Here is a 43,550-nt window from a genome sequence, read left to right on the forward strand (position 1 = left end):
CTTCATTATATTTGCCATTTTCATCAGCCACGCCAATGAATTGAGCCACTTCTTCGCTTCTTTTCGCCACCACATTGATAGGCTTATCCCCATACACTTTAGGCACAAAGTGGGGGTTGTGCTTTAACCACCCAAAGCAGAAATCCCAAATATCTTTAGTGTTTGGGATGAATGCTACCAATTCATGGTATCATATCCCCATACATTCGTATCTAGCGTAGGAAGTGCGCAAAGTTACGCCTTTGGAGATATGATGTGTGAGACCTATAGGGAATGCGTTGGAGCTCAAACTCTGTAAAATCCCTACTATAGGGACACAGAGTGAGAACCAAACTCTCCCTACGGGCAACATCAGCCTAGGAAGCCCAATCGTCTTTAGCGGTTGGGCACTTCACTATCAGTGATAATACAGCTATTAGGCAAAGTCAATAAATTTGGCAAAGCCACACATGCAGTTTTTCCAGCACCAGGGGGTGCAACAATCATCGCTCCTAAGGGCTTGTCATAGCACACATTTCTAAGCTTTGGAAAACCAAATTTACCTAGAATAAAGCCATTATCAAATTGCACCCCTAATCTATGCACCACTTTACAAAAGCCCTCTTTGCTAAAAATTTTAAAGCATTCTATATCTTTAACATTAGCCCATCTCGCATAGCCATGCGAAGTTTCTGTGGTTTTTGGGAAATTGATATAAATCGTAGCCACAAAGGGCATTAAAGAGATTAGCATAGTAAGATAGACTTCAAATTTTAAATCAAAGATGCTTGCCCCATGATAAAGCCCTACAAACACGCTTTGAGAAAAGAAATAAGCCTGTCTCAACGACTTTAAGGCATCAAAAGTGTAATAATTTGCCAAGATAAAAAATAAGGGGATAAGTAAAATGCTGAAAAGCACGCAAAAAGCCTTCACAAATTGCATTTTCATGCGTTGTCCTTTTTTGGCTCAGTAGTAGATTGTTTTTCATTAAGAGCGTTGAGAATTTTTGAAATGGCGTTAAATTCTGTTTGGCTTTTTTGTTCTTTGTAAATTTGAAGTAATAATTCCAAAGAGATTTTTTTACACTCTTCTACATTTTTATTAAGTGTATCCATAACCTTAAAAATCTCTTTTAAGAATGCTAAATTCTGCAAATAAAAGGGTTTGTTATACTTAATGGCAATGTTAGTGTTTTTAGTTAATTGATTGAGATTATTACTATTAGCAATGAGTTCTCTATAGACATGCTGATTGATACTAATGACTTTAAACAAGCTTTCATAAAATTCTTTTGTTTTTAGCGTTTCTTTGCTAGGGTCTAGCCCTAATACAAGATTTTCTATACACTGCGTAACACTAAGCTTTTTGACCTTTAAATAGTTTTCTAAAATATCTTTACACTCATTTGAAATAAAGCAATTGATACGCTTACCCAGCTTTCGTTTGTTTTGATATTTTTTCATAGGCTATCTCTTAAATCTTTTGCTGGTAAGATTTCTTGAATGTATCTGGTGTTAGTGGCTTTATCTAATACAATTTGAACGACAATATCCACACTGCTTTTAAAGAATTTTTTTGCTACATTGACATCTAAACCACTTTTATTCATTTGTAAATTTAAAGCAATCGCCTCTATAACCCCATGCACACTATCTGCATGTAAAGTAGAAACCATGCCTTTATGCCCAGTGTTTCCAAATCTTAAAAAGAGCATGGAATTTCGTGTGTCAATCTCGCCTACCATAAGCCTATCAGGAGACATTCTCATTGCCATATTCAAGGCGTTTTCATAGGTAAATTTAGAGCTTTCAGCTTTATCCACTAACAAGGATTTATGATTTTCAAACGCTCTTAAATCTAATTCTTCGCTATCTTCCAACGCTTACTATTCGTGTGTGTTTGGGGATAAACTCAATTAGCGTTTAAAAAACTCGTTTTTCCACTGCCTGTGCCTCCACTAATGAGTAAGTTTTTGCCCTCAATCATTAAGTTTTGTAAATACTCATAATCGTATTGACAGATACTAGAAAGCTTGAAAGCTTTTAAATCAAACTTTTTATCACTTGGCACTCTAATATTCAAACTCAATTCATTATCCGCACTAATAGCAAAGTGGTTCATGCTCACTCTGTATCTAGAAGTAGGAATGGAAGTATTAAGGGTGGGGTAATTAGCATTAAAAAACAAATCTCTAAAACTCGCTAATTGTTCCCCAAACCCCAGAATAAAGGCTTTGTCTAAATTTTCATCAAAGACTTTTTCTCTTACTCCATTAAGCTTATAGAGCCAAATTTCTTTTTCTTTATTCATAATTAGCTCTGTAATACCGCTATCTAAATAAGGCAATAGCCTTAAAATAGCGTTTCTTAAAGCCCTATAATCTTTGAGTTTGTCTAAGTCCATAGAATTACTTTCTTTTTAATTCTTCAATATTGTTACTAAGCGTTTCAATCTTGTTATCCAAGTGCTTAATGCGTCTTCCAAACTCTCTTTGCAAGCTTTCACGCTTATTGATAGCCTTATCTAACTCATTAGTGCGTCGAACAATTAAATTGGCGTTGTTTTTTAATTCCTTAGCTTTTTGAATATTATTCAATGGCATTTTTTCTACTTCCTTTGGCTCTTGGTTTTGATTATTGGAGTTAATTTCTAACTCGTTTTCTTGCGTGATTTCATCTAACATCATTGGCTCCTTAAAATTAAAATAAATAAGCGTAGTTGAACGCTATGTAGCTAGAATTAGTCGCTTTGGTAAGAAAATTAGAAAACAAGACCTCGCCCTTAAAGTTCCCGTTTTGAACGACAATTTTGCTAGGCACAACTGACTGATAGTTAATTGCTCCTCCAAAGCGATAATTCACTTCAAATTGATGATGGTTTAAGTAATAATGTAGTCCAATAGTGGGATAAAAACCATGATTAAAAATATCTTTAGGTTTATTAGTGATAAACTCACTATGGCTGGTTTTTATGGGGTCTATTTTTGCAAAATAATATTGCATACGCCAGCCAAAGCCCACACTTAATCCTAGTGTATGGCGGTTCTTTTTAATGACATTTAAAAAATCAAACAAATACTTCACATCTATGCCAAAATTTAAAGGCGTGTAATTAGCGCTAACTTTAGATTTGTAAATTTTTATGTCTGTGCTTACATCACTAGGTGTGCCTCCATACAAATGGCTCAAGATTTTAATCCCATGCCTTTTACTAGCTCCAAAATAATGCTGATAACCTATTAATAGTCCCATATTAAAATTAGCGTTTTTAGAAGTCTTGCTATAAGTGAGTAAATCATTTGTAGCATTAGAAATAAAGCTTAAACTTTGTTTTAAACTTGTGTCTGTAATAGCAATTTCTGAGCCTAAGAAAAAGCCATTTTTAGTTTGCATAGCTACTAGGTGTTTTTGAGACTTTTTTTGCTCTTTAACTTCTCTTTTAACTTGACTTTGTAACAACTCAGCACTCTGTAAAGGAGCTGATTGTTGCTTTTTAAGGGTATTTTGTGGAGCAATTTTTTGCTCCATTTTGTGTTCTAATTTCTGTTCTTGAGAAATGTCTTCTTGTTTATTTTCATCAGGCATAATGGCTAAAAAGCCCTCATTAGCTTGCAAATAACCAAGAGTAGTTAAAAACAAGGCTTTCTTTAAATTAGTGTTCATTTTTTTCCTTTCTTAATTGTTTGGGACAACCCAATTGTTGTGCGAAGCGCATGAGTAATTAGCATTAGGCGTCTGTGCCCATGAGCAATATTTACCCTTAGTGCTAGATTTCCAAGCATTTCCAGAGCTAAAGTTATAACTCATACAAAGATTGCCATTCCCATTAGGGCGATAATAAGTCGCTTGCCAATTGGTAAATTCTTGTGTGTTAATGAGTTGTTTAACACCATTATTGAGATTAAGCTTTTGGCTTAATACAGTGAGTTCAAAATTTTTGCGATACTCATCGCTTAAATTAGGGGTATTCACATAGATAGTGGATGGAAAGCGTTTGAGTGTTTTTTGAGCTTGTGAGACATAGTAATACTTATAGGTGTCGTACACAGCATCACTATCGCCCTCATTTCTAGGGCGGATATATCCAATCGTAGTGCCTTGATTGATAGTCTGATATCGTGTAACCCACTTAGCTAGGGTGCGTAAATTACCTTGAGAATAGCCTGTATAGCTGTGTATTTTAGTCCAAGACCCCCATCCATCATTACAATAAGAAGTGGTTATCAATTGATTGCTATTTAAAGACATTTCTTGAATTTCAAAAGTGGTATATTGTTGCAAATCATAATTTGAGCCACTAATAGTGTCTAAATCGCCTACATCTTCGCCTTTAACGCTACTTTCTACATTGATTTTGGTATAAGGTTGGATAATTTTAGGCACTTTACCCATGTCAGAAGTATAATCACAGCCTGTTACGTTGTAGTATTGGTTAGACACCGTATCAAAGATACGAATTTGAGTGGGGCGATAAGCCTCTAATTTAGCGTTATCAAACTGCCATTTACCGCACACATAAGTTTGGTAGCTAAATTTTAAAGGACTAACCACATCATGACTGATAAAGACTTTTTCTTTAGTAATGGGGTTAATATAGTATTGATTAATCACTCTTTGAACAGTGCGAGTGCTTGGGTCATTATTGTATTTAACTAATTGTTCTTGCACATTTGCAAAATCAGTGCAAGGTTTAGCTACATGGATTAAGTTATCAAGCCCACGAAATAAAATTTCTGTTTGAAAAAAACTTGCCATGCCACTTCCATAGCCTTTATTAGTGGTGGTATCTAGCTTGCATTTATTGGCATCTTCATACATAGGAAATTCAAATTGCTCCCCATATAAATCCACACAACCCCCAATGTTAATACTTTTGTTTTCTCTGTTGATAAAATAAAATTGTGTTTGCTTAATGGCTTTCATATTTTCAAAGTCGTAGTTGTATTGACAGACATTGTCATTTCTAAAAGCTTGCATTTTAAAGAAAGAGCCATTTCTATCCACAATGTCTATATTCATCGTATTGCCATTTCTAATAGGAGCGGTGCAAAATTCATTGGTATAATGGCTATCTGCACTAGCAGTGCCTCCATTAGCACTATTACTCCCATTAGCTCCGCTTGTGCCATCAATTCCATTAGTGCCATTAATTCCATTAGCACCACTACCATTTTGAAGTCCGGGGGAATAAGGGAAAGGAATAAAGCCCCCTCCCATACCTCCTATACCTCCGCCTCCACTCATAAAGGGGGTATAGCCACTATTAGAACTCCCACTAGAGCCATTTCCACTCCCAGCAATTGGGGGGAATGGGTTAGAGCCTACGCCTTGATAACCACTTGTGCCATTAGCTCCATTTGCTCCACTACTTCCATTTTCCCCTTTAGCCCCATTATTACCAGAAGTGCCATTAGAGCCAGCGTTATTGCTTGTGCCTCCATAACCACTTGCATATCCCATGCCACTTGCCCCACTCCCACTAAAACCTTTGCCATTTTTACTAGAGACATACGCACTTTTACTCACCCCTATGGCATTAGACATCTCACTATCGTTTTCACCGCCTAAGACAATCCTTGTGCCTTTTTTAAGAACCAGTTTGCTTTTAATTTCTTTAATGGCGTTTGGGGGGCTTTGTAAGGTCTTATAATCATTGCCCTTTTTAATATGAGTTACACTAATAGAAAGATTAGCTCTGTTTTTAGAAACCTTGTAATTACCCATAGCAATGGTATTTTCTTGCACCTTATTACCCACAACAACTAAAGCCTTAAATTCGCTATTTTTTCTTAAATTCCAATCTTGCATAGTCTGAATGACAAGAGCATGGCTATTTGAAAGTGCTACACATAAACTCATTAAAATTTTAAACACATTAGATTTCTTCTTCATTGTTAATTTCCTCTTTTGTTTTGATTGGGGGTTTTTTCTCTTTAAAGAACTCCGCTAAAACCTCCCCATCTTTTGGTTTAGGGATAAAGATGTCTAAATTAGGGCTAATAAACACTCTGCTCCCCTCTCTAATGATGATAATGGGGTTTTGCGCTCCATATTGCCTTAGCATTTGATTGATAACTTGATTGATGCCCATGCCTGTATTTCTAGTGAGTTGCATAAGCAAGTAATCCCCAAAAAAAGGGTTGCCATCACCCTTTCTATTTTGCCTATTAGCTAAGGCTGAAGTAATTCCTATTAAAAGACCATTAGAGAGCGTGTTAGTGAGTAAGGGGATACCATAGCGTTGAAAGTTTCGGCTAATGTATTTGCCTACTAAGCCATTATAACCCTTCACATCAGCCCCCCTTGCGTTAGTGAGCATGATGTTTATGCCTTGAGGCGTGATAATTCTAGTCCAAGCAATGTTAAGGCGGTATTGTCCAATTTGATTGTTATTATTGTAATAGCCTATAACCTTAGAACCTTTAGGGATTAGCACCGCTCTACCCATAGAAGCAAATATATCGCTCTCTACTTGGGCGGTTACTTTTCCAGCAATTTGAGAGCTAGTAGGCGTGATTAAAAAGGCTGGTATCATTCTATCAGCGGTTATGGTTCTTAAAAGCTTATGCTCATTAGTGCCGATGTCTTTATATTTTAAATTAGTAAAACTATCCACGCCATATTCCGTCTCAGGCTTAGTGGCTGGTTTAGTTGGTTCTAAAGGTTTAAGGCGTGTGTTTAAAAATTCTAATTGCTCTTTAGTATGCTTTGGTTTAGGCTTTATTTTAGAGAGGCTTTGTAAAACTTGTTGTAAATGCGTGATAGTATTATTTTGCTGATTAAGATTGTTGTTAAGATGACTATAATCTTTAATGTTAGGATTAGCTGAAACACTAGGATTGGGGCTAGTTTGTGTTGTAGGCTCTTGGGTAGTTACTTCTGGTGTTTCTTTGGCTTTTTCTTTTGGCTCTTCTTTGACTTCTTCAAAGAAATAATCACTTAAAGGGAATTTACTCTCACTTACTTGAAAGATTTCTTCTTTATTGTTATTGTTTGAGCCTTTATTAGCAAGCAATCCTAATGCCATTAAAACAACAAAGCCCCCAACACCTAAGCCTATCTTTTTAAGCAAGGATTGTTTCATCTTGCCCTCTTTGCTATCTTTTCTATACAAAGATAGGCTTTACCAAGCTTTAAATTCCATTGATTTGAGACATCTTCAGCGATTAAGTAATCGCCTACTACTCTGCTATTAACAGGATTATCATAGCCATCTATAACTTTATAAACTACAGGGAATTTACTTCTAGCATTAGAGCGGTTAAATTTAAAATAGGTAAATTGCTCATCATTAAAGATTTGAGTGGGTAAATCATCTTTGTATTTGGATTTGACAACCTTTTTACACATCCATAAGCAATACCATTTGCGTTTTTTCTTGTCTATAATGACATAGCCATATTCCATTTTTTTCTTGTTGATATAGATGTGATTGACATTGTCCCCAATTTTAATGAATTTGCCATCATCTTTGATTTTGGCGGAGTAATCCACATATTTCATTTCATCTTGGCTGTGTCTATGCTCTTTGAAAGTTTTAGTTTGATTGCTAATCACTTTAAAATTTTCTGAAGCCTTTCTAGAATTAGCTAAAGCGTTACTAGGTGGATAGCTAGGGGATTTGAAACGATTTAAAGAAATGGGAGCATTTGCTAACGCTATTTTAGTGGTAGTAGGGTTTTTAGATTTTGTAAGTGGGTTTTGCTCTTTAATATTTGGTGATTTTTTAGTTATCTTTTTAGGGACATTATGGCTTGTTTTAATGTCTTTGTTTTGGGTGCTATGAGTGGGTTTATTTTCTTTGTTGATTTCTTTCTTAGTGGTAGTGAAATTTTTAAAATACTCTTTAGAAGAAATATACACCATTAAGGCTGGGTTTTTAGAGCTAGTATATGTGGTTGAAAACATATAAAAGCTATAGACCTTACCGCTTTTTCCAATAATAGTTAAATTGCTATCTACGCCAATTTGCAAGGGCTTAATGAGTAAGATATTAGAAATTAAATGCTCTTTATCTTCGCCAAGCATTTTAGTAGAAAAGCCTATATCATCGCCTAGAACCACTTGTGCGATTGGCTCATCAAAAATAAAAGTGGTTGTCATAGCATATCTTAGGCGAATATTGAAAGTATCGCCTATGGTGTAGTGGATAAATTGGGCGTTATCTTTGATAGAGCGATTTTTAGCAAAAAAATTGGCTTGGATGGCATTGAAGTTTGTCATAGGTTTTAAAGAATTATCTTCATCGCTATTATCATCGCTTAAAACTTCATCGCTCTTTTGAGTTTGTTTGGAGTTTTCTTTATTTGCATAAGGGCTATTAGCACTAAATGCACTAATAGGCGCATCATTAGGTTTTGAGGTGAGTTTATCATTAACATAATTAGTGGCGTTAGTGATAGTTTGCTTGGTGTTATTAAGAGCGTTATTAGTGAATTGCTTGGCGTTATTTAGCATTGTTTGAGTTTGTGTGTTATTTGGTTGGTTATTTTGTATAGGTGTAGTGGGTTGTGAATAAGGGTTTTGATTTGGCATAGGTGTTTGCATAGAATTAGGCTGTGTGTTGTAGTTAGTGCTAGGTTGTGTTTCTTGGTTAGTCTGGTTATTAAAGGGTTGTAAGGAAACATCGCCTTTTGAATAATCCATAGGCTCATTATAATTTTGAATGTTATTTTCTGCTAATAAGGGAGCTAAGAGCGATAAAGTAAAACTAATTCCCCTAAATGCCCTAATCATTGTTCTTCCTTATTATTAGGCATATTAGCTGGGTTGTTTTGGGGGTTAGTTGGATTTTGTTTTTTGTATTCAATTTTAGAATGGGGTCTTTCCACTTTTTTATAAGTCTTATCTAGGGCTTTAATGCTTGCGATTTCACTCAAGGAATATTTATCTACGATAAAGCCTGTAGGGTTTTTAGGCATAGAACTATAATCAAATTGAATAAGGGGTTTGAAGTGATAGATTAAAGACACTCTGTAGCGTTTTTCAGAGATTAAATAGCCTTTATCAAAGACCTTAGCTACAATATCTGCTACAGCGATATTTTGTTGTTTGCCTTGCTTATAGATAGAAATATTGATGATTTTAATTTCTCTATCCATATTAGAGTTAGAATAGATACTGCCCTTGCCTGATACTAACTGCTCTAAAGTTTTCCACACTTCTTCAGAGCTTTGATCTCTTATGGTTTCATTCAAGCGGATTTTGTCATCAATATGATTGATAGTTTCTCTAGCTGTAATGTAAGAGCCGACTAGATTTCTTAAAAATGCCTCGCCATAATCTACTTTGGTATCCGCTCTTTGCACCACAGCAAAATGCTTATCGCTATTAGCAAAGTCTATAAAATAAGGCGTGTTTTCTTTTAAGGGCATCATAATAAAAATGGCTATACTTAAAGCAATGATACCTATAAGCCCCCCTATAGCTAATCTATACGCTATTTGAGTGTTCTTTCTTTGGATTTCAAACACGCTAGATAAATCTAACTCATCTTTTTTAAAACTCTCTAATTGCGTGTTTATGCTAGATGTGATACTTTCTTGCAACTTATGCGTAACAATGCGTTTTAACTTATGCAAAACCCTTTCTTGAATTTTATTCTCCCATTTTTCAAAAGAGATTTTTTCTAACTCTTGGTTTTTAGCAATGCTTGTTTGAATGCTTTTAATGAGCTCTTCTTGATTTTCTTTGGTATCTTGCTCTAAAAACTCTTCTTGTTGGTTTTTTTCTTGTTCTTCTAAAAACATGCTTAAACTCATAAAAAAGCATTTAGCGTATTCTTTAATATTTTCTTTAGTAAAAGAGCCTATTTCAAAGGAATTTCTAATTCTTTTAAATGCTCTCTAAGTTCTTGCAAATTAGACATGTGTCCCCCTTAAAAAAGAGTTGTTTAAGTCCTTTAACGCACAAGGGGATTTTTTCATTTCTATGAATTTCTCTGAGCATGCACATAGAAACATAGCCACTATCACAAAAACTAAACGCATGATGTTTTTCATTTAAGCACCTTTTCTAAGTGTTTTTTGTCATCAAAATTTTCGTGTTTGTTACTCACAAAGACTTCTCGCCAAGTTTTAGGGTAATGCTTAATGAGATTATCAATGTGTTCTACCATGCTAGAATTAGAGCTAAAGATTTGTAGGTAATTACCCAAAGAACTTAGGCTCACATCTATAATGTTAGATGAGCCATCATTCATGTTTTTGAGTAAGACTTTGTATTCATTAACGGCGGTGTTTTCTAAAAAATGTTTTTCTGTATCGCTTAGTCTAATGCCAAATTTATCGTTTAAATCTCTGGTATCGATATTTCTTTGGGGATACAAAATCAATTGCCCCATATTTTTTATAAAGCTTTGAGCGTTTCTCACTTCGCTTAGTTGGTTAATGTCTTGTAAGGCTAGAACAATCACCCCATTAGCCTTTCTAGCTTGAGTAATGATTTCATTGATTTTTTTATTCATCATTTCATTTTGAGCGTAAGACTTAAACTCATCAATAAAGCATAAAAACCCACGATTGATTTTTAAGGCTCTGTCAATCATCTTATGAAAGACATAGTAGGCTAAAAGCCCAGCGTCATCATCATTATGTAAAATGCTATCGGTATTTATGGTGCTAATACGGGTTTTAAAATCTAGACTATCCATTCGGCTAGAAAATAAGGAAGATTTTAAATAGTCTTCAAAACTACTATCTAAAATGTCTGTATTGGTTTTAACAATGGCATTGACAAACTCTTTTAAATCAAAAGGAAGGGGTAATTCTTGGTTGCTAAATTTGGCTTGTTTGACTTCATCGTTATAATTTCTATACATCGTATCAATAGCATTTAAAAGGGCTGTTCTATCTTCTACTTTATCCTTATGGTCATCATAACTATCCACTTTTGCCATTTGGGCATAAAAATGCAATAAAAAGGCTCTATTAGTTGCGCTATCTTCTAATGAAAAAGGGTTAATATGAAAGTTTTCGCCTTGATTATAAATCCCATCAAAATACTTGGTAAAGGAATACAAACCATTTAGTCTATCAAGAGCTAAAATATCAATGTTAGAATATTTTAAGGCACTCATCATCAAATAGCTAATGAGTGTGGTTTTACCAGCACCTGTTGCTCCTATAATCATGGTATGTCCCACTACTCGTGCGACATTGTGGGCTAACACGCCCTTATGTTTGACTTCTTGATTATGAAAATTAAACAAATAAGGGCTATGGTCTAGGTTCTTAAACACAGATAAGGGCATATCCCCCCAAGAATTTGCTCTAAAACCTGTATTATTTTTCTCAAACAAAATCAAAGATGCTATGACTTGGGAAGTTTGATGTCTCATTCTAGGGTTGATATTGGCGTTATTTGGGAAGAATGAAAAATAAGATGGTTTTAGCCCTATAGTTTCTGTAACACTGCCTAGTCCAGCATTATTAAGCAAGGATAAAATCTCTTTTAAAGACTTGTCTAATTTAGCTTTACTTTTAGCCCTTATAACTAAGTTTAAAGCACACTATTGCATGCTCAAACGATTGGCTTGCACTAATTCTATATAATTATCAATATCAGCTTTTACTATTTTAGAAAGCGTGAGCTTTTTCTTAGTTTTTAAAAAATTCAGGCTTTCAAATTGCCCTAAAAAGCGGATATGAAAGATTAAATCTAGTTCAATTTGGGTGTGTAAAAGAGTAGATATAGGGAGCGAAGAAATTTCTTCGCTCTCATAAGCCTTAATCCCCACACACGCACAAAAGGTGTTTTGATTTTGAAATTCAATGACAAAGTAATCTTTCTTAAAATGCACATTAGATGCAATATAGCTATCGCTTAATCGCTTTAATTTAGGATTAAAGGCGATGTATTTGCCATTGATGTATTCTGCGTAGAAATTTAATACTTCTTTAGAATTTAGTAAAGTGGGTTTAAATTCTTTAAGAGCGTTTTTTACTCTTTCTATGGTTTGAATGAGTAAGGCTCTTTTACTTGTGGTGCTAAAGGTTATCTTTTTTTTTGAACTTGTTTTTCTTGTCTTTTTTAGAGCTTGTGTTTGAATGAGTTTCATTGGAGCTATTTTCATTCTCTTGTTTATCTTCTTTAGAGCTTTCTTCTAACTCTTCATTAATTGAAGTAGTCATTTCCAATTTCTTTTTTTCAAAGAAAGACTTGACATTAGAAGTGATAGTTTCAAACACTAAAAAATACTCTGTTTTATAGATTTCCTTGCTTTCAAATTGTGTGATAATAGCTTTGGCATAAATATTGTCAATATTTGGACTTTGATTGATAAATTCCTTACGCCTTTTAGCCACAATTCTTAATTGAATGTCTTTACTAATGGTGTTGAGAACATTTTGTCTAGTATCAAAATAGCCCTCTAAGTCTTTTTGCATTAAATTAGAATAGCTTAGTCCTTGTAAGGATATAATGCCTACTAGATTTTCTTGTTTGGTAATAATGAAAGTATCATCATACAAGCCTAAAATATTGCACTCCTGTGCCATAGAATAGGTTTTTGGCACAAACCCTGCTAAAAGGTCTATGGCTTTTTCCTTGCAATATTTAAGGGCGCTTTCTAACATTAAGAAGACTTTCTTTTTCTTTTAGGGGTGTTTTATTGCTTTGATTAGCTAAAACAACTTCTTTATGCAACTCATCTACAATATTTCTAATATTAGTAACAAGAATATAGGCATCTAAATAAGCTTCTTTTTTCATTAACGCATTCACACTTGATTTTAAGCTAGAGATAGCTTGTTCTAAGTTGTAAGAAATGGTTAATGGATTAGGTTTTTCTACTAAGACTTCTTTTTGCATATTTTTTCCTTTTAAGCGTAAAATGAATTAGCTTTGGTTTTAATTTTGGAATGAGCGATTAAAATGTCACTTATATCTTCATCAAAGAACTCCGCTATGCTAAAAATTAAGAGAAAGCACACATAAAGCACAAAAGAGTTCAATATATCTAGCCAAGGTATCATAATAAAAGGCACAAATCCTGAGAGTAAAAAACTCTTAGCATTGAGCCAAAGAAATTTTTCTTTGGAGCTGATTTCTTTGAGATTAGAAACTGAAATACCAACTAATTGCATGGGGACTTCTTTTAAAAAATACTCATAAACCAGTTAGCTAAGGCTGGGGCTTTAAAAAAGATTGCAGCACCAATTGCAATAGCAAGCACGGTCATTAAAATTTCTTTCCATCTATCTAAGTTTTTCCATATAAAAATAGCAAGTCCTAAAAAAATAACCATTAAAATGCCTTTAGCCGTAGGGCTAGTGAGCTGTTGTTCAATGGAATTAAAAAAGGTAGTCATATCCGCTTGTAATAAAAGAGGTGAAAAACCTAAAAAGGCGATAAGCTTTCTAAAATGCCTTAATTTTTTCATGCAATGTTCCTTTCTTTTTTAATCACGCAAAATTTCGCTAACACTTTGTAAGTATTTTGATTGAGCTTAAAATCTAAGTGATAAATAACAAGTTCTTCATCAAACTCTAAATTTTCTTCATTGACAACTTGCGTTAAATGAATGATTTGATTTTTTAAGGCTTGTGTCATTTCATAGGTAATAACCTTTAAAACACCGATTTGTTTGATTTGAGCTAAATTCAAAGGCTCTTTGTCTTTTAGTAGGGCAAACTCACTCTCAAAAGTAAAATGCCCTAAGCTATTTTCTAAATGCTTTTCTAGCAATAAAAAATCTTTATCCCATAAATAACTGCAAGTAAGCTCTGTTTGGCTCTCTAAGGTTTTTGCGATTGTCTCTTGTTCTTTGTTTGAATAAAACTTTTCTAAATGCTCTTTTACATTCAGCAATGTTTCATCAATTTGTATGGACTTCTTGTGTAAGATTAGTTTAATCATTGTTTTCCTTTAGTAAATTTGAAAACTCTTCTCTTGTTAATTCATTCTTAGTTTCAGTTGTTGTTATCCAATAAGCTTGTGGATTTTTTTGTAAAGCTTTTTCAAACAAATCCGCTAAAAACTTTTCTTGTGTTTCGGTATCCATTTGCGAAAAATCAATTTGTAAAATCAGTTTGCTGTTTTTCTTATTGAAACAAATATTTAAAGTTGTGCTTGGTGTCATTCTTAAGCACTCTCTTGAAAGTAGTTTGAAACTTTGGGTGAGTTGTTAATAGGTTCGCCTACACATTCTTTGTCTTTTAAAGCCTTTAAGAGATTTTTCTTCACAATGGCTGTTTGATAGAAACAAAGATTAGAAGGAATGTCTTTGTTTGTTAAATCCTTGTAGGATAAAGTGTAAGTGGTATTAGGATTAGAAATAGGCGTGAATTTTAAAACAACATTATTAACTCTTTGCATAAGCTCTTGGCTAGGAATATGCATAACACATTCTTTGTTGTTAATTTTTACTCTCTTAATTTCTTTGGCAAACTTTTCTAAGAAACGCATAATCTGTAAGAAAAAAGGCGATGGGATATTGTTCTTTTGATTAGCTCCTACGTAGTTATAGCCCTCTAATTCTCTGTAATCTTTAAGATACACATACAAGTATCTTTGTTTTCCTTTAATGACTTCAATAAAACCTTGCTCTTCTAATATATTGACATTCTTTCTTAGAGTTCTTGCTACAACTTGCAAAAACATTTTGGCGTAATGTCTATCTAGGGCAATCTTATTAGACTTAGCATTAAATGCGAGCTTGTAGAGTATGTCTAATAATCTTTTAGCTCCTTGTCCGCCTACAAAGCTTATAGAACCTTGCTCATGCATAATGCTAGGATTAAAGAGTTTGTAGTCTAAATCTTTTTTAAATTTGAAATAATGCTCATGCGTGTTTTTAGCATAAGCAAGATTTGCCTTATAAAGTGTGTTTAACTCATCTTTATCTAAATTAGGTTTTAATGTCTTTGCCATAGTTTTCAAGTCTCTTTCTATGAGACTTAGAGACAGAAACTAACATTCTAGTAAGAATGTAATTTATAAAAAATCAATAATAAGGAGCCTATTTATAAAAAAAGAATAAAAAGATATATATAATATAGTAATTGCAACTATAAATATATATTCTCTCTCCCCCTATTAATATTAAATTGTAAAGAAAAATTTTTCCGATTTTTATTCTATAAACAAAAATTTCAAAATTTATGGTAGAATACAGAAATAGTTTTTAAAAAGTTAGTATTAGAAAATTAAGAAGCTTAGAGCTAGCTAAATAATTACATTCTTTTTCTATAAAGATGTATTCTAAGTGCCGCATTGCTAAAAAGTTGCTTTTAGAGAGTAAGGTTCTTTGGATTTAAACGCTCTTTTTTAACTTTATTAACTCCGCATGCAAAAAACGATATGAGATTGAAAAAATTAAAAACATTAAATAATTTGAATTGTAGAATAAAAGATTGGGTTCTTATAAGAGAGAAAGCAAATTTTTTAAGAATGCATTTCATTGTTTCACGCTCCTTAAGTCTTTAACAACCCATTTTAGCCAAAAAAGTTAATACGCATCTAATATCCCATTATTTCGCATTCAAAAGGCGTTTTTTCTTGCTTTAAAAAAGGGCTTTTAAGCTACCAACGCAATTTGCCTGTGCGATTTGGGTTTTCAAGCACCTTTTGCACATCTTGCATGCTTTTAATAGAGAGCGTGCCACCAAAGAGTTGGCAAACACCCTCTAAGGCGTTGTAAATTCGCTCGCCATCACAATAGGCATAAGCCTTTTTGTAATATTCAAAACACGCACCTAATGCCATCAAACGCTCTTTTTGTGTGCTATTAATCAATTTTTCTAACTTTTCTTTTTTTTCCATTAGGGCTGGTAAATGGTTTTCTGCTAGCGAAGCGATCTCTTCAGCACGCATTTTGGCGCGATCTCTAGCCGCAAACACTCCAAAAAGAGAATCTAGCACCATATCAACACTTCTATGACTCACCACCACCGCAAAGGCTGCAGATACGATAGCCAAAATAGGCGCGATAAAGGGAGCTAGAGGGGGTGCAATTAGAGTTAATTTGGCCTCTAAACTCTTTTCTATCCCCACAGCAGCGACAACCCATGCCGCACTAAAAAGAGATTTTAAAATGACTTTGAGCAAATCCCTAAAACTTTTAATCTCTCCTTTAACATAAGAAATAATACCATTGTAAATGGATTTAGCGGAGTTCCTTATGGCTTGCCAAAGCTGACGCAGTGAGCCTGCTACGCTTTTAAAGATTTGCTCTGCAATCCCTACGATCACATCAATCGCCCCAAAGCCTGCCCCACGCTTAAAAGCCGCCTTAAAAGCTTCTAAGGTTTTATTTAAAAGCCGTTTGATTCGCTCCAAAATGCTAGTGTTTGTATCGGTTGTGCGTTGCATATACATGTCTTTAATCTCCCACACAATGCCACCGGCTAAAGTGGAGAGACTCACTACAATCGCATCGCTCAAACCCGCTTGGGCGATATGCCCGCTAGCTACCACACTTTGAGTCATTAGTGTGCTAACTCTAGGGTTTTCACACATCCAGTAGTTAGTCGTGTTGCTAGCATTGAGCTTGTCTAAGGCTTGCTTAGCTCTTTGCCCTTGTTCTCCCCCCTTTATGATCATTTTTTCCAAATTTTCCTTATGGTGCTTGTAATCTTCATTAAGGTATGCGTAAATCCACTCCACTTTCTAAATAGCGTTCTTCCAACAACCCTTTTGTATCTTTAATCACCTTGAGTTGGTCGGCGTTTATCACATTGTTATTTTTATCTAGGGTTACTGTGTCTGTGGTGTTGTGGTTGGTGCGAGCTAGTTCGCCCAGTTCGCCTCTAAAGTCCATGTTTTGCACTTCATCGCCATAAAAGGCTAGAATATGTTCCACTTTGGCTTGATCTTTGGGATTGAGATTTTCTATTTTCTTACCACTCCTTAAAATGCCCTGAACTTTTTTAATGTCACCTAGCGTGTCTATAGTGTAAGTCTTATGCTCCGTGTTTAAAAACGCGTCTTGAATATTGCGTTGCCCTGTTTCTAGCTCTTCAAAGGTTTGTCCATAGTAGTGTGGGTTTTTCTGGTGTCTCTCATAAGCCCTAAAGGTGTCCGCACTCATCCCTACGCTCGCTCCATAAGCCTTATAGGTGTTAAGACTAAAGATATTAAGCCCCAAACGGGCTAAAGTCTGCGTGCCAATTTCTTCGATCACTCTTCATAAAATTCTTTAGTTGCCATGCCTTGCTCCTAGCCTTACTCTTGTAATTTTTATGCGATCAACCCCATCTCTCTTGGATTTTTTTCATCAACTCCGAACACTCTTGTTGGTGTTTTTTGAGTTCTTGCGTGAGCGGGTCAGAATCGTGCATTAAAGGAGTGCTAATAGTGATCGTTAGAGTTTCTGCCTGTTGCATGAGAATTTTAACTTGATTTTTTTCTTCTTGACTCCAAGTATGCACATTAAGCCCCTTGGTTTGCATGCACCTCTCCACGATCCCTAAAACCTCTTGAAACTACTCATCTAAATGATGCAAACCATACTCTTTCTCTTGGGCTTTGCAAACGATGTTACACCAAGTGAGCCCTTCAGATTCCATGCACACAAACGGCATGCACGCTATCATAATAACTCTTTGCATCGTATTTTCTCTCCTTTGCCTTGCTGGCAAAAACAGAAGCTGCTACCGCAATCACAGGTGCGGCCACAATCCCCCCTAAAACCCAAGCCCCTCCAGCCATGCCAAGACCCCCAGCTGCCAAAGAACCTCCTCCAAACCATTCTAAAGTAGCATTAGTCGCTGCTACCCCCTAAAGCACTAATAGCTGTGTCTGTAGAAGCACTACCTACCAATCCTGCAAGCCCACAAGCCCCAAAACCTGCCATTGCCCCAGCTGCTACAGAACCCACCACAGAGCCTAGCGCTGTCCCCAAATCCACAATGGCATCACGGACGCTCACCAAGCGCCGTAAGCTTTCTTTCCCAACAATTTCTTGCCAACTCGCTCTGTCTTCGATATTGAGCTTATCAACAATGCCCTTATAGCGTTCCAAAGAAGTATTGACAATTTTTTCTTGTAACGCTCCTAGACTCTCAAAGGCATTTTGTGCAATCTCTTGCTTTTCTTTAAGTTCTATTTCAGCTTCTTTATAGCGATTTTGTGCTTGATTGTGCAAATCCTCTGCTTCCTTGTTATCATCATAGGCCTAAGCCTTTTTTAACCCCATAACCCGCAACAGCTAATGCAATCCCTCCTAAAATGAATGGTAAAGGCATTGGCTCTCCTTATTTAATTTGGAATGGCTTTGATCTTAAAACCTTTCTTGCGCGTTATTTCGCATTCAAAAGGCGTTTTTCTTTAAAGTCTTGGTATTCTTTGATCGCATAATTCACAAAGGGCTTGATCGCAATCCCACCCCTAGAGACAAAATCCCCATACACTTCCAAATACTTTGGCTCTAGCAATTTGACTAAATCTAGTAAAATCGTATTGATACAACTCTCATGGAAACTCCCATGGTTTCTGTAACTGAATAAATAGAGTTTTAAAGACTTGCTTTCTACCATTTTATCTTTAGGGATGTAGCGGATAAAAATCACGCCAAAATCCGGCTGGGAAGTGATCGGACAAAGGCTTGTAAATTCCTTGCATTCTAGAGTGATTAAGGGGTCTAAATTGGGGTTTGGGTTAGGGAAAGCTTCTAGTAAATCGCTGTTGTATTCAAAAATATAGGGCGTTTTAGCGCCTAAGGATTTGAGGTTTAGTTCAGGGGTCATTAATCTTTCCTTGATTTAAGTTATAATAAGGCTATTTTAACCCATTTTTTAGGAAACTCATGAACAAACGCATAGAAACGATTACGGCTTTATTAGATGAGAAAAAGGCTTTTGATATTACGCATATTGATTTGTCTAAAACCCCCTACTTGGTAGAAGATGTCATTATCGCCACCACGCTAGCGAATAAGCATGCCCTTTCTTTATTAGACGCACTTAAAAACACCCTTAAGCCTTTGGGCGAAGTCTTTTACCAGATAGATGAGTCTAATGAAGAGTGGATTATTTTGGATTTGGGGGATTTGATGATCCATCTATTCACAGAAGAATGCCGTAAAAAATTTGATTTAGAAGGGTTTTTGAACGCTTATAAAAGGGAGATTCCTTATCAAAACGCCTAAGAAACTCATCGCACTTTTAGGGCCTAGCGGGAGCGGAAAAAGCACTCTTTCCATTGAATTAGCCCAAGAATTGGACGCTGAAATCTTTTCTTTGGATTCTTTGAGTATTTATAAAGACATTAATATCGCTTCGGCTAAACCGAGCTTAAAAGAGCGAAAAAATATCAAGCATTACGCCCTAGACTACCTTAACATTGATGAAAAAAATAACGCCCTCCTTTTTAAAACCCTTTTAGAGGACGCCATGAGAGTATCCCAAAAAGAGATTTTACTCATTGTGGGAGGGAGCAGCTTTTACCTCAAATCCATTTTAGAAGGTTTGAGCCGCATGCCAAAACTGAGCAGTGAAGAGGTTGTAAAAATAGAGCGAGAAATCAGCACCCTAGCTGACCCTTACGCATTTTTAAAATCCATTGACCCTAACATGGCTTTTAAAATCCATCCAAACGACACTTACCGCATCCATAAGGCTTTAGAAATCTTTTATGCCACCCACACGCCCCCAAGCGAGTATTTTAAGGCTAACCCTAAAAAACCCTTTGAGCATGCCATCTCAGTATTCGCTCTGTCTATTGAAAAAAACGCGCTCCATAACAACATCAAACAGCGCACCAAAAACATGCTCCATTTAGGGCTTATTGAAGAAATCAAAGCCCTCTATACTCAATACCCTAAAGATTCGCAGCCTTTTAAAGCCATAGGCGTTAAAGAGAGCGTTCTTTTTTTAGAAAAACAACTCACTTTAAAGGAGCTAGAAGAAGCGATTATCTCTAACACCATCAAATTAGCCAAGCGCCAAAACACTTTCAATAAAACCCAATTCAATAACCTTTACACAGGGAGCGTTAAAGAAGTTAGGCATGCGATTTTAAAACACTCAAAAAGCGGTATTAAAGGATAATCTAATGGATACGCAAAACTTACCCGATCAAATTATCCCTATTTTTATGAGTTTTGATAAAAATTACGCGCTAGGGGCAGGAGTTTGCCTTTATTCGTTACTCTCCCATGCGAGCAGGCACACAAGCACGATAGACTTTAGCCCCTTAAATCAAAGCAACCAACTTTTAGGCGCTAACATCGTGTATAAAATCCATTGTTTGGTTAAAGGGGTTACTTTAGAGCAGCAAAACAAGCTTTTAAAAACCATTGAGCCTTTTAAAACATTCGCTTCATTAGAGTTTATCCATATCAATTCGCTGGATCATTCCATAGAAAGCTATCTCAATGAGTCTTGCTCCAAGCGTTATGGCGGGCTTCTTGTTTTGTGCCGGCTTTTGCTTGCTTCACTCTTCCCTAATTATTCTAAAATCATTTCCATAGATGTGGATACGGTGTTTTTAGGCGATGTTGCAAGCGCTTATTTTGCGCTAGATAATGACCCCACTAAATCACTTGGCATGGTGAGAGACACTTTTTCCCACCTTCCTTTTGAAGCCTTTTGTGATTTTTGCGAGCGTGCTTGTAAGAATTTTAAGATTGATTTTTCACGCTTTAGCCCAAACGAGTTACAACGCATCCATCAAGGCTTTAACATGGGCTTTTTGGTAGCGCATCTGGATCGGTGGCGCCAAGACGGGTTTGAAAAAACCGCCTTGGAATTTCTAAAAACTAGGGGGAAAGACCTTTTCTACCCTGAGCAGTGTTTAATCAATATGGTGTTTTGGGAGCGCATTTTAGAATTGCCTATTTATTATAATTGTTATTCTGATTTTTTCAACCAACACTACCCTAAAAACATCATCATGCTCCATTTCATCAAATACAAGCCGTGGCGTTCTGTCAGTTCTTTAAACGGGCGTTTGATTTGCTATGAAGCTGAAGCGGGTTTTTGGCTCGCCAACCTTTTTTGCACCCCTTTTAAAAACGATTTTTTTAAAGAACGCCTTGAAATGGCCAAAGACCAACAAATGCAATCTTTTAAAACCCACATAAGATCGCAAACGATTAGAAATTATTTGGGTTTTAGGGTAAAAAATATTTTGAAAAAAGTTTTCAAACCCACTTAAAGGACGGAAAAACGATTGAAGTTTTTAAAATTCTTTGCAAATAGCGTCATTTTAGATGAAAAATTTTTAATGTTTCTCTTGTGTAACGCTCTTTCTAACACTTACAAAAATAGCGATTTGTTTTCTTTCTCTAAAGGTTTTTTAGGCGCTTTTTTAATCGGGTTTGTGGTGTATTATGTTGCCGTGCTAATCCCTAAAAAGCGCTTGCAACATTCATTAGAATGGCTGTTTATAGGAAGCGGTATTGTTTTTAGCGTCGCAGAAATTTTTACGCTGTTTATGTTTAAAATGCCTTTTTCCAAAGGATTGATTGACACACTTTTAGCCACAAACAGCTCTGAAACGATGGCGTTTGTAAAAAGCTATAAAAATTATTTGTTTTACTACGCTTTGATTTTGATCGCTTTGTTGATCGCTATTAAAATCATTCGTTTTAGAGTGCTTGTGCCTAGTGTGATAGCGAGCGTTTTAGGGCTTTCTATCCTTACAATAGGGAGCGTTCGTAACGTTAAACACCTTACAGAGAATGATGCGATTTTAAAAAGATCATTGTTTTCTCTTTCCTTAACTAGGGGGTTTTATTCCGCCTATTTGAGCTTGTTTGATCGCCAACAAGCCATAAAATTTTATAGCTTTTTAAATAACCTTTATTTACCAAACGGCTATCTTTCTAGCACGGGTGATGTTGAAAATGTCGTCTTAGTCATCGGTGAAAGCGCGAGCAGAAATTTCATGCAACTCTATGGCTATAACGCCCCTAATAACCCCTTATTGAGCGAACTCGCCAACGAGAGAGAGAGAGAGTAACAACCTGTTCGTGTTTTCTGACACGATAAGCAAAGAAGCCCACACCTCTGATGTCTTTGAAAACTTGCTCAATTATAGCAACGCTGAAATGAATAAGCCTTGGTATCATTACCACAACATGATAGACATTTTCAAGCGATCCCATTATGAAACTTTTTGGTTAGAAAAACAAATCGTCGATGAATGGGGGATCACACAAAATCTAGTCTCTAATCGTTCTAAAAACCGCTACTATATTTTAGGAAACTATGGTGCATACGATGAAGAGCTAGTGAAATTTTATTCTAAAAATGTCCAGCCAAAATTAAAAAGCAAGAATTTTATCGTGTTCCATTTGCTTGGCTCTCATTCTTGGTATGCCGATCGTTTCCCTAAAAGCTTCGCCAAATTCAAACCAAGCGATTTGTCTTTTTCTAATTTGCATGCGAGCAATGATAGAGACAAACAAATCGTTGCCGATTATGTCAATTCGCTTTATTATAACGACTTTGTTTTGAATGGGATTTTTAACCTCTTTAAAGATAAAGACGCTATTGTGTTTTATTTGAGCGATCATGCTCAAGATATTTTTGAAAGCGGCCCTACTTATGGGCATAGCTGTTCTAAAGCGGGATTAGAAATCCCTTTTATGATTTATGTGAGCGATATTTTTAAAGAAAAACACCCCGAGAAAGTGAAGTTGATTAAAAACGCTTTAAACAAACCTTTCATGAGCGATGATTTAATCCATTCTCTTTTGCCTTTGGTGGGCATTCACACTAAAGATGAAATAGAGAGTAAAAACCTTTTTAGCCCTAAATTTGACTCTCAAAGGAAAAGGGCTGTTTGTTATGGCAGCATGAATTATGATAGGACTAAATAATAATAAGGCTCTGTTCTCATTAATAGGGATAAGCTTGATTCCACATAAAGCCTTTCAACCCTACCTTAAAATCTTCACTTCTTCTTCTAAATGAATGCCGTATTCTTGTAACACTCTGGCTTTAGCGAGTTCTATCAAATCCAGCGCTTCTTCAAATTCTGCACCCCCCAAATTCACCAAAAAATTCGCATGCTCTTTAGCAAAGCCCACTCTTTTTAAGCGATAACCCCTTAAGCCCGCACCCTCTAAAAGCCTGCCCGCATAATCGTTAGGCGGGTTTTTGAAACAGCTCCCAAAATTAGGCAATTTGGGATGGCTTTTGCGCATGCTTTTACACGCTTTTAAAACTTCTTGTCTAAAGCCATGCGTTTTTTTAAACCTCGCCCTTAAAACAACGCCATTGAATTTGCTGCTGCGATAATCTAATCCTAGCGCTCCACTCCCTAGCCATTCATTATTAATGCAAGCGCTTTCTAAAACATTTTTGATTTCAAATTCTTTCATGCCGGCATTCATTTTAACTAACGCCCCTAAAGTGCCAGGCAATTGCCCTAAAAACTCCAAACCCTCTAAATCATTCGCCCTAAAATAATTAAAAATTTTAGAAGAATTCGTCGCTCCCCCTATTTCAACGCATTCGCCTTTATCGCAAATGTAATCGTAGTTTGGGCCTAAAAGGGCGAGATTTTTCGCGCTAGGGGCGATTAAAAGGTTGTTCGCTAAACCGATGATCTGGTGTTCTTGAGAAATTTCATTATCGTTTTCTAAAACGCTCACTTTTAAAAGCGCGCCGATTTTCACGCTGCTGTAACGAGAAAAATCAATGGTTTTTTCTAGCATTTGCTAGCCTATGATTTTAGGAATGAGCTTGATTAAGGTTTTGGTGTAATCTAAAAGCATGTTCGTCATCCACGGCATGGTTAAAATCAGCACCCCAATCACGGCTAAAATCTTAGGCACAAAAGACAAAGTCATTTCATTGATTTGAGTGGTCGCTTGAAAAATACTGACTAATAGCCCCACCACCAAGCCCGCTAGTAATACCGGTAAAGAAATCATCAAAGTGATTTTATAAGTCTCAATGGCGAGTTTCATGAGTTGTGATTCCATAACATTCCTCTTATCTTAAGATTTCTTCTAATTGCTGAAAGCTTTGTTCAAAAGGCTGCAAAGCGTTTTCATCTTGCACTAAAAACTGCTCCATTAAAGCCTTTTTCTTAATCGCTTCATCAAGCTCTTTATCGTTCCCCATTTGATAAGAGCCGATGCGAATGAGCATTTCATTTTCTTTCAATAACGCATACAAACGGCGGAATTTTCTCGCGCAAAGGTTTTGAGACTCGCTGATGATGTCTTTAGCCACCCTTGATGCGGAGTTTAAAATATTAATAGGCGGGTAGATCCCATAATCGGTTAATTCCCTGCTTAAGACAATATGCCCATCTAAAATACTCCTGGCTTGATCGGCTATGGGATCGCTCAAATCATCGCCCTCTACTAGCACGCTAAAAAAAGCCGTGATGCTCCCCTTATTTTCTTCCTTGCCCGCTCTCTCCATTAATTGAGGCAATAAGGAAAGCGCGGATGGGGGGTAGCCTTTGGAAGTGGGCGGTTCGCCTAAAGCTAAACCGATTTCTCTTTGAGCCATAGCGAAACGAGTCACTGAATCCATGATAAACAACACGTCTAGCCCTTGGTTTTTAAAATACTCCGCCACGCTCATCGCGCAAAAAGCCCCGTATTTGCGCATTAAAGGGCTATCATCGCTCGTAGCGACCACTAACACGCAAGAGCTTAAATCCCCTTTTAAGTTTTTCTCTATAAATTCAGGGATTTCTCTGCCCCTTTCCCCAATCAAAGCGATCACTTTAATGGGCGCTAAGCAACCCCTAGTGATCATGCCCATTAGCGTGGATTTACCCACCCCAGAGCCGGCAAAAATGCCCAGTTTTTGCCCCTTACCGCAAGTCAAAAGCCCATCAATGCTCTTCACCCCCACGCTAAAAACCTCATCAATCAAGCCTCTTTTTAAAGGGGCTATAGGCGTTGTAATGACAGGCGCTAATCGTTCATAATCTAGCGCCCCCTTATTGTCAATGACTTGCCCTAAAGGGTTAAGCACCCTCCCTAAAAGATTGCGGCCCACAGGGAAATTCAACCCCTCTTTTAAAAATAGCACCTTATCGCCAGCCCTAGCCCCCTCTATAAAATTAAAGGGCGTGAAACCAAACTGCTCTTTTTCTGCCACCACCACCATCCCCACGCATTCGCTGCCATCGCTTTTTTCAATCTTCACCACATCGCCCACAGACGGGTTAAAACCATCCGCATAAACGATATTGGGCATGATTTTTTTCACGCTCCCGTAGCGAGGCGATAGATCAAAATGCTGATTCAAGCGGTTTTTTAAGGATTTTAGGGGCATTTAAAGCTCTTTAGTCCATAAGACTTCAGCGATTTGGCGCTCATTGTTGATTCTATTCACATGCACGATCACATCAATCGCGCTTTTAAAATACGCTCGCATCAAATCCTTATCTAATGAATGCGTATAACGCATGCTTAAATTCAGTGAAAGGGCTTCTAAAGTGTTTTGAGCGCTATTGGCGTGAATGGTTGAGAGCATGCCCTTATGCCCGGTGTTTCCTAAACGCAAAAAGAGCGCTGCATTCCTGGTGTCAATCTCGCCCACAATGAGCCTGTCCGGGTTTAAGCGCATGGCCATATTGAGAGCGTCTTCATAATTAAAGCGCGTGTTTTCTTGCTTGCCCACTAAAAGCCCTACGCAATTACTAAACGCTTTTAAATCCAATTCTTGGCTGTCTTCAACGCTCACCACCCTTTCATCTTTATTGACGCAATCTAAAAGAGCGTTTAATAGGCTAGTTTTACCGCTTGAAGTCTCCCCGCTAATGAGAATGTTATACCCTTTTAGCGCTAAATCTTTCAAACCCTTTGGATCGCTTGCTTTAAAAGTGAAATCGTCTAAACTTAAGGGCTTAAGCCTAGGCACACGGATATTGAGCGTGATTTGATTATTGGTAGTGATGCTAAAATGATTCGCGCTCACCCTATAGCGCGTGAAAGGGATAGAGCAATTTAAGGTGGGGTGCTCTTCATCAAAAAACAACCCCCTAAAACTAGCCAATTGCTCGCAAAACCTCAGCAAAAACGCCTTATCAAAAAGCGCATGCCCTCTTTTTTCTCGTGTGTTATTGATTTTATAAAGCCAAAGCTCCTGCTCGGTGTTGATGATTAGCTCGGTGATCCCGCTTTCTAAAAAAGGGGTAAAATGGCCGATTAGGGCTTGTAAAACTCTATGGGTTTGTAAAGTTTCCAAAAGCCCTATCCTTTTATCATCGCTCTTTTAAAACCTCTTCGCAGCGCTTGCAAGGGGTGTTTTCTAACTCGCTTTTAAAACGCCAACACCTGGGGCATTTATAAAAGGGGGCTTTAAAGAGCGTGAATGTTGGCGTTTTGCTTAATTTTTCTTTTGCAACCCCTACAAAGCTCACCATGAGCAATTCTTCTACTAAATTTTCACGCAACGCTTTTTCTTTCACTTCAATAGCGCATTCCAACGAATTTTTCACCACGCCTTCTTTTTTCAAGCGATCTAACTCTTCATTAAAGGCAGAACGCAAGGCTAAAACGGCTTCAAAATTTTCTGGTTTTTTAAACTCTTTAAGGTGGAGTTTTTCTGAAACGCTAATGCCTTTTAGATCAAACACATCTTTAGCTTGTAAAAACGCACAAAGCACCTGGCTATGCTCTAAAACTTCTTCAATCGTGTGCGTTAAAATCGGGGCTAAAAAGTAGCATAATTTACTGGCCACAGCGAGTAAGACCATTTGAATGGCTTGGCGTTTTTCATTGTTTTTGCTATCGCAATACAAGCTATCCTTACAAGCGTCTAAATAAATCCCGCTCAATTCATTGGTAACAAACGCCATTAAAATATTCAAGCCTTTCACAAAATCATGCTCTTCAAACGCGCTATTGACTCCAGCACTTATGGTTTCTAAAGCCTCTAATATAAAATGATCTAAAGGGCTAAAATCATGGGAGCGTTCTAAATTCTTAAGATCCATATCGCTAAAATTGGCGAGTAAGAATTTTAGGGTGTTGCGGAATTTTTTATAATGCTGTTCTGTTTGAGTGAAAAAGGTTTGAGAGACCCTCAAATCGTTTTGATAGTCATTAAACGCTACCCACAAACGCACCACATCGCTCCCATGCGTTTTGAGCAGCTTGTCCAAAGACACCACATTGCCTTTAGATTTACTCATTTTCTCGCCCTTTTCATCTACAATGAAGCCATGCGTAATGACCTTTTTAAAAGGGGCTTGATTATTTAAAACACAACCGATTAAAAGCGAGCTTTGAAACCACCCCCTATGCTGATCGCTCCCTTCTAAAACCACATCGCTAGGACTTTGCCCCTTTGCTCCATGATAGTCTTCTAAAACCGCCTTAAAGGTGCTACCGCTATCAAACCACACGTCTAAAATGTGCATGACTTTTTCGTAATGCTTGGCGTCCTCTTGATAGCTAGGGGGCAATAAATCTTTCACGCTAGACTCCCACCACACATCACAGCCTTTTTTCTCAAAAAGATTCGCCACATGCTCTAAAACTTCGCTTTCAAAACAAGGCTTATTCGTGCGTTTGTCTATGAAAAAGGCCAGTGGCACGCCCCATTTTCTTTGCCGGCTCAAGCACCAATCAGGGCGGTTTTCTATCATGGTTTTTAGGCGGTTTTTCCCGTTGCTTGGCACAAATTCCACCTTTTCAATCGCGTTCAAAGCCACTTCTCTTAAGGTTTTTTGAGAGCCATCATTTTGAATGAAAGGCTCATCCATTAAAATAAACCATTGCGTGGTCGCTCTGTAAATCACAGGCTTGTGCGTCCTCCAGCAATGCGGGTAGGAATGCTCAATCTCTTGCTCTAGCAATAAAGAATCGCCCAATTGCTCTATAATGCGTTTTTGAGCCTTAAAAACATGCTCGCCCAGATAGCTTTCATCTAATAGTTGGTTATGGATAATGCCCTCATCATAGCAACCTTTTTCATCTACAGACATTAACACTTCTAAATTATATTTTAAGCCTAAATAATAGTCCTCTTCACCATGCCCGGGAGCGGTATGCACGGCTCCTGTGCCATCTTCTAAACCGACATGCTCTCCTAGAGTGATTAGGGAATCTCTTTGGTTTAAAGGATTGGTGGCCTTCAAATATTCTAAATCATTGGAATTGAATTCATGCGTGATCGCATTATCCACCACCCCTAAAGCGGCTAATTTTTCATGCAAGACTTTAGCGACTAAATAGCCTTTTTGGGTGAGCGCATAAAGGGCGTCTTTTTTCAAAGCGATCGCTTCATTCGCATACAAAGTCCAGGGCGTGGTCGTCCAAATCACCAAGCTCGCTTTTTTGACTTTTAATTTTTCTAAACTCTCCTTTTTCAAACCAAACGCCACGAAAATGGAGGGCGATTTTTTCACCTTATATTCCACTTCAGCTTCCGCTAAAGCGCTCTCGCATGCATAACTCCAATAAATAGGCTTGTGGCGCTCTTTCAAAAGCCCTTTTTTAGCCACTTCCACTAAAGCCCTATAAATGCTCGCTTCAAATTTAAAATCCATGGTTTTATAAGGATCTTCAAAATCCCCCAAAACGCCTAATTGCAAAAATTCATTCTTTTGAATCTCTAAAAACTTTTTCGCATGATCTCGGCACTTTTCTCTAAACAGCGTGGGGTTTTCTAGGCTTGTTTTTTCTTTTTCTAATCGCTCTAAAATTTGCTGCTCAATGGGCAAGCCATGGCAATCCCAACCGGGCGTGTAATAGATTTTCTTCCCTTTAAAATATTCTCTTTTAACGACAATGTCTTTTAAAATTTTATTTAAGGCATGCCCTAAATGCAAATGCCCATTCGCATAAGGCGGCCCGTCATGCAAAGTGAAATCCCCATGGTTATCTTTCCTAGCTTGCATGCGTTTGAACGCTTGCTGTTCTTGCCATTTAGCGTAAGTTTTAGGCTCATTAACGCTCAAATTCCCTTTCATAGAAAAGGTGGTTGTGTTTAAGTTTAGGGTGTCTTTGTATTCTTTCACTGATTGATCCTTAGTCTTTTATCTTTATTTTTTTGTTTTAGGAGCGATATAAAGGTGTGTGTCTTTTCGCGGCACATTTTTTAAAGTGGGGATTTGTAAAATCGTGTATTCTTCTATCCCTTTTAAATAGTGCAAGCTAATCGCATCGCCAATTTTCACTTCTTTACTAGCCTTAGCACAACTCCCATTGAGCCACACCGCCCCCACATTGCACATATCTGTCGCTAAAACGCGCCGCTTCACTAAACCCACTGATTGTAAAAATTTGTCTATTCGCATGCGTTTATTTTACCCTATTCTTTAAGTTTTTATCCATAACTTATAAGGGTTTTAGTTTTAGCATGTTAGCATTCAGCCACCACTCTTTTTAAGGAATTTGCTTGAAGTTTCAAATTGTGAGTTTGTTAGCCGCTCTTTTATTAGCCTCTTGCTTGCCTCCTAAAGGCCATCATTCTGGTTTGGTGAATATGTATATCGCTCACCAAGGCCAAAGCGTGCGCACTTATTGGCGCAAAATAGATAGAGGAGTTGTCGCCAAACACAATGAAGCGCTTAAAAAAAACCCTAAAGCAAAGCTCAAAGACCCTAGAGGGCCTTTATTCATGCTAGGGAGTGAGCGCTTCATGCTTTTGTGGAAAAACCGCTACCATTTAGCCAAAGTCCAATCGTTCAAGCTAGAGCCTGGGTTTTATTACTTGGATTCTTTTAGCGTGGAAACTCAAAAAGGCATCTTGCAGAGCGCCCCCGGCTATTCATACACCAAAAATGGCTATGACTTCAAAAACAACCGCCCCTTTTTCCTAGCCTTTGAAGTCAAACCTGACAGCCAAATCATTCTTCCTAGCGTGGAATTGAGCCTGATTAAAACCCCTAGAGGCTTTTTAGGAGTGTTCTTGTTTGACAACAACGAAAAGGGGGCCAATACCCAATGGATTGAAGGGAGCTTGAATTTAAAGCTTAAAAACGCTTCTTTTAAAGACGCATGGGAGTTGGAACAATAAAGCATGAAGCGATCGCTCGCTTTTCGTAAGCTCTTTATGATTAGATTGTAAAAAATGCTTAAAGCATTTTTTAGATTTTGTTATCCCTATTCAATTGGAACAAAGCCATTAAATTTTTAAAAACTTTTAAAACCGATAAACATAATCCGCGCTCCAAGTAACATAGCTTTCAAAAATGCCCCTAGGGATTTTTGCTTGTAAAACCCTCACGCTTTCGCAAGTCTTTAGCTTTTTTAAAGAACAACTAGGAGCGTCGCCATGGATGCTCGTGCTCAATTCTAGCGTGTGGCGCTTATCGCCCATCCTTAGCCCTAGTGAGCCATAGCCCTGAAATTGCACCAATTGTGCTAATATATTACCAAAATCTTTAAGAACATTGGCTGTTACGCTCTCACCCCCTAACCCAGCCCCTATAAAATAACCGATGAAAAACTTCTCATTTTCATACACATTGTGTAAAAAATCCATAAAAAAGCTGTAAGTTGACATTGTTATCATACCACCATTAAAAAAAGAAACGGGACTTATTGTGTCTATGGGTATCACTCCAAATAAGTATTGTTGGTATTTATCTTTTTCCATGTAATTACCCGCTTTATAGGAATATTGAACCCTCCCCTAACGCCAAAACCCATTTTTTTAATCTTAACAGGAGCGGCATACTGATACCCCACCTTAAAATTAAAGCCGTTTAAGATGGTGCTAGGATCTTTTCTTTCTAAGAGTCTTCCACTAAAGTAGTGAGGTAGCAAAACAAAACTATCTTTATAAGCTAAATTCCATGAAAACATCCCGCTATAGCCAAGACCGGCAAAAAAAGCGCTTTTATCCACTCTTTGATGTTTAGCCTTAGCTTTTTCTTTCGCTAAAGCTTCTTGAACCTTCTTTCCAACGAGTTTATTAAGCGCGCCCTCATCTATAGCGTGGCTAAAATGAAACCCTAGCACAGAATACAGAGTCAAAAATAAAAATTTCTTATTGGGTTTTAAAAAATGGGGGGGGGTAACTTGCATACCCTTTCCTTGATTGAAAAATTGTTTTAATATTTTGAATATTGTAAAACATTGAAGCTTATTAAAAGTCTTAACAATATTATTGGATAAAAAATTACTTTTTATAGGCATTGGTGAGTATTTTTAACATTAATGAGCGTTTGTAAAAATAAAAATCAAGCGTGTTGCGGTGGTTGGATTGGATTTAATGGGTTAGAATAGAATGATTGTATCTTAAAGTCAAAGCCAGAGACAACCCTAGTCAAGTTGCCCCTAGCCACACCGATATTACTCGTGATGCCCGTGGCAACAACCTTCTTCTTGATGATGACTATCGCTAGTGCTGCAACAACCTTCTTCATGATGAGAGCTGTGGTGGTGATGGTGGTGTTCACCGCCATGATAGTGGTGGTGGTGTGTGTGGTGATGGTGGTGGTGGTGCCCGCCGTGTTGTTCTTCATGGTGTGCCATGATGACTCCTTTGATTAAAAAATTAAATTCTAGCTCACTGGCTAGGATTTCATTCTACAATATAAAATCTAATTAATTGTTAATGAAAGAAAATTTAGCGCTAATTTTTAATCCATAAATTTTAAAAAATCAACACCCCCCATTAGAAAAAAGACAAAACCTCACAAAAAAGAGTTTTCAAATTTGCTGAGAGAGTTTTTTCTCCCTCAATTGCCCGCAAGCCGCTTCAATATCCAAAGCTTTAGATTCTCTAATGGTGCATAATAAGCCTTTGGAGTTTAAAAAATCCGCAAACATTCTAGCGCTCTCCAAGATGGGACGCTCAAACTTAGAGCCTTCATGCGGGTTGAATAAAATCAAATTCACTTTGGATTTAATGCCGTTTAAAAGTTTTAAAAGTTTTTTAGCGCAGTTTAGGCTATCGTTTAGATCTTTGATCAAAAGGTATTCAAACATCACTCTTTTGCGCTGCTCTAAAGGCCATTTCCTCACTTCATTCAAAACGCATTCAATATTGTATTTTTTATTCAAGGGCATTAAAGATGAGCGCGTTTTGTCATCTACGGCGTGTAAGGATATGGCTAATTGCACGCCTAAGTTTTTGCCCGCTAAAATAGGGATTTTATCGGCCACGCCACTCGTGGAAATGGTGATCCTTTTAGGTGAAATTTGCATGCCGGTATTAAAAATCTCAACCGCTTTACACACCTCATCTAAATTGTTCAAAGGCTCGCCCATTCCCATAAAAACAATGTTGAGTGCTTTTTCAATGGGGAGGTTATTGTCTTCTTTAATGAGTAGGGCTTGCTGGATAATCTCGCTCGCTTTGAGATCCCTCACAAAACCGCCTTTTTGAGTGAAACAAAACGAGCAACCCACTTGACAGCCGATTTGACAAGACACGCACACGGTGTATTTTTCCCCCTCTAAAATGGCATTCGTCTCTCCATCAATCTTTTTGTCTTTCATTTTCAACAACACCGCTTCAAAAGTGTGGTTGTCCCTTAAAGATTTAAAAAGGTATTTTTTAGAGCCATCAACACTCTCCCTCACATGCGCGATTTCTATCGTGCGCAAAGTAAATTCTCGCTCCAAATAAGCGATAAAATCTTTTGAAAAATTATTTTGCATGTCTTTAAAGCTTGTTTTATACTTCGCATAGAGCCACAAATAAAGCTGTTTAGCCCTAAAGCTTGGTTTTAAAAGTTGGCTCAATTCCTTTAGAGTGAAATCATAAATACTCGCTTTCATGCTTTAAGCCCTAATTCTAAAAGTTGGTGCAAGTGCAAGACCCCTAAAACCTTATTGTAATCATCTACGCACACCAAAAGCTGGATCTTATGGCGCTCTAAAAATTCTAACGCTTCTAAAAGAAGAGCGTCCAAATTCTTAAAGCTTTTAGGTTTTAAAGTGGCAAAATGCTTCACCTCACTCTCCAAGCTAAGCCCTTTTAATAGCGCCCTACGGATATCGCCATCGCTTAACACCCCCACAAGCTCGTTAGCTTCATTGACTAAAATCGCGCTGCCTAGGCGTTTTTCACTCATTTCTATGAGTGCGTCTTTAAAACTTGTATTAGGAGCGATTAAGGGGAGGTTCGTGGTTTGTAATAAGTCTTTAACCTTGACAAAAAGTTTTTTGCCCAAAAGCCCGCCCGGATGAAAGGAAGCAAAATCTTCTTGGCTGAAGTTTTTCGCTCGCATCAAGCATGCCATTAAAACATCGCCTAAGGCTAGAGTTAGGGTAGTAGAAGTCGTTGGAGCGGTGTTGATCGGACAAGCTTCTTTTTTGATTTTCAAGCTCAAATAATAATCGCCGAGTTTAGAAAGCGAGCTAGTGGGGCTTTTAGTGAAAGTGATGATTTTATGGCTTAAGCGTTTTAAATGGCTCACCAGATTCAATAATTCCAAAGACTCGCCCCCATAACTAATCATTAAAATCACATCGTTTTTTTCCACCATGCCCAAATCCCCATGCATGGCTTCTGTGGGGTGTAAAAACGCGCTCCTGTTACCGGTGCTTAGCATGGAAGCAGCGATTTTTTGCGCCACTAAAGCACTCTTACCCACGCCCACTATCACAAGCTTACCCCCTTTTTCTTGGCTTTTTAAAATGAGTTTGACAATGGCTTCTAAATCGTTAAGTTCTTGGAATTGCTTAACGCTTTCTAAAAGCGCGCTCGCTTCATCTTTTAAGACTTGTATAGCGGTAGCGTTACAATCAAAAAGCATGGGCATGACAAACGATAGCCGGGTATTTTCTAAACTTTTTAAAGAGCGCTTTTCTGATGAAATTACGAGTGTGATCTTCTAATTTTTTAGGGTTATTCAAAATTTCGGCGTTGCTGGATTTCAATAACACCTCTAAGCCCCCTTGAATTTCTTTGATCAAATGCTTTTCATCTTTAAAGCCCACAAGCCCTAAACTGGAAAATTGAGAGCTTTCTAAAAGCGCTTGTTTGTTTTTATTCACAAAAATCGTAGCCACAAACACCCCTAAGCTAGCGACTTCTTCTCTTTGTTGGACGATGCTAGTGTCAATACTTAAATTGCTTTGGTTATCCACATAGCTTTTCCCGCTTTTAATGGTGCCGACTTTTTTAATGAACGCAGGGCCAACTTCCACTTGATCGCCATCTTCCATTAAATAGATATTTTTTTCAGGCACCCCGCAAGCAATAGCGGTTTGTTTGTGGCGCGCGACATGGTTGTATTCCCCATGCACGGGTAAGAAAAACTTAGGCTTAATGAGTCTTAACATGAGCTTTTGCTCTTCTTGGGCGGCATGCCCGCTCACATGGATATTGTCAAATTCTTGATAAGCCACTTTAGCTTCTTTTTTGATCAAAAAATTCAACACCGCTGAAACGCTCGCTTCATTGCCAGGAATGGCTTTAGCGGAGATGATGACTAAATCGTTGGGTTTGATAGAGATGTGGCGGTGCTCATCTGTCGCCATGCGATAAAGCGCGCTCATGGTTTCGCCTTGTGAGCCGGTCGTTACGATTAAGACTTCATTATCCGGGTATTTAGCGACTTCATTGGCCTCAATAAAAGATTGGTAAGGCAAATGGATATAGCCTAATTCTCTAGCGATGTCTAGGTTTTTTTCCATAGAGCGCCCGATCACAGCGATCTTGCGGTTGTATTTAATGCCGTATTGGATGGCTTGATAGACCCGGTGGATATTGCTAGAGAAGGTGCTCATAATCACCCTCCCTTGCGCTTCTTTAAAAAGGGTATCAAAAGTCGGCGCTATGGTGCTTTCACTCGGTGTGGTTCCGGATTTATGGGAGTTAGTGGAATCGCTTAAAAGAAGCATCACCCCCTTTTCGCCATAGTGCGCCAAACGATACAAATCAGTGGGCAAATTATCCACTGGGGTGTGATCGATTTTAAAATCGCCGGTGTGGATGATTGTTCCGGCTTTAGTTTGGATCGCTAAAGCGCTGCTGTCAATGATAGAATGCGTGATGTGGATCCATTCAATGATAAATTCGCCCACGCTAATGGGGCGGCGCTTTTCTACGATTTTAAAATACGAGCGGTATTTTTTCAAACCATGTTCATCAAACTTGCTCCCAATCAGTCCCAAACTCAAAGGCGTGCCATAAAGGGGGAATTGCAACTCTTTAAACAAATAAGGCGTGGCCCCTATGTGATCTTCATGGGCATGGGTGATGATAATGCCAGCGATTTTGTCCTTGATTTGGTGCAAGTAGGAAAAATCAGGGATTAAAATATCCACGCCAAAAAGCCCTTCTTTAGGGAAGCTCATGCCCGCATCAATCACGATCGCGCTTTTTGGGGTTTCAATGACCATCATGTTCCCCCCAATCTCGCCCAAGCCCCCTAAAGGCGTGATTTTAACGCTCGCTTTAGAGTTTAGATTCATCTTATAATGCGGGTTTAAATGCTCCACTTGGATCTTGTTATTCGCTTCAACGCCCTTTTTGAGCTCCTTATGAAAGCCTAAAGTCCCTCTCTCATTCACATGCAAAATTTCCGTAACGCCCTCTACTTTGTTGTTATCCAATTCTTCTTTGGCGTAATTTCGTGTTTTGGCGTGTTTTTGTTTGTGGTGGTGGTTTGGTTTTTTGTTAGGGCGATGCTCTTTTTTATGGTGTGAAGGCGCTTCATGGTTTGAAGACTCTGCGTTTTTTTGCGCGTTTTCTCTGAAACGCTTTTTGCGGTTGGTGAATCGCTCAAACGCTCCGGCTCGCATCTCATGGTGATCTTTTGAGTTTTCACTGCTGTTTTCATGGTTTTCATTATTTTGGTTGTTATCAGTCATAACGATTATTCCTTTATTTCAATTTTTTAAAAAGGCATTAGCCTTTTAAAAGGTAATTTAAGAGCTTGAGATAATCTTTTATCTCAGACGCCCTCACGCTTGTTGGTTGGTTTTCTAACGCTAAAAAATCTAACACCTTATCAAGCTTTTCTTTATAAGAAACGCTTTTTTTAAGATTGTTTGAAAGCGTCTTCCTAGGAGATGAGAAACAAGCTTTCAAAAAATCTTCTAATGTTTCAAACCCTTTTTGTAGGGCTTCTTCAAAAAATGGCGCTTGGAGCAATGAAGCTAACGCCTTTTCTTTTAGCGGCTCTTTAATCACTTCAAACACGCTAGAAAACACCTTTGGAGGCGGGCTAAACGCACTAGGTGGCACATCAAACAAAAGGGTAGCGTTCCCTATCGTGTGTGCTAAAACGCTTAAAGCGTTCTGTGAATCTTTAGCACAAAACTTGAGTGCCACTTCCTTTTGCGTCATCACCAATAAGCCCCTGCATTTAGGGTCTTTGAGCGCGTTTAAAACAAGCCTGGTAGCGATATAATAAGGCAAATTAGAGATCAAAAAATAAGGCTCTTCTTCTTTTAAAAAAAGAGCGTCTTTTTCCACTAATTCTAATTTAAAAGGCTTTTTTTGCGCCTTTAGCTTTGATCGCATTTTCTCGCACAAATTGCTATCTATCTCATAAGTCTTTAAAGGATAGCGATTCAACAACTTAAGAGTCAAATCCCCTAGCCCCACGCCAATTTCAATTAGCTTTAATGGGTTTAAGGGGGGCAAAGCATTAACAATTCTGTCTAAAAACGACTCGTCCGTTAAAAAATGCTGTCCTAAAGACTTTTTAGCTACTACCATAAGAAGCGCTTCTAAAACTCCTCATATTATACCTTAAAAAGGGGATTTGTCTTTCCTTTTTAATGCAACTTCCTTATTATAGCTTTTTTCATTCAAAGATGTTGGTAGTTTTGACAATAGAAACGCTTAAATTGGCGCTCGTATTAAAAATTAGTATTAAAATCTTTTTCGTTAATAATTGGTTAGATTTTGCATTATAAAATGAAATCCTAGCCGATGAGCTAGAATTTAAATTTCAATTAAAGGAGTTATCATGGCACACCATGAACAACAACACCAAGTGCAACAACAGCAACAACAACAGGCTAACAGCCAACACCACCATCACCATCACCACGCACACCACCACCATTATTATGGCGGCGAACACCATCACCATAACGCTGAACAACACGCCGAACAACAAGCAGAGCAACAAGCTCAACAACAGCAACAACAACAAGCACACCAACAACAACAACAAAAAGCACAACAACAAAACCAACAATATTGATTGGGGCGTTTGTGTGGGTGGCCTTAGGGCTACTCCTGGCTTTTAACTCTTTCTTTTAATCTAGTAAATTTATCCATTTAAACTAACTTTTTTAGCTCCGTTAGATTTTTAAACTTTTAAAATCCCTCTATTTGATGCTTGACAAATGGCTCTGTTTTTTATCCAATAAAGATAAGCTTTATTAATTGAGTGGTCATTGGGGCGTAAAACTTTGCCATGCGTATCTGGTGCGATCTAGGGGTGTTTTAAGGGGGTTTGTTGTAGGATTTCATCACGCCCCATAGTTGCGATATGGGGCAAATCACCTTAAAAGGAGCATGTTATGCCTAAGACACATAACAAACGCTCTTGGAAAACATTATACTTTGAGTTTGCTTTTTTGGGGCTTAAAGTGATCGTTTCTGTGAAACGCTGATTTTTCTAAGAGCGTTCCCCTAAGTTTAAAAGCTTAGGGGTTTCCTTTATAAGCGGGTTTGTCCTTGACTTTTGGGGCGTTTATTTTTTTAAAACCCTGATTTTAGCGCTCATTAAATCGTGGTTTAAGGCTTTTTTGATGTTTTCAAATTGGCGTTTTTTGTTTTTAAGGCTTGTGATCTCATTATCTAAAGTGCTTAAAACGTTAGCGATAGCGATTTGTTCGTTTAGAGGGGGTAGGGGGATTTCAAAATCTAAGATTTTATCTTTTGAAATGCTATAAGGTGTAGCATTTCTATTTGAAATTTCATATAAATAATTTTGATTAACTTTCAAAAAATAATACAAGAAAATATTTTTTATAATATCCTTATTAGGGTATATACAAAAACAAACATCATTAGCCCAAAATTTATTTTTTTGAAAATTAACATAACCAGCCGTTCCATATTGAGCGATAGTAATTGTATTTTCATATCTATTGAAGTTATTTGTGTAACCCAAAAATCCAACTCCACCTGAAACCACAGGGTATTTTCCAAATACATCTAATTCATTTTTTGTTATGCGAACACCCCTTTTAATCTCGGCAATATCCCCAAGCTTTACTTTTTGCCAAGCTTGATTGAAGCCTTTCAAGCGTTTTCTTTGGCTCAATAGTTCAAAGCTCAAAGCTTTTTTAACGCTTTCTTTTTTAAGAATGAGGGCGCTCAAAGAATAAAGATAACGATCCACATCGCTTAAAATGTCAGCGATAGCGCTCTGTTCGTTTAAATCTTTAGGGTAAAAAACTTCTTTATTTTTAATTAAATCTACATTTAGATTTACTTGTGAGCCTTGTTGCCCACTTTCTAGCCATTCTTTTTCTATATAACATAGAAAATAATATAAGTAATTTATTTGGATTTTCAAAAACTACAAAACCATCATGAATACAAGTATCAATTTTAGTGATAATAGGCTTACCAATTGTCGCGCACATGCTCATAATCAAACTATTTTGTTTAACAAATCTGCTTTTTTCAATGCCTTTTTTAGAAAGTTTTTGGGCTGTTTTGTATAGAAAACGGCTATTTTTTGAAATATCTGAAATTCTTACCCACCCTACATTAGAATTAGCACAAAACCATTTAGGATTTTCAATAGGTCTAGGTGATGCCCCTCTTTTAATCTCGGCAATATCCCCAAGCCTTACTTTTTGCCAATTTGATGGCGTTGTTAATGCGTCCATGCGTTTATCCCAATAATCCTAAAGCACACTAATGGAAGCATTCAAAACACCACCGTTTTGTTTTCATGCACAAACACCCGATCTTCTAAAACGAGTTTTAAAGCTCTAGCCAAAACCAGTTTTTCTATATCCTTACCCGCTAGGCGCATTTTTTCCACGCTGTAATTGTGGTTAATGGGCAGAGTGTCTTGTAAAATAATCGGCCCGGCATCAAGGCTTTCATTCACAAAATGCGCCGTGGCCCCGATGACTTTCACGCCCCTTTCAAACGCTTGCTGGTAAGGGTTAGCCCCGATGAATGCGGGCAAGAAACTATGATGGATATTGAGAATCTGATTTTCATAGCGCTTCGTAAAATCATGGCTTAAAATACGCATGTATTTGGCTAAAACGAGCAGATCCGCGCTCACTTTGTGTTTTAATTCCAGGTTTTTAATGATTGTTAAAACTTCTTTTTCATGCAAAACTTGATTGTCGCAAGGTGCATAAAAATAGGGGATGTCAAATTTTTCCACTAAAGGGCGTAAAATCTCGTGATTGGAAATAACGCCTAAAATTTGAGCGTTCAATTCCCCCCCATACACCCTTAAAAGCAAATCCCCTAAGCAATGGCTCTCTTTAGTGGCGAGTAAAATAATGTTTTTTTTATGCGTTAAAATGACTTCAATGGATAGTTCGTTAAAGTTTTCTAGGGCTTTAAAAAGAGCGGTTTTTAAGGATCGCTCTTCTTGCTCTTTAATTTCAGTATTCAAGGGCTTGATTTCTTTTTGGATTTTTAGCCGCATGAAAAAGCGCTGTTTTAAGGGATCAACAAATTCATCGTTTTTGACGATGTTATAGCCCTTGTTAGCGATAGTACTACTTATCGCGCTCACCAAGCCTTTAGAGTCTCTAGCTTGAATTTTTAAAATAAATTCTAACATCTTCATCTCATTAATAATTGATAGCCAAAGGCTTGCGTGATGATGCTTGTAACTGATTGCGTGGCTTTTTCAATGAAACGCTCCATAGGGCTTTTTTCCAGCCAATAAGCTTTTTTAACCTTACTCAATTCCATTAAGCGATTTTGCGCTTGCTTGATCGTGCTGATTTTATCAATGAGTTTTAATTTTAGAGCCTTTTGAGCGCTAAAGACCTTCCCTTCAGCAAAATCCTTATAATCCTTAGCGTCTAATTTTCTGGCTTTAGCGACATCATTCACAAACATTTGGTATTGCTCATTGACTAAATTTTGCAAAAATTCTTTTTCGTTAGGTTTCCACGCTCTGGTGAAAGTGCCTATTTCTTTGTATTCGCCCGCATGCACGCCTTGAGTGGCTACGCCGACTTTATTGAGCAAATTTTCCACATTCGCGCCCGAAAAAATCACCCCAATGGATCCTATCAAGCTCGCTTTAGAGGCATAAACTTCGCTCGCTTGCATGCCCGCATAATAGCTCCCGCTCGCCATAACCCCCCTAGCATACGCTAAAACGGGCATTTTTTGCTTCAAATCAGCGATTTTTTCGCTCAATTCCACGCTCGCTGACACCGCCCCACCAGGAGAATCAATCAACAATAAAACGCCCTTAATGCTAGGGGTTTTTAAGATTTTATCCACTTCTTTGTCAAAATCCTCGGTGCTAAAAATCGCCCCATTTAAATAGAGTTTAGCGAGATTGGGCGGGGCGCTTGGCGCACTTTCTTTGGCGCTAAAAAAGATTAATACAATCAACAACAGCACAAACGACTTGAAATACTTCGTGATAAAATCTAAAGGCATAATGATTAAAGCCTTAAAGATTTTTTGAATGAAACTCCACATGCAGCTTTTCCTAAACTTAATATTTGACCATAAGAGTGTATTATACTTCAAATGTTTTAAGGATTAAATCATGGCGTGTAAATTTTGCCCTAAGATCAGAAAAACAGATTGGATTTTTATTTTAATCGCTGCTTTAGGCTTTTATGCAGTCAATAAACTAGGGTATGCACCCCAATTCAATACCCCCACTTCAAAGATTTCACACTCTCTTTCACGCCCTCTTCCACACCCTATTGAAAAGCCTGACAATATGACCGAAGAAGAAAGGAAAAAGCGTTTTATAGAGCTGCAAAAAGAATGCTTACTCCATAAAGACAAAAAAGCATGCGAAGAAGTTTTTTAGATTGCATTTATTGTTTTTTGCACTTTTAAGGTCTGCCGCTTGTAAGTTTTAACGCTCTTTTTGTTTGCAAAAAGGCTTTTTTTAGCGGTGGTTTTTAGTTATTCCAACACCCCAAGATTCAAGCACTCCTAAGCTAAGTCTAAGTCTACTATAATCAAAAGATTTTAAAGGGAACTTAAATAAAAGGCAAAAATATTTGAAAACTTATATCATTGATGCAGATAATATAGATGGGGATTTATTTTTCTATAATCTTACTAGAAACAGCAATGATTTTTCCATGTTGCCCATTTTTGAACTCGATCGCATTGCCCAAAAAATTAGAAATATTCTTAAAAAACATGGCAGTAGAAAAGACATTATTTTAAATCATAGAGAGTTACAGGAAGCCTTTTTTAGCCCGTTCAAACCGCAGCTAAAAAACGCTCAAGTGTTCCTATCGCATTCGCATGCGGATAAAAATAAGGCTTTAAAGGTTAAAGGCTATTTGGAAGAAGACCTAGATGCAGAATGCGTATTTATAGACTCGCTTTTTTGGGATTATAAAGACGATGTCTTAAACAAATTGGCAGAATACGATAATATAAGTAGGATTGAAGACGCTTTCACGCTCATTCTCAGAGAGTCTTTAGAATATATGATCAAAAAATGCCCTTACTTCGTGTTTTTACAAAGCAAGAATAGTGTTTCTCTTAATCAAGATCTATTAAAAATCACTTATTCCGCATGGATTTATAAAGAGTTGAAAATCGCTAACACTCTTATAGCTGACACCACCATAAAAGAATCACACATTAAAGCCATGCGTATTTCTTACGATATCACAAACTTATTAGGGAGGTTTAAACCTATCTCTCTTGATAGTTTGTGCAAGAAAATCGCTTTTAATCTTATAACAAAGGATGCAAAATGAAAACTTACCAAAAATTATTGGGTGCAAGCTGTTTGGCGTTGTATTTAGCGGGCTGTGGGAATGGTGAATCGCCGGTTGAAATGGTTGATTATGGAAGCCAACTGCAAATAAACTCTAAGGTAGATAGCGTTACTCTTGAAAATCTCAATCTTAATCGTGGGAATTGTGAATATTCCACCTTACAAGTCCCTGTAAGTTTAGAAAGGCTCATACAAGAAAAAGAGAAATCCGAAAACGCCAAACAAAGCCTTGAGAAATACTCAAACGAAACCCAACAAGCAATTGCCCTTAAGCAACAATCCCTAAAAGAATTTGAAGACAAAATGAAAGAATTGGACACCATTGAAAAATTCTATGGTTGGAATTTCAACACAGAGAATAAACTTAAAACCCTGGATGAAAATTCTAAACAATACATACAATTACAACAACAAAGAACTTTTATTTTTGACCATCTCAAAAAATCACTTTCAAGTGAAGCGTCTTATTATATTAATAATGATACACTCAAGTTCTTTTATTACCTTCAAAAAGATATTAAAAATATATTTACTGCAAATATGAGCGGAATTAAAAAGGATATTGTAAGAAAAGAGGGACAATGCTTGGAAGGATCACAAGGGATTGATAAGTATACATACCTTGGTTGGTGTTCTTATTATCTTGGTATCAATGATGGTGATTCTGTAGACTTGAATGAAAGGATAAAGTTAGAGCTAGAAATCTTAAAAGGCTATGCTGACTCCATCAATAACCAAGAAATTTCCAAAATAGCATCAGATCTTATTGCAAGCTATGGCAAAATAGATAGATTCAAATTTAATCCATCCTTTATAAGATCTGTAAATGAAAAATTACCCACTATAACCAACTTTATTTTTAAAGAAATTGTGAGCAGTGCTCCAGAAAAACTTAAGGTAATAACAGATAAGGAGTTACAACCTTTGACAGAAAACTTGCAAAAATACCAAGCTAGTTTAAGTGAGACAACAAATAAGATCCAATGGATAGAACAAAAAGTCAAAGAATTGCAAGATAAACATATCCCTATGCAACAAGAATTGAAATTTGGGAATTCTGTAGTAATCTCTTATAGATGCTCAAAACTTTTGGAAGCCGAACTCCAAACCAACAAAGGCACTTACAAATTTAATTTTGAGAAAAAATAAGCCTTAAACATGGAAAATACCCCAAAAGACAGAGCAAAAATCCTTATAGAAGAGCTTAAAATCTTGCAAGGCATTATCAACAGAATGGCACAAAATTCTTTGGAGTGCAAAAAATGGACTCTCGCGCTCGCTGTGGGTGTCTTATCCCTCAAAGTAGAGGCGATCTCTCATCTTTATGGGTTATGCGTTTTAGGGGTGTTGTTGGCATGCTTTTATCTTTTAGACGCTTATTATCTCATGCAAGAAAAATTATTCAGGGAGCAATACCAATGGCTCATAGAAAACAGACTTAAAACCGATGAAAGGTTATTTGAAGTCTTTCCTGCTCATCAAACTTGCCGGTGCGCGCAATTCTTATGCTCCATGTTTTCGTTTAGCCTTTTCCCTTATTGGGTGTTAGGTTCTTTGCTTGGTGGGCTATGGTTTTTGTTTTTGATTCTGTTTCAATGGAGTGTTGGCTATAAAATAACTTAACTTCAATCAAACGATAACTTTTGAAGCGTTTTAGGATTTAGGGTATCGCAAAATAACCCCTACTCCCTTATGATTTTCACTATAAAATAAAACTTTAGACAAAAAGCAAGATCTAAGAAACCAACACAAGCAAACTAAACACATTAAACATTAAATATAAAGACACTAACAACTAAAAATATAAGCATTAAGAAATAACAAACAATAAGCAAGCAAATATTAAAAACAATCAAG

General features: G+C 37.2%; 37 protein-coding genes and 15 pseudogenes. 12 read left to right on the forward strand and 40 right to left on the reverse strand.

Translation table 11 applies throughout. From position 1 onward, the window contains the following. The 23 genes and pseudogenes from CXY28_RS08620 to queF all read right to left on the reverse strand — a co-directional run. Window positions 1-127, reverse strand: a pseudogene (locus CXY28_RS08620) (helicase); the annotation flags it as partial. A gap of 269 nt (window positions 128-396) precedes the next feature. Beyond that, window positions 397-930, reverse strand: a pseudogene (locus tag CXY28_RS05425) (type IV secretory system conjugative DNA transfer family protein); the annotation flags it as partial. After that, the gene (locus tag CXY28_RS05430) at window positions 927-1,445 is read right to left on the reverse strand and encodes a replication regulatory RepB family protein (protein WP_100976948.1); all 519 of its coding nucleotides are present in this window, start codon (window positions 1,443-1,445) and stop codon (window positions 927-929) included. The pseudogene CXY28_RS05425 and the gene CXY28_RS05430, both read right to left, overlap by 4 nt. Continuing rightward, window positions 1,442-2,385: pseudogene (locus CXY28_RS05435) on the reverse strand (CpaF/VirB11 family protein). Before CXY28_RS05435 ends, CXY28_RS05430 begins: the two are co-directional and overlap by 4 nt. A 4-nt stretch (window positions 2,386-2,389) precedes the next feature. Beyond that, window positions 2,390-2,665 (reverse strand): hypothetical protein, encoded by a 276-nt coding sequence (locus tag CXY28_RS05440; RefSeq protein ID WP_100976947.1) that lies wholly within the window; start codon window positions 2,663-2,665, stop codon window positions 2,390-2,392. Window positions 2,666-2,681: 16 nt separating this feature from the next. After that, on the reverse strand, window positions 2,682-3,644 hold the full coding sequence (locus CXY28_RS05445; protein ID WP_100976946.1) for a hypothetical protein: 963 nt from the start codon (window positions 3,642-3,644) through the stop codon (window positions 2,682-2,684). A gap of 12 nt (window positions 3,645-3,656) precedes the next feature. Beyond that, complete coding sequence (locus tag CXY28_RS05450) at window positions 3,657-5,873, reverse strand: RGS domain-containing GTPase-activating protein (protein ID WP_100979853.1); 2,217 nt, start codon at window positions 5,871-5,873, stop codon at window positions 3,657-3,659. Beyond that, complete coding sequence (locus CXY28_RS05455; RefSeq protein WP_100979855.1) at window positions 5,857-7,065, reverse strand: DNA type IV secretion system protein ComB10; 1,209 nt, start codon at window positions 7,063-7,065, stop codon at window positions 5,857-5,859. Before CXY28_RS05455 ends, CXY28_RS05450 begins: the two co-directional genes overlap by 17 nt. Beyond that, window positions 7,062-8,717, reverse strand: coding sequence for a TrbG/VirB9 family P-type conjugative transfer protein (locus CXY28_RS05460; protein ID WP_100976944.1), 1,656 nt, complete (start codon window positions 8,715-8,717; stop codon window positions 7,062-7,064). Before CXY28_RS05460 ends, CXY28_RS05455 begins: the two co-directional genes overlap by 4 nt. Next, window positions 8,714-9,849: pseudogene (locus CXY28_RS05465) on the reverse strand (VirB8/TrbF family protein). Before CXY28_RS05465 ends, CXY28_RS05460 begins: the two are co-directional and overlap by 4 nt. Then, window positions 9,842-9,982 (reverse strand): hypothetical protein, encoded by a 141-nt coding sequence (locus CXY28_RS08770; RefSeq protein ID WP_000789926.1) that lies wholly within the window; start codon window positions 9,980-9,982, stop codon window positions 9,842-9,844. Before CXY28_RS08770 ends, CXY28_RS05465 begins: the two are co-directional and overlap by 8 nt. After that, window positions 9,979-12,556 (reverse strand): annotated as a pseudogene (locus CXY28_RS05475) (VirB4 family type IV secretion/conjugal transfer ATPase). The gene CXY28_RS08770 and the pseudogene CXY28_RS05475 overlap by 4 nt, the downstream one beginning before the upstream one ends. Beyond that, window positions 12,556-12,791 (reverse strand): annotated as a pseudogene (locus CXY28_RS05480) (hypothetical protein). Before CXY28_RS05480 ends, CXY28_RS05475 begins: the two co-directional pseudogenes overlap by 1 nt. Before the next feature lie 11 nt (window positions 12,792-12,802). After that, entirely contained in the window at window positions 12,803-13,066 is a 264-nt protein-coding gene (locus CXY28_RS05485; RefSeq protein WP_001177716.1) for a hypothetical protein, read from the reverse strand. Between the two features lie 11 nt (window positions 13,067-13,077). Continuing rightward, complete coding sequence (locus CXY28_RS05490; protein ID WP_000736106.1) at window positions 13,078-13,362, reverse strand: TrbC/VirB2 family protein; 285 nt, start codon at window positions 13,360-13,362, stop codon at window positions 13,078-13,080. Further along, the gene (locus CXY28_RS05495) at window positions 13,359-13,838 is read right to left on the reverse strand and encodes a hypothetical protein (protein WP_100977689.1); all 480 of its coding nucleotides are present in this window, start codon (window positions 13,836-13,838) and stop codon (window positions 13,359-13,361) included. The genes CXY28_RS05490 and CXY28_RS05495 overlap by 4 nt, the downstream gene beginning before the upstream one ends. Beyond that, window positions 13,831-14,061, reverse strand: a complete 231-nt coding sequence (locus tag CXY28_RS05500) for a hypothetical protein (RefSeq protein ID WP_100977688.1) — start codon at window positions 14,059-14,061, stop codon at window positions 13,831-13,833. The genes CXY28_RS05495 and CXY28_RS05500 overlap by 8 nt, the downstream gene beginning before the upstream one ends. Before the next feature lie 2 nt (window positions 14,062-14,063). Continuing rightward, on the reverse strand, window positions 14,064-14,852 hold the full coding sequence (locus CXY28_RS05505) for a hypothetical protein (protein ID WP_001140579.1): 789 nt from the start codon (window positions 14,850-14,852) through the stop codon (window positions 14,064-14,066). Continuing rightward, window positions 14,830-14,910: pseudogene (locus CXY28_RS09080) on the reverse strand (AAA family ATPase); the annotation flags it as partial. The pseudogene CXY28_RS09080 and the gene CXY28_RS05505, both read right to left, overlap by 23 nt. A gap of 593 nt (window positions 14,911-15,503) precedes the next feature. Then, on the reverse strand, window positions 15,504-16,523 hold the full coding sequence (locus CXY28_RS05515; protein WP_232728134.1) for a hypothetical protein: 1,020 nt from the start codon (window positions 16,521-16,523) through the stop codon (window positions 15,504-15,506). A gap of 37 nt (window positions 16,524-16,560) precedes the next feature. Next, a complete protein-coding gene (locus tag CXY28_RS05520) occupies window positions 16,561-17,103 on the reverse strand; it encodes a hypothetical protein (RefSeq protein ID WP_015643690.1) in 543 nt (180 codons plus the stop codon). Between the two features lie 64 nt (window positions 17,104-17,167). Further along, a pseudogene (locus CXY28_RS08970) lies at window positions 17,168-18,166 on the reverse strand (hypothetical protein). Between the two features lie 54 nt (window positions 18,167-18,220). After that, window positions 18,221-18,667 carry a preQ(1) synthase gene (queF, locus tag CXY28_RS05530; protein WP_000187099.1) on the reverse strand — a complete coding sequence of 149 codons (447 nt, stop codon included), beginning with the start codon at window positions 18,665-18,667 and terminating at the stop codon, window positions 18,221-18,223. A gap of 59 nt (window positions 18,668-18,726) precedes the next feature. Here queF and rsfS point away from each other — a divergent pair, with 59 nt between their 5' ends. The 5 genes and pseudogenes from rsfS (at window position 18,727) to CXY28_RS05555 (ending at window position 22,746) form a co-directional block, all read left to right on the forward strand. Further along, on the forward strand, window positions 18,727-19,068 hold the full coding sequence (gene rsfS, locus CXY28_RS05535; RefSeq protein ID WP_001042225.1) for a ribosome silencing factor: 342 nt from the start codon (window positions 18,727-18,729) through the stop codon (window positions 19,066-19,068). A gap of 7 nt (window positions 19,069-19,075) precedes the next feature. After that, complete coding sequence (gene miaA, locus CXY28_RS05540) at window positions 19,076-19,969, forward strand: tRNA (adenosine(37)-N6)-dimethylallyltransferase MiaA (protein WP_100979857.1); 894 nt, start codon at window positions 19,076-19,078, stop codon at window positions 19,967-19,969. A 4-nt stretch (window positions 19,970-19,973) separates the two neighbouring features. Further along, on the forward strand, window positions 19,974-21,077 hold the full coding sequence (locus CXY28_RS05545) for a glycosyltransferase family 8 protein (RefSeq protein WP_100979858.1): 1,104 nt from the start codon (window positions 19,974-19,976) through the stop codon (window positions 21,075-21,077). A gap of 15 nt (window positions 21,078-21,092) precedes the next feature. Further along, window positions 21,093-21,913, forward strand: a pseudogene (locus CXY28_RS05550) (sulfatase-like hydrolase/transferase). Beyond that, entirely contained in the window at window positions 21,895-22,746 is an 852-nt protein-coding gene (locus CXY28_RS05555; RefSeq protein WP_100972096.1) for a phosphoethanolamine transferase, read from the forward strand. Before CXY28_RS05550 ends, CXY28_RS05555 begins: the two are co-directional and overlap by 19 nt. Before the next feature lie 60 nt (window positions 22,747-22,806). Here the strand turns inward: CXY28_RS05555 and CXY28_RS05560 are convergent, their stop codons facing one another. From CXY28_RS05560 to CXY28_RS05585, 6 genes are read right to left on the reverse strand one after another with little or no spacing between them, the layout of a single operon-like run. Further along, a complete protein-coding gene (locus CXY28_RS05560) occupies window positions 22,807-23,586 on the reverse strand; it encodes a UDP-N-acetylmuramate dehydrogenase (RefSeq protein ID WP_100979862.1) in 780 nt (259 codons plus the stop codon). Between the two features lie 3 nt (window positions 23,587-23,589). After that, window positions 23,590-23,856 (reverse strand): flagellar biosynthesis protein FliQ, encoded by a 267-nt coding sequence (fliQ, locus tag CXY28_RS05565; protein WP_000445741.1) that lies wholly within the window; start codon window positions 23,854-23,856, stop codon window positions 23,590-23,592. 10 nt (window positions 23,857-23,866) lie between these two features. Beyond that, window positions 23,867-25,171 (reverse strand): flagellar protein export ATPase FliI, encoded by a 1,305-nt coding sequence (gene fliI / locus CXY28_RS05570; RefSeq protein ID WP_001927743.1) that lies wholly within the window; start codon window positions 25,169-25,171, stop codon window positions 23,867-23,869. Continuing rightward, complete coding sequence (locus CXY28_RS05575; protein WP_100979864.1) at window positions 25,172-26,086, reverse strand: ATPase, T2SS/T4P/T4SS family; 915 nt, start codon at window positions 26,084-26,086, stop codon at window positions 25,172-25,174. A gap of 16 nt (window positions 26,087-26,102) precedes the next feature. After that, window positions 26,103-28,865 (reverse strand): isoleucine--tRNA ligase, encoded by a 2,763-nt coding sequence (ileS, locus tag CXY28_RS05580; RefSeq protein ID WP_100979866.1) that lies wholly within the window; start codon window positions 28,863-28,865, stop codon window positions 26,103-26,105. 24 nt (window positions 28,866-28,889) lie between these two features. After that, on the reverse strand, window positions 28,890-29,144 hold the full coding sequence (locus CXY28_RS05585) for an RNA-binding S4 domain-containing protein (RefSeq protein ID WP_001217159.1): 255 nt from the start codon (window positions 29,142-29,144) through the stop codon (window positions 28,890-28,892). A 101-nt stretch (window positions 29,145-29,245) separates the two neighbouring features. On the opposite strand from CXY28_RS05585, the gene CXY28_RS05590 reads away from it, so the two are divergent. Continuing rightward, on the forward strand, window positions 29,246-29,866 hold the full coding sequence (locus CXY28_RS05590) for a hypothetical protein (RefSeq protein ID WP_100979868.1): 621 nt from the start codon (window positions 29,246-29,248) through the stop codon (window positions 29,864-29,866). A 126-nt stretch (window positions 29,867-29,992) separates the two neighbouring features. On the opposite strand, the pseudogene CXY28_RS05595 reads toward CXY28_RS05590, so the two are convergent. The 7 genes and pseudogenes from CXY28_RS05595 to rsmA form a co-directional block, all read right to left on the reverse strand. Next, a pseudogene (locus CXY28_RS05595) lies at window positions 29,993-30,879 on the reverse strand (outer membrane beta-barrel protein). Between the two features lie 155 nt (window positions 30,880-31,034). Further along, complete coding sequence (locus tag CXY28_RS08790; RefSeq protein ID WP_229309610.1) at window positions 31,035-31,259, reverse strand: hypothetical protein; 225 nt, start codon at window positions 31,257-31,259, stop codon at window positions 31,035-31,037. Continuing rightward, a pseudogene (locus CXY28_RS09040) lies at window positions 31,210-31,329 on the reverse strand (hypothetical protein); the annotation flags it as partial. The gene CXY28_RS08790 and the pseudogene CXY28_RS09040, both read right to left, overlap by 50 nt. 177 nt (window positions 31,330-31,506) lie before the next feature. Next, window positions 31,507-32,580, reverse strand: coding sequence for a dual-specificity RNA methyltransferase RlmN (gene rlmN, locus CXY28_RS05605; RefSeq protein WP_100979870.1), 1,074 nt, complete (start codon window positions 32,578-32,580; stop codon window positions 31,507-31,509). Beyond that, window positions 32,577-33,566: a KpsF/GutQ family sugar-phosphate isomerase gene (locus CXY28_RS05610; protein ID WP_100977679.1), complete on the reverse strand. Its 990-nt coding sequence runs from the start codon at window positions 33,564-33,566 to the stop codon at window positions 32,577-32,579. The genes rlmN and CXY28_RS05610 overlap by 4 nt, the downstream gene beginning before the upstream one ends. Further along, entirely contained in the window at window positions 33,550-35,622 is a 2,073-nt protein-coding gene (locus CXY28_RS05615; protein WP_100979872.1) for a ribonuclease J, read from the reverse strand. The genes CXY28_RS05610 and CXY28_RS05615 overlap by 17 nt, the downstream gene beginning before the upstream one ends. A gap of 37 nt (window positions 35,623-35,659) precedes the next feature. After that, complete coding sequence (rsmA, locus tag CXY28_RS05620) at window positions 35,660-36,475, reverse strand: 16S rRNA (adenine(1518)-N(6)/adenine(1519)-N(6))-dimethyltransferase RsmA (RefSeq protein ID WP_100979874.1); 816 nt, start codon at window positions 36,473-36,475, stop codon at window positions 35,660-35,662. Window positions 36,476-36,728: 253 nt separating this feature from the next. Between rsmA and hpnL the strand changes: the two are divergent. Then, window positions 36,729-36,878, forward strand: a pseudogene (gene hpnL / locus CXY28_RS09045) (nickel-binding protein HpnL); the annotation flags it as partial. Further along, window positions 36,805-37,014 (forward strand): hypothetical protein, encoded by a 210-nt coding sequence (locus tag CXY28_RS05625; protein WP_416136877.1) that lies wholly within the window; start codon window positions 36,805-36,807, stop codon window positions 37,012-37,014. The pseudogene hpnL and the gene CXY28_RS05625, both read left to right, overlap by 74 nt. 449 nt (window positions 37,015-37,463) lie before the next feature. Here the strand turns inward: CXY28_RS05625 and CXY28_RS09050 are convergent. From CXY28_RS09050 to sppA, 4 genes and pseudogenes are all read right to left on the reverse strand, one after another. Next, window positions 37,464-38,156: pseudogene (locus tag CXY28_RS09050) on the reverse strand (restriction endonuclease subunit S); the annotation flags it as partial. Between the two features lie 6 nt (window positions 38,157-38,162). After that, a pseudogene (locus CXY28_RS09055) lies at window positions 38,163-38,613 on the reverse strand (restriction endonuclease subunit S); the annotation flags it as partial. Between the two features lie 41 nt (window positions 38,614-38,654). Beyond that, the gene (purU, locus tag CXY28_RS05640) at window positions 38,655-39,536 is read right to left on the reverse strand and encodes a formyltetrahydrofolate deformylase (RefSeq protein ID WP_050826180.1); all 882 of its coding nucleotides are present in this window, start codon (window positions 39,534-39,536) and stop codon (window positions 38,655-38,657) included. A gap of 2 nt (window positions 39,537-39,538) precedes the next feature. Beyond that, entirely contained in the window at window positions 39,539-40,417 is an 879-nt protein-coding gene (gene sppA, locus CXY28_RS05645; RefSeq protein WP_100979878.1) for a signal peptide peptidase SppA, read from the reverse strand. 70 nt (window positions 40,418-40,487) lie between these two features. On the opposite strand from sppA, the gene CXY28_RS05650 reads away from it, so the two are divergent. From CXY28_RS05650 to CXY28_RS05665, 4 genes and pseudogenes are all read left to right on the forward strand, one after another. Further along, window positions 40,488-40,760 (forward strand): hypothetical protein, encoded by a 273-nt coding sequence (locus CXY28_RS05650; RefSeq protein ID WP_100965091.1) that lies wholly within the window; start codon window positions 40,488-40,490, stop codon window positions 40,758-40,760. Between the two features lie 196 nt (window positions 40,761-40,956). Beyond that, the gene (locus CXY28_RS05655; RefSeq protein ID WP_100979880.1) at window positions 40,957-41,673 is read left to right on the forward strand and encodes a TIR domain-containing protein; all 717 of its coding nucleotides are present in this window, start codon (window positions 40,957-40,959) and stop codon (window positions 41,671-41,673) included. Beyond that, window positions 41,670-42,842, forward strand: coding sequence for a hypothetical protein (locus CXY28_RS05660; RefSeq protein WP_000861000.1), 1,173 nt, complete (start codon window positions 41,670-41,672; stop codon window positions 42,840-42,842). Before CXY28_RS05655 ends, CXY28_RS05660 begins: the two co-directional genes overlap by 4 nt. Window positions 42,843-42,851: 9 nt before the next feature. Then, window positions 42,852-43,278, forward strand: a pseudogene (locus CXY28_RS05665) (hypothetical protein). Window positions 43,279-43,550: the final 272 nt, after the last annotated feature.

This window comes from Helicobacter pylori, assembly GCF_002832345.1.
GTDB lineage: Bacteria > Campylobacterota > Campylobacteria > Campylobacterales > Helicobacteraceae > Helicobacter > Helicobacter pylori_CP.

What these genes read in the sequence shown, in the direction of transcription:
- rsfS (WP_001042225.1), top strand. Translation starts at nt 18,727, where the DNA reads ATGAACAAACGCATAGAAACGATTACGGCTTTATTAGATGAGAAAAAG.
- CXY28_RS05615 (WP_100979872.1), bottom strand. Translation starts at nt 35,622, where the DNA reads ATGACTGATAACAACCAAAATAATGAAAACCATGAAAACAGCAGTGAA.
- CXY28_RS05450 (WP_100979853.1), bottom strand. Translation starts at nt 5,873, where the DNA reads ATGAAGAAGAAATCTAATGTGTTTAAAATTTTAATGAGTTTATGTGTA.
- CXY28_RS05660 (WP_000861000.1), top strand. Translation starts at nt 41,670, where the DNA reads ATGAAAACTTACCAAAAATTATTGGGTGCAAGCTGTTTGGCGTTGTAT.
- fliI (WP_001927743.1), bottom strand. Translation starts at nt 25,171, where the DNA reads ATGCCCCTAAAATCCTTAAAAAACCGCTTGAATCAGCATTTTGATCTA.
- CXY28_RS08790 (WP_229309610.1), bottom strand. Translation starts at nt 31,259, where the DNA reads ATGGCGGTGAACACCACCATCACCACCACAGCTCTCATCATGAAGAAG.
- CXY28_RS05445 (WP_100976946.1), bottom strand. Translation starts at nt 3,644, where the DNA reads ATGAACACTAATTTAAAGAAAGCCTTGTTTTTAACTACTCTTGGTTAT.
- CXY28_RS05485 (WP_001177716.1), bottom strand. Translation starts at nt 13,066, where the DNA reads ATGCAATTAGTTGGTATTTCAGTTTCTAATCTCAAAGAAATCAGCTCC.
- CXY28_RS05560 (WP_100979862.1), bottom strand. Translation starts at nt 23,586, where the DNA reads ATGCTAGAAAAAACCATTGATTTTTCTCGTTACAGCAGCGTGAAAATC.
- CXY28_RS05430 (WP_100976948.1), bottom strand. Translation starts at nt 1,445, where the DNA reads ATGAAAAAATATCAAAACAAACGAAAGCTGGGTAAGCGTATCAATTGC.
- rsmA (WP_100979874.1), bottom strand. Translation starts at nt 36,475, where the DNA reads ATGGTAGTAGCTAAAAAGTCTTTAGGACAGCATTTTTTAACGGACGAG.
- rlmN (WP_100979870.1), bottom strand. Translation starts at nt 32,580, where the DNA reads ATGAAAGCGAGTATTTATGATTTCACTCTAAAGGAATTGAGCCAACTT.
- fliQ (WP_000445741.1), bottom strand. Translation starts at nt 23,856, where the DNA reads ATGGAATCACAACTCATGAAACTCGCCATTGAGACTTATAAAATCACT.
- CXY28_RS05610 (WP_100977679.1), bottom strand. Translation starts at nt 33,566, where the DNA reads ATGCCCATGCTTTTTGATTGTAACGCTACCGCTATACAAGTCTTAAAA.
- CXY28_RS05500 (WP_100977688.1), bottom strand. Translation starts at nt 14,061, where the DNA reads ATGACACCAAGCACAACTTTAAATATTTGTTTCAATAAGAAAAACAGC.
- sppA (WP_100979878.1), bottom strand. Translation starts at nt 40,417, where the DNA reads ATGTGGAGTTTCATTCAAAAAATCTTTAAGGCTTTAATCATTATGCCT.
- purU (WP_050826180.1), bottom strand. Translation starts at nt 39,536, where the DNA reads ATGTTAGAATTTATTTTAAAAATTCAAGCTAGAGACTCTAAAGGCTTG.
- CXY28_RS05495 (WP_100977689.1), bottom strand. Translation starts at nt 13,838, where the DNA reads ATGATTAAACTAATCTTACACAAGAAGTCCATACAAATTGATGAAACA.
- CXY28_RS05455 (WP_100979855.1), bottom strand. Translation starts at nt 7,065, where the DNA reads ATGAAACAATCCTTGCTTAAAAAGATAGGCTTAGGTGTTGGGGGCTTT.
- CXY28_RS05490 (WP_000736106.1), bottom strand. Translation starts at nt 13,362, where the DNA reads ATGAAAAAATTAAGGCATTTTAGAAAGCTTATCGCCTTTTTAGGTTTT.
- CXY28_RS05505 (WP_001140579.1), bottom strand. Translation starts at nt 14,852, where the DNA reads ATGGCAAAGACATTAAAACCTAATTTAGATAAAGATGAGTTAAACACA.
- CXY28_RS05585 (WP_001217159.1), bottom strand. Translation starts at nt 29,144, where the DNA reads ATGCGAATAGACAAATTTTTACAATCAGTGGGTTTAGTGAAGCGGCGC.
- CXY28_RS05515 (WP_232728134.1), bottom strand. Translation starts at nt 16,523, where the DNA reads ATGATCATAAAGGGGGGAGAACAAGGGCAAAGAGCTAAGCAAGCCTTA.
- CXY28_RS05545 (WP_100979858.1), top strand. Translation starts at nt 19,974, where the DNA reads ATGGATACGCAAAACTTACCCGATCAAATTATCCCTATTTTTATGAGT.
- CXY28_RS05650 (WP_100965091.1), top strand. Translation starts at nt 40,488, where the DNA reads ATGGCGTGTAAATTTTGCCCTAAGATCAGAAAAACAGATTGGATTTTT.
- CXY28_RS05460 (WP_100976944.1), bottom strand. Translation starts at nt 8,717, where the DNA reads ATGATTAGGGCATTTAGGGGAATTAGTTTTACTTTATCGCTCTTAGCT.
- CXY28_RS08770 (WP_000789926.1), bottom strand. Translation starts at nt 9,982, where the DNA reads ATGAAAAACATCATGCGTTTAGTTTTTGTGATAGTGGCTATGTTTCTA.
- CXY28_RS05440 (WP_100976947.1), bottom strand. Translation starts at nt 2,665, where the DNA reads ATGTTAGATGAAATCACGCAAGAAAACGAGTTAGAAATTAACTCCAAT.
- queF (WP_000187099.1), bottom strand. Translation starts at nt 18,667, where the DNA reads ATGACCCCTGAACTAAACCTCAAATCCTTAGGCGCTAAAACGCCCTAT.